Raw genomic sequence first — 57,040 nt, forward strand, 5'->3', positions numbered from 1 at the left:
CGCAGGCCACAACCGCAGACGCGCCGGTTGCCGAAACGCCTGCGCCGGCAGCGGAAGAGGATCCGCGTAAAGCTGCCGTCGCCGCGGCCATTGCCCGCGCCAAAGCGAAAAAAGCAGCCGTGCAGGCCACAACCGCAGACGAGCCGGTTGCCGAAACGCCTGTGCCGGCAGCGGAAGAGGATCCGCGTAAAGCTGCCGTCGCCGCGGCCGTTGCCCGCGCCAAAGCGAAAAAAGCAGCTGCGCAGGCAGAAAGCTCACCGCCGCAGGCGGTACCGGCTGAACCTGAACCTGAAGACCCACGCAAAGCGGCCATCGCTGCGGCGGTCGCCCGTGCTAAAGCGCGTAAAGCGCAGCAGCAGCCTTCGACCACTGAGGAATAAATGGCCTTTCGTATCGCAAGCTCTCCCTACACCCATAACCGGCGCAGCACCGGTAACATAATGCTGCTGGTGGTACTGGCCGCCCTGCCCGGCATGGCGGCGCAGTGGTATTTCTTCGGCAGTGGTTTTCTGATCCAGGTTGTGCTGGCTATTGCGACAGCGCTGCTGACCGAAGCGGCGATACTGCGGTTGCGTCACAGCGCCGTTAAGCCGGTGCTGGCAGATAACTCAGCTCTGCTGACCGCGCTGCTGCTCGGGATCAGCCTGCCGCCGCTTGCGCCCTGGTGGCTAATTGTTCTGGGCACCCTGTTTGCGATTCTGATTGCCAAACAGCTTTATGGCGGACTGGGTCAGAATCCGTTCAACCCGGCAATGGTCGGCTATGTGGTGCTGCTGATCTCTTTCCCGGTGCAGATGACCAGCTGGCTGCCGCCCGATGCGCTGCAGGCGGTAAAACCGGACCTGATGGATTCACTCAGTATGGTGTTCCGCGGCCATACGCTGGCAGGCGAAACCATACAGCAGCTGCAGCTTGGGGTGGATGGCATCAGTCAGGCCACGCCGCTCGATACGTTTAAAACCGGACTGCGTGCCGGCCACAGCGCCGAAGCGCTTCACGCACAGCCCATCTACGCCGGGGTGCTGGCAGGGCTGGGCTGGCAGTGGGTCAACCTGGGCTATCTGCTGGGCGGCATGCTGCTGCTGGCAAAAAATGCGATTCGCTGGCATATCCCGGCCAGCATGCTGGCCTCGCTGGCGGTGTGCGCCACGCTCGGCTGGATCTTCTCGCCTGAGACGCTTAATACACCGCTCACCCACCTCTTTTCGGGTGCGACAATGCTGGGCGCATTCTTTATCGCCACCGATCCGGTTACCGCCTCCACCACTAACCGGGGGCGTCTGATCTATGGCGCGCTGATCGGTCTGCTGGTCTGGCTGATCCGCAGCTTTGGCGGCTATCCGGATGGCGTAGCGTTCGCCGTGCTGCTGGCAAATATCTGCGTGCCGCTGATTGACTACTACACTCAGCCGCGCGTTTATGGTCACCGGAAGGATTAAGGCATGATCGACGCTATTCGCAAAAACGCGGTGACGCTGGGGATGTTTGCCGTGGTGACGACCGGCGTAACCGCCGTGGTGAACTATGTGACCAAACCCACCGTTGAGCATCAGACTGCGCTGCAGCAGAAAAACCTGCTGGATCAGGTGGTACCGACCGCGCTGTACGATAATGCTATTCAGCAGGAGTGTTATCTGGTGCGCAACGCGGCGCTGGGTAACGAGCAGCCGCATCACCTGTATATCGCCCGTAAAGGCGACAAGCCGGTGGCCGCGGCGCTGGAAAGCACCGCCCCCGATGGCTACTCCGGGGCGATTCAGCTACTGGTAGGCGCCGACTTCAGCGGTACCGTGCTGGGCGTGCGGGTGATTGAACATCACGAAACACCCGGACTGGGTGATAAAATTGAGCTGCGCATCTCTGACTGGATCAACAGCTTTAATGGAAAACAGGTCAAAGGGGCCGATGACCCGCACTTTGCCGTGAAGAAAGATGGCGGCGATTTCGATCAGTTTACCGGTGCGACCATTACGCCGCGCGCGGTGGTTAACGCCACTAAACGCACGGCGCTCTATATTGAAACGCTGCCAGCGACGTTGCGTTCGCTGCCGGAATGTGGAGAAACACCATGAGTGAAGCGAAAAATCTGCTGATTGGCGGTTTATGGAAAAATAACTCTGCGCTGGTACAGCTGCTGGGACTCTGTCCGCTGCTGGCGGTGACCTCCACCGCAACCAATGCGCTGGGGCTGGGGCTGGCCACGACGCTGGTGCTGACCATTACCAACAGTGCCATCTCCGCCTCACGCCGCTGGGTACCGGCAGATATCCGCATCCCGATTTATGTGATGATTATCGCCTCGGTTGTCAGCTGCGTTCAGATGCTGATCAACGCTTATGCCTACGGTCTTTATCAGTCGCTGGGGATCTTTATTCCGCTGATTGTCACCAACTGTATTGTCGTGGGCCGCGCTGAAGCGGTAGCGTCAAAAAGCAGTATCCCGCTCTCCGCGCTGGATGGATTTGCTATCGGTATGGGCGCGACCTGCGCCATGGTCACGCTGGGATCCCTTCGCGAGCTGATTGGCAGCGGTACGCTGTTCAACGGTGCCGATCAGCTGCTCGGCCCGTGGGCAACCTCGCTGCGCATTGAAGTGGTGCACTTTGATTCACCTATGCTGCTGGCCATGCTGCCGCCCGGCGCCTTTATCGGTCTCGGCATGCTGCTGGCAGGAAAGTATCTTATCGATCAGAAAATGAAACAGCGCGCCGCGCTGCGCGCTGAAGCGGAAGCTAAAACAGTGGCTGCGCCAGGTGAAATCGGGAAAGCGGTGTGAATAAAGAGAAGCGCCTGCAGATCCTGACCCGTCTGCGTGATAACAATCCGCATCCGACCACTGAGCTGCAGTTCAGCTCACCGTTTGAACTGCTGATTGCGGTCCTGCTCTCGGCTCAGGCGACCGATGTCAGCGTAAACAAAGCCACGGCCCGTCTTTATCCGGTAGCGAATACCCCGGCGGCCATGCTGGCGCTCGGCGTTGACGGCGTCAAAGCGTACATTAAAACCATCGGGCTGTTTAACAGCAAGGCGGAAAACGTGATTAAAACCTGCCGCATATTGCTGGAGCAGCATGGCGGCGCGGTGCCGGAAAATCGTGCCGCGCTTGAGGCGCTGCCGGGCGTGGGCCGTAAAACCGCCAACGTGGTGCTGAACACCGCCTTTGGCTGGCCTACTATCGCCGTCGACACGCATATCTTTCGCGTCAGTAACCGTACACGCTTTGCGCCGGGTAAAAATGTGGAAGAGGTTGAAGAGAAACTGCTGAAAGTGGTGCCTGCCGCGTTTAAAGTCGACTGCCATCACTGGCTGATTCTGCACGGGCGTTATACCTGTATAGCGCGCAAGCCGCGCTGCGGGGCCTGCCTGATTGAAGACCTGTGCGAATACCGTGACAAGACGGAGATCTGAACGCGCGATGCCGTTTTACTGCACCGCGCGCCATTTTACGCTTCCGGGCTGCTCAGCGTAGCCCGTACATGCGGCAGGCACTGCGGATAGTGCTGCTGGATATATTCAATCATCTTCTCCCGCACGTAACAGCGCAGGTCAAAAGCGGTAGGTGAATTATGGGCCGTCATCAGTAGCCTGATGGTCATGGTTTTTTCAGTGGTCTCAGTGACCTGCAGCACCTGCGTCTCCCGATCCCAGAGCCGGGTTTCATTGAGTATTTTTTCAAAATGGTCGCGCAGCGGCTCCAGCGGCATAGAGTAATCCAGATAAAGAAATACGGAACCTAAAATCTGTGCGTTGTTACGCGTCCAGTTCTGGAACGGATTTTCCGTAAAATAGGTTATCGGCAGTACAAGGCGGCGCAAATCCCAGAGACGTACAACGACATAGGTCAGGTTTATTTCCTCAATCCAGCCCCACTCTTTTTCTACTACCACCGCATCATCAATTTTTATTGGCTGGGTAAAAGCAATCTGAATACCGGCAAACAGATTAACCAGCGACTTCTGTAATGCAAACCCGATAATTATACCGGCCACCCCGGCCCCGGCAAGGATCGTCGTGCCAAACTTGCGCACACCCGGAAAGCTCAGCAAAATCAAAGATAAACAGAGTGTCACCAGCACGACGATGACCACTTTTTTCACATACATGATCTGCGTGCGAATTTTTCGTGCGCGCAGGTTATTTGAGATATTTATGTCATAACGAATAAACAGCATGTCCTGCGCGACATTAATCATCCTGATCATCAGCGAGCAGAAGGATAATATAATAAAGATATGCAGTGTGGCATTAATAAAGCCAAGCGACTCGGGCTGAATATTAACATAATCTACGCCCGCGCTAATGAATAACAGCGGTAAAATAAGAAACATTGAGCCGCGCAGATGCTTTTCGAGAGATTTGAACAGTTTTTTATCACGCCCCTGCCAGTAACGGATCAGGCTGAGAAGAACAAATCGCGCCAGGAAGCCCAGTGCGAGCGACAGTGTGACGAGTAATACAGCAGGCACCCATTGCGGGACACCAGATAACTCACCCAGTATCAACGGCATCATTTTCCCTCATTGTTGACTGACGGCACGGCATCGCCAGTACGCTGAAAACACTGCCAGTTTCATCGTCAACGATAACCGGCACACAACATTTTGCTGACATGAGTATATGAAATTTATGAGAAACAGCGTCTGCCCGTTGCTGATTATTCGCCCGAAAAGGTGAGCTGATGTTTCCGTCAGCCGCAAACGGCGTCTGATGCCGGCTGAGCCGTGCCATGCTCTGCCAGTTTATCCGCCGGTAAAAAGACCCTGCCGCACCTGAAAAATGCAGTTTCTTTTTTCACCTGATTAATTAATTGGAAAATTTGTGCACCAGATCAACAAAGTAGCGTTTCGGAAACGCCACCCTGCGCTTTTAGCTCAACAATCAACCTATTGTGCCCAAAATTCACTATTAAGCAGCAATATATGCCGTATAAATATTCATCATTAGTCTGTTATTCTGTTTTACTGCCACCTGGCGGTTTATTTCAGTAAACGGGTTTCTTAAACCCATATATCGCATGTTTATTCTGTTACAATTGACTTACACCCTATTAAACACTAAGTCATCTCGCTTAGTCGCGAAGATCGCCCTGCCGGCATCGGGTATTCCAGCGTGTAAAAAATACTTGCCCTGTGGCTCCGATTCAGCCAAATTAGGCGCCGTTTTTCCTTTCTAATAACAATGTTGCGCGGGATGACCCAGACCGACGCAGACTTAATTCCTGTTACAAAACAGGCGATGTATAAACTGAGGTACACGTGTCAACTGCAAACAAACACACTGACGAGGCGGTAAGCCTCAACGCCTTCCGGCAACCTAAAGCATTTTATCTGATCTTCTCCATTGAGCTGTGGGAGCGCTTCGGCTACTACGGTTTACAGGCCATCATGGCGGTTTACCTGGTTAAACAGCTGGGGATGTCTGAAGCGGACTCTATTACGCTGTTTACCTCATTTAGCGCGCTGGTCTATGGCCTGGTGGCTATCGGCGGCTGGCTGGGTGACAAAGTACTCGGCACCAAGCGCGTGATTGTACTGGGCGTGATGGTGCTGGCGCTCGGCTATGCGCTGATCGCGTTTTCCGGGCATGACACCACGCTGGTTTACGTCGGTATGGCGACGATTGCCGTGGGCAGCGGCCTGTTCAAAGCGAACCCCTCTTCGCTGCTCTCGACCTGCTATGCGAAAGACGATCCGCGCATCGACGGCGCATTCACCATGTTCTATATGTCGATCAACATCGGTTCACTGTTCTCCATGATGCTGACGCCATGGCTGGCAGCGAAATATGGCTGGGGTGCCGCCTTCTCGCTCTCTGTCGTGGGGCTGGTGATCACGCTGCTTAACTTCCTGTTCTTTAAACGCCTGGTGAAAGAGTACGGTTCGAAGCCGGACTTTGCTCCGCTGCAGGTGGGTAAACTGCTGCTGACAATCGTGGGCGTCGCGGTGCTGATCGCACTCGCCACCTGGCTGCTGCATCACCAAAGCATTGCGCGCATGACGCTCGGCGTTGTTGCTCTGGGCATTGTTCTGATCTTTGCCAAAGAAGCGTTCACGCTGCAGGGTGCGGCGCGCCGCAAAATGATTGTGGCGTTTCTGCTGATGGTGGAAGCGATTGTATTCTTTGTGCTCTATATGCAGATGCCTACCTCGCTCAACTTCTTTGCGATCCGCAACGTAGAGCATGCCATTTTCGGCATCGCGTTTGAGCCGGAGCAGTTCCAGGCGCTGAATCCATTCTGGATCATGGTCGCCAGTCCGCTGCTGGCTGCTGTCTATAACAAGCTGGGCGATAAGCTGCCAATGCCACATAAATTTGCCATTGGCATGGTGCTCTGCTCCGGCGCGTTTCTGGTACTGCCGCTCGGTGCCGGCTTTGCAAATCAGGCAGGAATTGTCTCCGTCAACTGGCTGATCCTGAGCTATGCCCTGCAGAGTATTGGTGAGCTGATGATCTCCGGCCTGGGTCTGGCAATGGTGGCGCAGCTGGTACCCCAGCGTCTGATGGGCTTTATCATGGGCTCATGGTTCCTGACCACCGCGGGCGCAGCAATGATCGCCGGTAAAGTGGCCAACCTGATGGCGGTGCCGGAGAACGTGACCGATCCGCACACCTCACTGGCGGTTTACAGCCAGGTCTTTCAGCAGATTGGTATCGCCACCGGCGTTATTGCCCTGCTGATGCTGGTCACTGCCCCGCTGCTTAATCGCATGACGCAGGATGCGTCTGACGGTGCACTGAAGCGCGCCGGCGCCAGCGAGTAACCGCATACGGCTCTGCGTTATGCCATCTCTGATGGCGTCGCGGAGCCGCTTTTCTCCTGATAAGTTCCTTCCCATCTCCCTTTTTCCCTTGTAGTTTACTCAGAGTCCGCTATCCGGCGTGCCGCATTTGTCACGTCACTCATATCATTTGTTGAGGAGATGCAACAATGAAACTCTATTGCAAGCCCGGTGCCTGTTCCCTGTCCCCCCATATTGTCGCCCGCGAATGCGGCCTCGACTTTACGCAGGTGAATGTTGATTTGCAGAGCAAGCTAACGGAACAGGGCGAAGATTACTGGCAGATCAACCCTAAAGGTCAGGTCCCGGCGCTGCAGTTTGATGACGGAACGATACTGACAGAAGGCGTAGCGATTGTGCAGTATCTGGCGGATCTCAAACCCGATTATCACCTGCTGGCCCCGACCGGCAGTCTGACGCGCTACCATACACTGGAGTGGCTGAGTTTTGTCAGCAGCGAGCTGCACAAGGGATTTACGCCGCTGTTTCGCCCCGATACGCCAGACGCGTACAAGCCTCAGGTGCGTGCTCAGCTGGAGAAAAAGTTTCAGCTGGTGAATACGGCGCTGGAGGATAAACAGTGGCTGCTGGGCACACGCTATACCGTGGCCGATATCTATCTGTATGTGGTTACGCGCTGGGCAAAAGCAGTGAAGCTGCAGCTCGACGGAATGCCGGCGCTGGACGCGTGGTTTGCCCGCGTGAGTGAGCGTCCGGCGGTTCAGGCGGCGCTGCAGGCAGAAGGTCTGGCGTAAGCCTCGCGGCAGGCCGGCGCGGTGACCGGCCTGCCGTACGATTACAGTTTTTCTGCCGCGAAATGCTGCTGCGGCTGCGCAATAGCGTCCTGTGCCGCGACCAGCTGCAGCTCATACTCTCCCATCTGGTGGGTTTTCAGCATCACTTCATATACCGCTGCAGTGACATGCTCCAGCGCCTGCTGCAGCGATTTACCGTGCAGCAGATCCACCAGCAGCAGACCGCTGGTCAGATCGCCCACGCCTACCGGCTGACGTACGCCAAAGTCCACCAGCGGGCGGCTGATATGCCAGCACTCATCAGCGGTAACCAGCAGCATCTCAAAGCGGTCGCTGCGCCGGCCGGCACGCGCCAGATGTTTGACCAGCACCACTTTCGGCCCCTGCGCAATCAGCAGACGCGCCGCATCCACTGCCTGATCAATATCAGCAACCGTCTGCCCGCTCAGCATTTCCAGCTCCAGCAGATTGGGGGCAATCAGATCGCTGGCCGGCAGCGCCTGTTTACAGTGAAACTCTGCCACACCCGGCGCCACGATACAGCCTTTCTCCGGATGCCCCATCACCGGATCGCAGAAAAACCAGGCGTCCGGGTTAGCGGCTTTAACTTCACGCACGATCGCCAGAATCTGCTCACCCTGCTCTGCCGACCCCAGATAACCGCTGAGTACGGCATCGCAGGTTTTCAGGCGATCGATAGCGGCAATGCCGTTGACAATCTCAGTAAGATGGCTGGCCGGCATGACCGTACCGGTCCAGTGACCATACTGAGTGTGATTGGAAAACTGAACGGTATTCAGCGGCCAAACGTTTGCGCCCATGCGGCGCATCGGGAACTCTGCCGCGCTATTACCGGCGTGGCCAAACACCACGTGAGACTGAATTGCGAGAATATTTTTCATTATAACCCTGTACTGCCTTGCCATGAAAAAGGGCCGGAAACCGGCCCTGACACCTTACTGCCAGTTTATCAGGCAGTAGTGTTTTTTGCCGCGACGCAGCAGCGTAAAGCGGCCAAACAGCTTGTCGCTGTCGCTGAAACGATACTCGGCATCCGACTGTTTCTCTCCGTTCACAGAGACCGCATTAGAGCCGATCATGGTACGGGCCTGACCGCGTGACGGCACCAGCTCAGCGGCAACCAGCGCCTGCTGCAGTTCGTCTTCCGCGCTGAGCGCGATAACCGGCATGCCGTCCTGCGCCAGCTGCTCAAAGTCTGCTTCGGTCATGTCGCTCAGGCTGCCTGAAAACAGGCTTTCTGTGATGCGTCTGGCCGCAGCCAGTCCTGCATCGCCGTGTACCAGGCGCGTGACCTGCTCGGCCAGCACGTACTGAGCGCGCGGCGCTTTGCCGCTGTTTTTGTCTTCTTCTTCGAGCGCGTTGATCTCATCCAGGCTCATGAAGGTAAAGAACTTCAGGAAGCGGTAAACATCCGCGTCAGCGGTGTTGATCCAGAACTGATAGAACTTATAAGGACTGGTTTTTTTCGCGTCCAGCCAGACGGCGCCACCTTCGGTTTTACCGAACTTGGTGCCGTCTGATTTAGTAATAAGCGGTACGGTCAGACCAAAGGCCTGCTGCTGATGCAGACGACGTGTCAGGTCGATACCCGAGGTGATATTTCCCCACTGATCAGAGCCGCCAATCTGCAGCACCACGCCATAACGCTTATAAAGCTCGGCAAAATCGTAGCCCTGCAGCAGATTGTAAGAGAATTCAGTGTAAGAGATCCCCTGATCCTCACGATTCAGACGCTGTTTAACCGCTTCGCGGTTGATCATCTGATTAACAGAGAAATGCTTACCGATATCGCGCAGGAACGTCAGCACATTCATGCCGCCGAACCAGTCGTAGTTATTCGCGGCGATAGCGCTATTATCTCCGCAGTCAAAGCTGAGGAATGGGGCAACCTGGTTGCGGATTTTTTCCACCCACTCACCTACGGTTTCACTGGTATTGAGCTTGCGTTCCGCTGCTTTAAAGCTGGGATCGCCAATCAGGCCGGTGGCTCCACCCACCAGCGCAACCGGCTTGTGTCCGGCATCCTGAAAACGCTTCAGGCAGAGCAGCGGCACCAGATGGCCCAAATGCAAGCTATCAGCGGTAGGGTCAAAGCCGCAATAGAGGGCAATTGGCCCTTGCGCCAGTCGCTCTGCTAACGCTTCTTCATCCGTTACCTGGGCCACAAGGCCCCGTTCCTGCAATTGTTGTATCAGGTTACTGCTGGTCATCACTGACTCCAAATTGATCGGGCTGCACCTGGGCTGGTACACAGCTTTCCGCTACGATGCGGAGACGAAAAAAAAGAGGGCTATAGCATAAAGCGCTGACGCTTACGGCGCCAGCGCTGAAACCGGGAAAAGCAGGTTTTACGGCGCTAACCGGTCAATCGTCCAGCCATTCTCACTGCGCTGATAGAGAAAACGATCGTGCAGCCGGTGTTCGCCGCCCTGCCAGAACTCCACGGCAGTAAACCGCACGCGGTATCCGCCCCAGAAAGTGGGCAGCGGGACGTCACCCTGCTGGAATTTCTGTTTGAGTTCCAGAAACTTGCTCTCCAGCACGCTACGCGCAGAGATGCGGCTCGACTGTTTTGAAACCCAGGCACCAATCTGGCTGTCGCGCGGCCGGCTATGGAAATATTTCATGACCTCCAGCGGCGAGAGTTTCTCTGCTTCGCCCAGCACCATCACCTGACGCTCCAGAAAGTGCCACGGCAGATGCAGTGAGATGCGCGGATTGTCTGCCAGCTGCAGCGCCTTCCGGCTACCGAGGTTAGTGTAAAAGATAAAGCCCTCAGCATCGTAGTGCTTGAGCAGTACAATGCGCTGATACGGCTGACCGCTGCTATCTACTGTCGCCACCGTCATGGCGGTGGGATCGGGCAGCTGCGCGGCACACGCCTGCTGCAGCCACTGTTCAAACAGGATCAGAGGATCCTCCGGCAAATCTTTGCGCCGCAGGCCGCCGCGGGTATATTCCCGGCGCAGATGGGCAATCTGTTGCAGGCTGTCGCTGTCGCTCATAGCGTCTCTCTTAACTCTCTTAAGACCGGTGGGTGTTTGCCGCATCCTGCAGTTCGCAGTCGTTGATAATCACTCTGTCATTGCGCTCAACAAAGGCGCTGGTGCCTTTCGACCAGAAAACATAGTGGCCGTCGCTGTAGCGCGCGCCGGATGCGGATACTGTCTGTTTCAGCGTCAGCGGTGTGCCGTCAAGAATAAAGCTGACCTGTTCTTTGCTGTTATCCAGCGTGACCGTCAGCGGCAGCGTACCGCACTGATAGTGCAGCGTTTCGGGCTGTGGCGCTGACTGCTGCAGCATACCGCAGCCGCTCAGTGCCAGGCAGCCCGCTGCCAGCATATATCTTTTCATTGCTTCTCCTTATCGTGTCGGCCGGCTATTCGCCGGATAGATCGCGCCCAGCACGCTCATTTCACGCGCCCCGGTAACGGCAGGCAAATTGCCTGGCAGACCAGAAAGGGTTCTGAACGCCAGCCAGGCAAAGGCCAGCGCTTCCATATCATCCCCGCTGACGCCCGCAGCATCGGTAGGGGTAACTTCCGTGCCGGGAAGATGCGCCGCGAGCCGCGCCATGAGCAGCGGATTGCGGCCACCTCCGCCGCACACCAGCAGACGGTCGCAGCCGTTACTGAGCTGGATCTGCTGTGCAATTGTCAGCGCCGTCAGTTCGCTTAGCGTAGCCTGCACATCCTCCGGTGCCAGCGCCGGAAAAGCCTGCAGCTGACGCTCTATCCAGTCAGGATTAAAGTACTCCCGCCCGGTGCTTTTCGGTGGCGGCAGCGCAAACCAGGGATCGTTCAGCATCTGCTCCAGCAGCGCGGGCACGACCTGTCCGCTGGCGGCCCAGGCGCCGTTATGATCGTAGCTTACCCCCTGATGACGCCAGATCCAGGCATCAATCAGCATATTGCCAGGTCCGGTATCAAAGCCCCGCACCGGCTGCCCCGGGATCAGCAGCGACAGGTTAGCGATGCCGCCAATATTCAGCACCATGCGGCGTTCACTGCTGTCCATGAGCAGCGCCTGATGAAACGCAGGCACCAGCGGCGCACCCTGCCCGCCCAGCGCCATATCACGCCGGCGAAAATCGCCGACTACGGTCACGCCGGTGGCGGCGACAATCTGGTTATTATCGCCAATCTGCAGCGTATTGGGGGCCGCGCTGCCGGGTTCATGCCAGACGGTCTGACCGTGGCAGCCTATTGCCACAATGTCCTCTGCTTCCAGCGCCTGCTGACGCATCAGGGTCACCACCGCTTCGGCAAACAGCTTACCCAGTGCGGTATCGAGCTGCCCGAGCTGCGATAGCGTCAGTGGCTGTCCCTGACATATAGCCAGTACCTGCTGGCGCAGGGCGGGCGGAAACGGGTGACAGTAGCTCGCCTGCTGCGCCACCATGTGACTATCGATAGCCGCCAGCACCACATCCACGCCATCCAGACTGGTGCCTGACATAACCCCTATATAGCGTCCTGACTTTATCACGATAGCTCCTCATTATCCGGCGGATGCCGGCGCCGGCATTCTGCTGATGCCGCCCCTCTAATACGATGATAACTTTCTGCTTTTCACTCTGCCATGCGCAGTACGGCAGAGCAGAAATATTTTTACCGGCTGATTGAATTTTTGTTGATGAGGCATACTCTATGCTGCAACGCTGGCACTGATTGTGCGGCATCGCATCCATGCGCCGCTTTCTGTCTTATACTCTGTGCAGAGCAGGATGAGAACATGGCGTTTTTTATAAAGGAGCTTTCTGATGATTAAGCGTTTCATAGCCGTGGCCCTTGCCGGTGTAACGCTGGCAGGCTGTGTCAGCAATGACACCCTTTCGGGCGATGTTTACAGCGCCAGTGAAGCCAAACAGGTTCAAAATGTGTCGTACGGTACGCTGGTATCAGTGCGCCCGGTTAAAATTCAGGGTGGCGATGACAGCAATGTGATTGGCGCCATTGGCGGTGCGGTGCTGGGCGGTTTCCTGGGTAACACTATCGGCGGCGGTGCGGGTCGCAGCCTGGCAACTGCGGGCGGTGCGGTACTGGGCGGCGTTGCGGGCCAGGGTGTACAGGGTGCCGTCAACAAATCCAACGGCGTTGAGCTGGAAATCCGCAAAGATGATGGAAATACCATCATGGTCGTGCAGAAGCAGGATGCCAGCCGTTATTCACCGGGACAGCGTGTCGTACTGGCCTCCAACGGCAGCCAGGTCACGGTTTCTCCGCGCTAACTCTGCTGCACAAAAAAACCGACGCCAGGCGTCGGTTTTTTTATTTTTCGCGATGCTGTAATTCCAGAATATTCTTCTCAAGTCGTGCAATCAGCGTGACCATTTGATTGATCTCTTCTGCGCTGATCCCGGCCAGAATATCGTCGCGGGTGGCATCAATAACATGCTCGACCTGCCCGATAATCGGTGCGGCTTCTTTGGTCAGCCGGATGCGCTTCGCCCGCCGATCGTTTGCGCAGGTGGAGCGGGTGATCAGTCCCTTCTCTTCCAGCTGATCCAGCGTGCGCACCAGCGAGGGCTGCTCAATACCGATCGCTTTAGCCAGCTGGATCTGCGACTGTTCTGGCGGAAGTTGATGAATATTATGCAAAGTCACCCAGTGGGTTTGGGTCAGCTCCAGCGGCTTCAGGCGCTGATCGATTAACGCGCGCCAGATGCGCACCAGGCGCGACAGGTCGGTTCCAAGCGGCGTATCCATTTCATCTCCTTATAATTAGCTTGCTAGCTATCAAGCCAGATTTTACACTATTTTGCGAGTTTAGAGGATAAAATACAAATAGCAGGCCAGGCCTCGGGCGGCTTCACCGGGGAATGATGCGGCTTAACGGCCTGCCCGGTCTCTGCTCGCTCGCGAAGCGTACGCTGGCCCAGCCGCAGCAGGCGCTGCCGGAGTCGTTACCGGCAATATTTTGCCCACTGGTTCTGAAAGTCGTTTTGCAGCTGCTCAAGCGCTTTACGATCTTCAAACCGGCTTTTGTCCTGTTCGGTTTCCGGCCTGATCACCAGTGCTTTTTCATCATAAGAGTAGATAAACCGACGGGTCAGTGTGGTTCCGGTAAAGCTGCGCCCCTGAATGGAGCCGCAAACCACCGGCATAGTCTGCGTATAGATTGCCGTATTAAGGAAGTTGGTTTCACTGGCGCTGCGCAACACGTTCTGGCAATGGTGCTTTTCCAGCTGCTGCACACTGCGCGCTGTCAGCCACTCCCGCCCGCGGGCAATATGCTCGCAGCTGGCGCGCAGCGGGCTGGTATCTATATTGCGCTGAAGCTGACGGCTGGCGTCGAGACGTAACTGTGTTTCCCTGGGTCGATCGCACCCTGCAAGTAACAGTGCCAGCAGCACTATCCCTAAGCTTTTCATTCCTGCCCCTGAGTGGTTCCCTCTGACTGTATCACTATGATAGAGCGGAATAATCGTCCTGAGTAGCATTAAACGTTGTCAGAATTTTATTGCAGCGGGCAGCCCTTTCTGTGCTGCCCGCCGTTGATCAGATTACGCCACAGGCAAGGCGCGCGCCTCCGCCTCCCAGCGGTTCAGGATGATCTGCATGATTATCACCGCCCACGTGGACCATCAGCGCTTTACCTTTGATATCACCAAGTGATTTAAGGCGCGGGGCGACAACCGGATAGCTGGCTTTGCCGTCATCTGTGACATACAGCGCCGGCAGATCGCCGAGGTGCCCGCTGGCATAAGGACCGAGGTGTTTGCCGCTATTCTGCGGATCCAGATGGCCGCCCGCTGCGCCGGCTGCCACGGTTTTCCCCTGTGACTCACCCGGCTCACAGCTGCCTTTGGCATGCACATGGAAGCCGTGAATACCCGGTTTCATTCCGGACAACGCCGGCGTAAATTGCAAACCGTAATCCGTTTCCGTAATCGTCACGTTGCCCACGGCCTCGCCGACCCCCTGTGCAGAAACCTGATGCAGCGTGACCTCCTGAGAAGCGGCAAGTGCACCCGCCGAACAGGCCAGCGTCACAAGAGCAATAAGCGTTCTTTTCATAACGTCTCCTTACAATTGACAGACTGAGTAAGTCTGGACGCTTTTTGCCCGCGCTGCTGCAGTTTGACGAAGCTTTACGCTTCAGGGCACATCATAACCGAGCGCAGCTTTACGAATGCGGAACCACTGCTGGCGATTCAGCGTCAGCGCAGCTGCTTCTGCCGCCTGACCGATGCGGCCGGTTTTACCGGAACCAATGATTGGCAGTGGCCGGCTCGGCAGCATCATGATCCAGGCGTAAACCACCTGCTCAATCGTGGCCGCACCTGTCTCCTGCTGAACCTGACTCAGCTCATCGCGCAGCGGCTGATAATGCGGATCGCTGAACAGACGGCCACCGCCAAGGCAGGACCAGGCCATAGGACGCATGCGCGCCTGCTGGCACTGATCGAGCGTCCCGTCCAGCAGCGCCGTCTGCTCCAGCGGCGAGATCTCCAGCTGGTTAGTCACCAGCGTGAACGGCAGGCGCGACTGCAGCAGCGAAAATTGTGCTGGCGTAAAATTTGAGACGCCAAAATGGCGTACTTTACCGCTCTGATGTAGCTGCATAAACGCTTCCGCCACGTCATCGGCGTCCATCAGCGGATCGGGACGATGAATAAGCAGCAGATCGAGGTAGTCGGTTGCAAAATGCGAGAGTGAGTTTTCCGCGCTGCGAAGAATGTGACTGGCATCGGTGATGTAGTGGCCGATCTGATGCTCAGGTTTGGCCCGCGTTGCGATGCCACACTTGGTGACAATCTGCAGCTGCTCACGTAACTGTGGCGCCAGGCGCAGCGCGGCTCCAAACGCCGCTTCGCACTGATAATCGCCATAAATGTCCGCGTGATCGACCGTGGTCAGCCCCAGAGAGAGATGATACTCAATAAATGAGACCAGCTGCTGTGGTGTCATCCCCCACTCCATTAACCGCCAGTAGCCGACCACCAGAGGAGAGAACGCCGGCCCCTGAGGGGCGATAGCCTGTGGTTGTAACATAACAAAACTCCCTGCATTGAATGTTAAACAGGGAGTATAACGAATTGATGGCAGAATCAGCGCTTAAAACAGCGAAGGCTGCTGTGGATCCTGCCCCGCGTCCGGCTTTTGCTGACGCTGCAGGCGCAGATAGCGCTGCCGGCACAGCCGCAGCACCTCACGTTTTTGTGCATCGCTGAAGCGCATCCAGTTAAAGCGCTCTTCACGGCTTCGCAGACAGCCGCGACAGTAACCGCGGGCATCGGTCTGACAGATGCCGCGACAGGGGCTGGGTACCGGGAAAAATTCGAGTTGTTCAGCCACATCTGCCTCTGATTCACCGCTGGATAACATAGTGATAACAGTTTCCGCGTGAACTGCAAGTCGTGCCGCCAAAAGAAAACGGTTTAGCCCCGCTCTTCGTGCCGATCATTAAGTGTTATTTAACTTTAACAAAAGTTATCATCTGATGTGCGATTAAGGTTATCCTCAGATTTCTTCTCTACTGTGCGTCCATTCCGGCTTAATAACGAACCCCAATGAAATCTTCTATTAAGTTACATTGTCACGAAAACCAGTTTAATTTGCTGGCAGCTCTGCTGTTTGCCGTTGGTCTGAATGCGCTGTTTCTGCGCCAGGCGTGGAAAATCATCACCTATAACCGTCTGCATGACTACCTTTTTGCCGCCAGTATGCCAGTGGTGCTGACTGCTGCCTTTTATCTCCTGTTTTGCCTGTTTGCCTGGCCCTGGGTGCGTAAGCCGCTATTGAGCGTGCTGATACTGATCAGTGCAGCGGCCAGCTATTTTATGTTCAGCTTCGGGACCGTGATTGATACCAATATGGTGGCAAACGTTTTTGAATCCAGCGTGCAGGAGGCAAATGCGCTGATAAGCCCGCGCTGGCTTGTCTGGATGCTGCTGTCAGGAGTGCTGCCGGTGCTGCTTATCGCTGTTGTGCGCGTCAGGCGCAGTCAGCGCTGGTGGTGGAGCGTATTGCAGCGGCTGGCGGGTGCGCTGGGTGCGCTGCTGGTGATCCTGCTGATGGCTGCCCTGTTCTACAAAGATTACGCGTCACTCATCCGTAATAACAAAGGAATGGTAAAAATGATCACGCCAGCCAATGTGATCAGCGGTGCCGGTCATTATATCGATAAGCGCTACCTGCAGGGCAGCCAGGCGCTGATTAAAATCGGACAGGATGCGCACAAAGGCCCGCTGATCGCGCAGGCGGCTAAAAAAACGCTGGTTGTACTGGTTGTAGGGGAAACGGCACGTGCGGAGAACTTTTCGCTGGGCGGCTATGCGCGCCAGACTAACCCGGAACTGCAGAAACAGCAGGTGATTTACTATCCGCATGCGACGTCGTGCGGCACCGAGACGGCGGTTTCTGTGCCCTGCATGTTCTCTGTTATGCCGCGCGAACATTACGACGCCGACCTGGCACATCACCAGGAGGGCGTGCTGGATGTGCTGGCTCACGCCGGAGTCAGCGTATTGTGGCGCGAGAATGATGGCGGCTGCAAAGGCGCATGCAACCGCGTGCCGCACACTGACATGACGCAGTGGTCGTTACCACAATATTGCCATAGCGGATTCTGCCTCGATGACGTGCTGCTGCACCGCTTCGATAATTACGTTGACAGTTTACATAACGACAGCGTAATTGTGCTGCATCAGATGGGAAGTCACGGCCCGGCCTACTATCTGCGCTATCCGGCTGCGTTCCGCCGGTTCACCCCCACCTGTGACAGCAACCAGATTCAGGATTGCGATCCGCAGGCGCTGGTTAACACCTACGATAATACCCTGCTCTATACCGATAATATGCTGAGCCAGACTATCGACAAGCTAAAAGCGCTGAGCAACCGCTTTAATGTGGCGCTGGTTTATCTCTCCGATCATGGTGAATCGCTGGGCGAACACGGTATGTACCTGCACGGCGCGCCGTGGATGCTTGCCCCGTCACAGCAGACGCATATCCCGCTGCTGATGTGGTTCTCACCCGGCTACGCCAGCGCGTTTCATCTGGATGAGACCTGTCTGCGGCGGCAGGCCGCGACGCTGCCGGTCTCGCAGGATAACCTGTTTCATACGCTGCTGGGCCTGTTCGATATCCGGACACAGGTTTATCAGCCCCAGCTGGATATGATCAAATCGTGCCAGCAAAAAAGCTGACGCTTGCATTAGACCGACTGGTCTACTAGGCTTCCAGCCATGAATAAAAGTGTGCAACGTAATGAAACCCGTGAACACCTGCTCGCTACCGGCGAGCAGGTTTGTTTGCAGCGCGGCTTTACCGGAATGGGCCTCAATGAAGTGCTCACGCTGGCGGCGGTGCCTAAAGGGTCTTTCTATTACTATTTCCGCTCCAAAGAAGCATTTGGCGTCGCGCTGCTGGAACGCTATTTCGTTAATTATCTGGAGCAGATTAATCAACAGCTCACGCTACCGTCCCTGCCCGCACGTCAGCGACTGCTGGCACATTTTCGCTCCGGTCAGCAGCTGTTTGCCAGGCAGGGACGCATTATGGGCTGCCTGGGCGTCAAGCTGTCGGCTGAGGTATGCGATCTCTCAGAACCGATGCGTGATGCGCTGCAGCGCGGTGCCAGCGCCATTATGGCCGCTTACGCACACTGCCTGACAGAAGCGGCGGCTGAACAGCCGCTGTTATTTAATCAGACCCCGGCGCAGCTTGCACAGCGTTGCTACCTGCTCTGGCTGGGAGCCAGCCTGCAGAGCAAAATTTCCCGCGAACCAGACTCCATTAATCTGGCACTCAGCACTATCGAACAGTGGCTTAACGGCCCGCAATTTTAAAAACTGATATTTATAGACGACCAGTCTAATAGAGGAAGTAACATGGCGAGTAAACAGCTATTCTCCCCGCTGAAAGTGGGTGCAATTACCGTTCCTAATCGCGTATTTATGGCACCGCTGACGCGACTGCGCAGCATTGAACCGGGTGACATTCCTACGCCTATGATGGCTGAGTATTATCAGCAGCGCGCCGGAGCAGGCCTGATTATTACTGAGGCGACGCAGGTCTCTTTTCAGGCCAAAGGCTACGCGGGCGCACCGGGCCTGCATACGCAGCAGCAGATTGATGCATGGAAAATGATCAACGAAGGCATTCACGCTGCTCAGGGTCACGTTGCGGTCCAGCTGTGGCATACCGGCCGCATCTCGCATTACAGCGTGCAGCCAGAGGGCAATGCCCCGGTTGCGCCTTCTGCCCTGCCTGCCGGAACCCGCACCTCGCTGCGTGCCGCTGATGGCAGCGTTTATCGCGAAGAGACCTCAGTGCCGCGCGAACTGACCGTTGATGAAATCAAACAGATTGTGCAGGATTTCGGACAGGCCGCAGCCAATGCCCGCGAAGCTGACTTTGACCTGCTTGAACTGCACTCGGCGCACGGCTATCTGATGCACCAGTTCCTGTCGCCTGACTCGAACAAGCGCGACGATGAGTATGGCGGCTCGATTGAGAAGCGCGGCCGTTTTGCGCTGGAGGTGGTGGATGCAGCCATCGCAAACTGGTCTGCCGATCGCGTCGGGATCCGCGTTTCACCTGTCGGGGCGTTTCAGAACCTGGAAAATGGCCCGGATGAAGAAGAAGCGGCGCTCTGGTATATCAGCGAACTGGGCAAACGCGGCCTGGCTTATCTGCACCTTTCTGAGCCAGACTGGGCGGGTGGCAAGCCTTACACTGATGCGTTCCGTGAAAAAGTTCGCGCGGCTTTCCCTGGTGTGATCATCGGTGCCGGCGCCTATAGCGTGGAAAAAGCGGATGATCTGATTGCGCGCGGTCTGATTGATGCCGTGGCGTTTGGCCGCGACTTTATTGCCAATCCGGATCTGGTTGCACGCCTGCAGCAGGATGCTCCGCTTAATCCGCAGCGTCCGGAAAGTTTCTACGGCGGCGGTGCGGAAGGGTATATCGACTATCCGACACTGTAACTGACACCTGCCGCACAGCGATGCGGCAGCCCCGTTACCCGCTATACTTGCACTGTTTCTGCGTCAAAATCTGACTATTTCGAAAAGAGGATATTATGCGTTTACTTCACACCATGTTACGCGTTGGCGATCTGCAACGCTCAATTGACTTTTACACCCGCGTACTGGGTATGCGCGTGCTGCGTCAGAGTGAAAATGCAGAATATAAATATACGCTGGCCTTTGTTGGCTACACCGAAGAGAGCGAAGGTGCAGTCATTGAGCTGACCTATAACTGGGGCACAGAGAAATATGACCTCGGTAACGCTTATGGTCACATCGCACTGGGCGTAGACGATGTCGCAGCCACCTGCGAGCGCATCCGCAGTGCAGGCGGAAACGTAACCCGTGAAGCGGGTCCGGTGAAAGGTGGCAGTACCATCATTGCGTTTGTTGAAGATCCCGATGGCTATAAAATTGAGCTGATTGAAAACAAACATGCCGGTCATGGTCTCGGTAACTGATGCCTGACGCCAGCCCGCAAATTTGCGGGCTGGTTTTTCTCATCTGCTGCACCCTCCCGCCTTTTTTGCCATAATGCGCGCTGCCCTTTTCACTGCTATGAGATCCTGATGTCTGAATCGAACGCCCAGAACGCCCTTAACCAACGCTTTCGCGGCTTTTATCCGGTAGTTATTGATGTCGAAACCGCCGGTTTTAATGCGCAGACGGATGCGCTGCTGGAGATTGCCGCCACGACCCTGAAAATGGATGAGGATGGCTGGCTGCAGCGTGACGAGACCCTGCATTTCCACATTGAACCCTTTGCAGGTGCCCTTCTTCATCCTGAAGCGCTGGCGTTTACCGGTATCGATCCTTCGAACCCGCTGCGCGGTGCAGTAAGCGAATATGAGGCGCTGCACGCCATCTTTAAACAGGTGCGTAAAGGCCTTAAAGAGAGTGGCTGCAACCGGGCGATTATTGTGGCGCACAATGCCAATTTTGATCACAGCTTCGTCACGGCGGCAGCTGAGCGTGCCAGCCTGAAACGTAACCCTTTCCATCCGTTTGCCACCTTTGATACGGCGGCGCTGAGCGGGCTGGTGCTGGGACAGACGGTACTGGCAAAAGCATGCAAGGCGGCAGGTATTGATTTTGACAGCACGCAGGCGCATTCGGCGCTGTATGATACAGAGCAGACGGCAATGCTGTTTTGCGAGCTGGTTAATCGCTGGAAGCGTCTGGGCGGCTGGCCGCTGGCGCTAAACGATGCTGAAGCTGAAGGTGACGAGCCCGGCGAAAGCGCGGCAGAGTAAGATAATGAAAAAGGCCGGCATAGCGCCGGCCTTTTGCTTTATTCCGCTTCTTTGTGTTTCTCAGCGGTTTCTTTGATCAGCGGCTGAAGTTCACCACGCTGGAACATCTCAACGATGATGTCGCAGCCACCGACCAGCTCCCCATCCACCCACAGCTGCGGGAAGGTTGGCCAGTTAGCGTATTTTGGCATTTCAGCACGGATATCGGGATTCTGCAGAATATCGACATACGCGAAGCGTTCACCACAGGCAGAGAGCGCCTGCACAGCCTGAGCCGAGAAGCCGCAGCTTGGCAGTTTTGGCGATCCTTTCATATACAGCAGGATCGGATTTTCTGCGATCTGGCGCTGAATTTTTTCAACAGTACTCATTTTTGCCTTCCTTAATTCTTCACTTCGTGTTTGTTTATTGTAGCGACTTCGTCCCGTGACTGAAAACGGGAATTTGTCTCGTTGCAGCCTGAATCGCCATGTTTGTTAAGTTTGTTGCCCCAGGCGTATGACGAAGTGTGTATTAATACACGATTAGCAATAAACCTGCTGTGTTAAACACCTGAAACTGCTCATTTTTGCTACACAGCCACTACTATGAGCTATTTAATAAAAAAGACCTTACCTTTTGTAAAAAAAGTGGATTAGAATCAATCCGGCGCTGATCGCTGATCAGAATTTTCTAATATTGCCGCGGTCTGCTTCTGCAGTCTGCCGAACCTGTAACCGGACTATGCGTTTACTGATTACGCTTTTCATACTGGCTTTTGCTCAGCTGTTTTTTAACGTGGCCGCTGCTTCACCGCACAAGCCGGTTAACGCCAGCCTGCAGAAAGCGGAGAAAAAGAGCGCGCGCGATGATGAGCGCCGCAAACGACGCCCGGTTAAAACGTCGGCTAAAAAAACACGCGTCACGCCTGTACAAAAAGTTAAAACCAAAAAAAACCTCCCCGCAGAGCCTTCTGCCACTACACGCACCGCCCGCAAAAAAGGGGCTGCACCCTCTGCCGGTAAAAAATATGGTCATCAGCGTACCAGCCGGAAAACAGTGGCAGCAGAAGAGACCACCGATACGCTGACCGGTGTCAGGCTCAGTAAATCTCACCGCCTGCGCTATCAGAAAGCACGTGAAACCGCCATGACTAAGCTCATGGGCCAGCTGGGCAAACCTTATCAGTGGGGTGGCACCTCTCCGCTTACCGGATTCGACTGCAGTGGTCTGGTCTGGTACGCCTATAAAGATCTGGTTCGTTTTAAACTGCCGCGTACGGCTAATGAAATGTATCATCTGCGCGACGCTGCCCCCATCAAGCGTGAAATGCTGGAGAAAGGCGATCTGGTGTTTTTCCGCATCAATAATCGCGGGACCGCCGATCATGTTGGCGTTTATCTGGGTAACGGCAAATTCATTCAGTCGCCGCGCACCGGCAAGGATATTCAGATCAGCGCGCTGGGTGAAGATTACTGGCAGAAACATTATGTTGGCGCACGCCGTATGATGACCCCTAAAACCATTCGCTAACGGTTGCGCAACACGCAGAACCGCACGGCGTAACGCATTCGCGCTTCACGCCGGCACAGCCGCAAGGTCACGGCAGTTATCAGCAGCCGCACTGCGCCTGAAGTCTCCGTTGCCGCTTTCTGCCTGCACCACACGCTTTCGTATCTATCGCCGGAATAGAATTATTTTCGCCTGGCCGCAGGTAAACATCTCGTTTTATGACCCTCACCTTGCTAGAATCGCCGCCTTTCGTTGCGCAACACCTTTTGCGCACGCTGCTGTCATTATCTGCCACGGTTAATTACTCGCCTTAAATCAGCCATTTTTATGCTGAAATCGGGCAGAAAACCCTGCGCAGACGCAAACGTTTAACACTATACTTATCATAAAGTTGCGATAGGTTTAAGAGGTCCATTTTCATGGCAACAATTAAAGATGTGGCAAAACGCGCTGGCGTATCAACGACCACGGTTTCGCACGTCATCAATAAAACGCGCTTTGTCGCTGAAGAGACGCGTAATGCCGTGTGGGAAGCAATTAAAGCGCTGCACTATTCTCCCAGCGCTGTCGCCCGCAGCCTGAAGGTCAATCACACTAAGACGCTGGGTCTGCTGGCAACCTCCAGTGAAGCCCCCTACTTTGCTGAAATTATTGAAGCAATTGAGAATCACTGCTTCGCTCAGGGCTATACGCTGATACTGGGCAATGCGCATAACGACTTACAAAAGCAGCGCGCCTATCTGTCGATGATGGCGCAAAAACGGGTCGATGGCCTGCTGGTGATGTGCTCTGAGTATCCGGACGATCTGCTTCAGATGCTGGAAGAGAATCGTAATATCCCGATGGTGGTGATGGACTGGGGCGCTTCACGCGGTGATTTTACTGATACCGTACAGGATAACGCATTCCAGGGCGGCTATCTGGCCGGTCGTTACCTGATCGAGCGTGGTCATCGCGATATTGGCGCGATTCCGGGTCAGCTGGAGCGTAATACCGGCGGCGGACGGCACGCCGGCTTTTTACAGGCGATGCATGAAGCGGGTATCACGGTGCGTGCCGAGTGGATCGTACAGGGCGATTTTGAGCCTGAATCGGGTTATCAGGCGATGCAGCAGATCCTGAGCCAGAAGCAGCGCCCTACCGCTGTGTTCTGCGGCGGCGATATCATGGCAATGGGCGCGATCTGCGCCGCCGATGAGATGGGCCTGCGCGTTCCGCAGGATATTTCGGTGATCGGCTATGACAATGTGCGCAATGCCCGCTACTTTACGCCGGCGCTGACGACGGTGCATCAGCCTAAAGCGCAGCTGGGCGAGAAAGCGCTGGAGATGCTGCTGGATCGCATCACCAGCAAACGCGAAGAGCCGCAAACGATTGAAGTTCAGCCCAGTCTGATTGAGCGTCGCTCTGTCGGGGACGGTCCGTTTCGCGACTATCGCCGCTAAGCGCGGCGTTCGCTGAGCCACTCATGGTTTAGCGTCTCAGCATCACCCAGGTAAGCCAGCAGCCACGTCAGTGCCGGTGATGCCCGCTGCCCGGCCCAGCTGACGCAGCAGGGGCTGTCCGGAAAAGGCTGCGGCAGGATCAGTTCTGCCAGCGCGCCGCTATCCAGTAGCGGTCGCGCCAGATGTCCCGGGATCATCCCCACGCACAGGCCAGCTTGCAGGCAGTCGATCCCGGTTTCCCACTCCGGCACCACCAGCCGGCGCTGATTATCCAGCGTCCATGTCATACGACGCGGGAGTGCGCGCGACGTATCCTCCAGCACCAGCGACGGCCATGCGCGCAGCGCCTCTTCATCAGGATGCGCGCTCTGCGCCAGCGGATGATCCGGACTGACCACGCAGCGCCAGTTAAGGGCACCCATATCCTGAAAAGCAAAGCGCCCGCCGACCGGGATCGCCTGCGTGGCGCCAATGGCCACGTCAACCCGGCCGTCGGCGAGCGCATCCCATACGCCGTTGAACACCTCATAGCTGATGATCAGCTCCATATCGGGAAAATGGCGATAGAAATCTTTAACCAGCTGGCGCGTGCGCTGCGGCTTAACAATGCAGTCTACGGCAATACTGAGCTGGCCGCGCCAGCCGTTGGCCAGCTGCTGACACTGACGTCGCGTCGCCAGCATTTTTTTGATAACAGAGCGCCCTTCACGCACAAAATGCTCGCCTGCCGGCGTCAGGATCACCTCCCGATGCTGGCGTTCAAACAGCTCCACGGCAAGCCAGCTCTCCAGCTGCCTGATGGTATAGCTGATGGCAGAAGGCACGCGGTGCAGTTCCTGTGCCGCCGCGCTGAAACTTCCGGTGCGAGCCACGGCATCTGCCACCTCAAGCGCATATTCAGACCACATATTTTTTGCCTTCAAAAAATTTAACAGCACTCTGCAAATATTAGCGTTTCACAAAGCTGACTGCACCCTTTTACACTCCTTCGCGTTTCCCTGCCAAATGAGAAAAATAGTGATGTCTTCAAAAGGATTTCTGCCTTATCTGGCGCTGCTGAGCATGCTCGGCTTTCTTGCCACGGATATGTATCTGCCTGCATTCAGCGACATGCAGCGTGACTTTGCCACCGCACCGGGTGTTATCAGCGCCAGTCTGAGCCTGTTTCTGGCGGGCTTTGCCTGTGCGCAGGTAGGCTGGGGATTACTCTCTGACCGTATTGGCCGCAAACCGGTTCTCCTGGCTGGCCTGTCGATATTTGCCCTGAGCTGTCTGGCCATGTTGTGGGCAGACAACGTCTGGCTGATGCTGGCACTGCGTTTTATTCAGGCCGTGGGCGTGTGCGCCGCCGCCGTAAGCTGGCAGGCGCTGGTTATCGATCGCTACCCTAAAGCGCAGGCCAATAAAGTGTTTGCCACTATCATGCCGCTGGTTGCGCTCTCTCCCGCTCTGGCTCCGCTGCTGGGCGCCTGGCTGATGAGCCATTTTCACTGGCGTACTATCTTCCTGGTGCTGACGCTGATTACGCTGGTGCTGCTGGCTGGGACGCTTAAGCTCCGCTCGCCGCGAATCTCTCCTGCAGCGCGCGGCGATCAGCCTGGCTGGCTGGCGCTGCTGGCAACCCGCGCCTATAGCGGCAATGTCCTGATTTACTCCGCCTGCTCTGCCAGTTTTTTTGCCTGGCTGACAGGTTCACCCTTTATTCTGGCGGCGGCAGGCTTAACCCCGGCAGATATCGGACTTAGCTATGTGCCGCAGACGATTGCCTTTCTGATTGGCGGTTTTGGCTGTCGTGCGCTGCTTAATCGTTTTCAGGGTGCGCAGCTGCTGCCGTGGCTGCTGCTGATTTACAGCCTGAGCATTGTGAGCCTGTTTGCGGTTGCGCTGCAGCCCGCCCCGTCGCTGTTTGCCCTGCTGCTGCCTTTCTGCGGTATGGCTCTGGCAAACGGCGCTATCTACCCGATTGTGGTTGCCAGCGCGCTGGCGCCGTTCCCGCATGCCAGCGGTAAAGCAGCGGGTTTACAGAATCTGCTGCAGCTTGGCTTATGCTTCCTTGCCAGTCTGATTGTCTCAGCGGGTTTGCAGCAGGCGCTTTATCACACTACGCTGGTAATGGTAAGTACGGTGGTTCTTGCCTGGGTGGGCTTCATCTGGCAGCGTGCGACAGTAAAATCCGCTGACATCCCCCATCCCTGCGAAGAGAACGCCTGAGCCGGCCTCGCGCTATTTTACCTGACAGTGACCCGCCCGCGCAGTCGCGCTGCGGGTCACTGGCTTGTCTGTCTGTTAAAACAATAAAAGCGCGTCCGGTATTTCCGGGACGGTGCCTGCGTGTGGCCAGACGACTGCGCCTCGCGCAAATCCGGACTATTCATACCTCTGTTAATGTGGTTTAGCTGCGCACGGCACGACCCTGCGTTCTTTCACAGACCTGATGCAGACCCTCCTGTTTCACAGGTCACGTTTACAAGGTGATGGAGAAGCTATGAGTTCATCATGTGCAGAAGCGGTAAGTCCCGAAGAGAATCCGTGGTTCCGTATCGTCCGGGAGTTACTTGAACAGGCAGATATTCGCGTTAATGGTTCACGACCGTGGGATATTCAGGTACATCACGCTGACTTTTTTAAGCGCGTACTGCAGGAAGGCTCCCTGGGTCTGGGCGAAAGTTACATGGATGGATGGTGGACGTGTGAACGACCGGATATGTTTTTTCATCGCGCGCTCAGGCATCATCTTGATCAGCAGCTGCCGCACCACTTCAAAGATACCCTGCGCATCGCCGCAGCCCGGATCACCAATCTGCAATCAAAAAAGCGCGCCTGGCAGGTTGGCAAAGCGCACTATGATCTGGGTAACGACCTCTTCCGCCTGATGCTCGACCCGTTTATGCAATACTCCTGCGGCTACTGGCATCATGCGGAAACGCTGGATGCGGCGCAGGAAGCAAAACTGGATCTGATCTGCCGCAAACTGCAGCTTGAACCCGGCATGTCTCTGCTGGATATCGGTTGTGGCTGGGGCGGGCTGGCGGAGTTTGCTGCCCGCCGCTACGGTGTCAGCGTATATGGCGTCACTATCTCTCAGGAGCAGCAGAAAATGGCACAGCAGCGCTGCGCCGGCCTGGACGTCACAATATTGCTGCAGGATTATCGCGATCTTGCACTACAGTTTGATCGCATTGTTTCCGTGGGCATGTTTGAACATGTCGGCCCGAAAAATTATGCGACTTACTTCAGAGTGGTGAATCGCAATCTGAAACCCGGTGGCCTTTTTCTGCTGCATACCATCGGGGCGGTCAGGACCGATATGCGCGTAGATCCGTGGATCGATAAATATATTTTCCCGAACGGCTGCCTGCCATCCGTGCGACAGATAGCGGACGCCAGTGAGCCTTATTTTATTATGGAAGACTGGCACAACTTCGGGACCGATTATGACACCACGCTGATGGCGTGGCATACGCGTTTCCAGGCCGCGTGGCCGCAGCTCTCTGCCCGCTACGATGAGCGCTTCAGGCGGATGTTCAGCTATTACCTTAACGCGTGTGCTGGCGCCTTTCGCGCCCGGGACATTCAGTTGTGGCAGGTTGTGTTCAGTCACGGCTATGAAGGCGGGCTGCGCGTGGCGCGCTAGATGAAAAAGGCGCATGGCGCGCCTTTTACAAAGGTTATTCTGCCGCACCGCCCGGTGAGGTTGCCGCAGCAATCAGGTCTGCTTCGCGCTGCGCCATAACGCGTTCAACGGTATCCACAATTGCCTGCGTCTGGGGATCGATTTCGATATTGACCTTATGCCCCAGCTTTTTGCTTCCCAGCGTGGTGCGCTCCAGCGTTTCCGGGATCAGGTGAACGCAAAATTTGGTTTTTGTCACATCGCCGACCGTCAGGCTGATGCCATCAATACCGATATAACCTTTACGCAGAATATATTTTATCTGCCCGGCATCCTGCGGTCTGAACCAGACTTCACGGTTATTTTCCGACTGAATAATTTTGCAGATTTCCGCAGTGGTCATAATATGACCCGACATCAGGTGCCCGCCAATTTCATCACTGAACTTAGCCGCACGCTCGATATTGACTTTGTCACCCACCTGCAGCGCGCCCAGATTAGTAATGCGCAGCGTCTCTTTAATCAGATCAAAACTGACCCGATCGCCTTCGATGGCCGTTACAGTCAGGCAGCAGCCGTTGTGCGCCACAGACGCGCCCAGCTCCAGCCCTGGCAGCAGAGCTGCATCAAGACGAACAGTATGAGTGCGAAACAGCTCTTTCTCTTCAATGGCGACAATTTCCGCCACACCCTGCACGATACCCGTAAACATAACTATCCTCTCCACGCGTTTGTCTTAGCTTATCACAGCCTGCCAGCACAACTTAATTTGCGCATGCGCAATGGTTGCATAAAAGACAAATAAATTTGTTATCATCGTTTGTTCCGCATGCAGGCTCTGGCTACACTGAGCGCGCATTCGCCGGGAATAGTCTCCCGCTCTCTCTTAATTAAACAGGTGATACGTGCAGAAGTATTTAACAGAAGCGCGTCAGCTGCTGACCCTCGCAATCCCGGTGATCCTCGCTCAGGTAGCCCAGACTGCGATGGGATTTGTAGATACCGTTATGGCCGGTGCGGTAAGCGCCACGGATATGGCCGCCGTTGCTGTTGGCACCTCTATCTGGCTTCCCGCCATTCTTTTTGGTCACGGTCTGCTACTGGCACTGACGCCTGCCGTTGCGCAACTCAACGGGTCCGGACGACGTGAACGCATTGCTGAGCAGGTGCGTCAGGGCTACTGGCTGGCGCTGGCCGTGGCGCTTGTGATTATGATTGTGCTATGGAACGCGGGCTATCTTATCCGCGCCATGCATGATATTGACGCCAGTCTGGCGATAAAAGCGGAAGGTTACCTGCATGCGCTGCTATGGGGCGCGCCGGGCTATCTTTTTTTCCAGGTGGCTCGTAACCAGTGCGACGGCCTGTCTAAAACCAAACCCGCCATGCTGCTGGGCTTTCTCGGGCTGCTGACCAATATCCCGCTGAACTACATCTTTATCTATGGCCATTTTGGTATGCCGCGTCTCGGCGGCGTGGGATGCGGTGTGGCCACCGCCTCAGTCTACTGGGTGATGTTCCTGGTTATGCGCTTCTGGCTCCAGCGGATGCCGGCGATGCGCGATATTCGCATGGCCTCCCGCTGGTCAGCGCCCTCGCGTGCCATTCTCATGCGGCTGTTTTCGCTGGGGTTACCGGTAGCGCTGGCGCTGTTTTTTGAGGTCACGCTGTTTGCCGTGGTGGCGCTGCTGGTGTCACCGCTGGGCATTGTGAATGTTGCAGGGCATCAGATTGCGCTCAATTTCAGCTCACTGATGTTTGTGCTGCCGCTGTCGCTGGGTGTGGCCACCACGATTCGCGTGGGTTACCGGCTGGGCGAAGGCTCTGCGGAAGGCGCACGCACCGCCGCCTGGACCGGTCAGGGCGTGGGCCTTGCCATGGCGGCGTGCACTGCTCTGTTTACCGTCACGTTTCGTCACGATATCGCCGCGCTTTATACGGCAAATCCTGCGGTCATAACGCTGGCAGCCCAGCTGATGATGCTGGCAGCGATCTATCAGTTCTCCGATTCTATTCAGGTTATCGGCAGCGGGATCCTGCGCGGCTATAAAGATACCCGATCAATCTTTTTCATTACGCTGATTGCTTACTGGGTTTTGGGACTGCCGGCAGGCTATGTTCTGGCGCTGACTGACTGGATTGTACCGGCGCTGGGCCCGGCCGGATTCTGGTGCGGTTTTATTGTGGGTCTGACCTCTGCCGCAGCGATGATGATCTGGCGTATTCGTCGTATGCAGCGCCTCCCCGCAGACGTTATTCTGGCGCGCGCGGCGCGCTAAGTGGCTGAGCGGGCGTTTATCTGGCCCGCAATGCTGAAAAAAGCGACGCTTCGCACAGATGCTGGTCAGTCGTCCGGATTTTCTGTTTTTTTCCCTTGCCAGGTTTCCGGTGTACCGTTAATATTCGTCCCCGCTGTCGCCCTGACAGCGTGTTGCGCTCTTAGCTCAGTTGGTTAGAGCACCACCTTGACATGGTGGGGGTCGATGGTTCGAGTCCATTAGAGCGCACCAAGTGCGTCCGTAGCTCAGTTGGTTAGAGCACCACCTTGACATGGTGGGGGTCGGTGGTTCGAGTCCACTCGGACGCACCAGTTTGCTGTATTGCGCGCTCTTAGCTCAGTTGGTTAGAGCACCACCTTGACATGGTGGGGGTCGATGGTTCGAGTCCATTAGAGCGCACCACTTCGCTGTTTTCTCTTTTTGCGCAACGTCGTTTTCCTTGATCCAGGTCGATATCCCTCGCTGCTTTTATATTGGTTTTCGCATACTTAGCGATTATACTATGGCACGTTGTTTCACCTGAAAGGTTTCAGCGCTGACGTGCCTATGCCATCAATGTCTCTGATTTGCGCAACGCCGCTCTGCCGGCCTGCCTCTGCAACGCATAACTTCCCTGCACGCTCAGTTCCTGTCACCTATTCTTACTTCTGTATTATCCGTAGCCACAATCGTCACATTTTCGCTTCGGTGCTCCGCGCATCGGATACCGACCTTTATCATCCATCACAACATACAGATATCTGACATGAAAAAGACCAAGATTGTTTGTACTATCGGGCCGAAAACCGAATCAGAAGAGATGCTGACCCAGCTGCTGGAAGCCGGCATGAACGTTATGCGTCTCAACTTCTCGCACGGTGATTACGCCGAACATGGTCAGCGCATCGCAAATATGCGTGCCGTCATGGAAAAAACAGGGCATCAGGCCGCGATTCTGCTGGACACCAAAGGACCGGAAATCCGCACCATGAAGCTGGAGGGTGGCAACGACGTTTCACTCAAAGCGGGCCAGACCTTTACCTTTACAACCGATCAGTCTGTGATTGGTAACCATGAGCGTGTCGCTGTTACCTATGGCGGTTTTACTGAAGATCTGAAAATTGGTAACACGGTTCTGGTCGATGATGGCCTGATCGGTATGACCGTTACCGAAGTCACGGAAAACAGCGTGGTGTGTGAAGTGCTGAATAACGGCGACCTCGGTGAAAACAAAGGCGTTAACCTGCCGGGCGTTTCCATTCAGCTGCCTGCGCTGGCTGAGAAAGATAAGCGCGATCTGATTTTTGGCTGTGAGCAGGGTGTGGACTTCGTCGCCGCATCGTTTATTCGTAAACGCTCTGACGTACTGGAGATCCGCGAGCATCTGAAAGCGCACGGCGGCGAGAACATTCAGATCATCTCTAAAATCGAGAACCAGGAAGGCCTGAACAACTTCGATGAAATTCTCGAAGCCTCTGATGGCATTATGGTTGCGCGCGGCGATCTGGGCGTAGAGATCCCGGTTGAAGAGGTTATCTTCGCGCAGAAGATGATGATCAAAAAGTGCAACAAAGCCCGTAAAGTGGTCATCACTGCTACGCAGATGCTCGACTCCATGATCAAAAATCCGCGCCCTACCCGTGCTGAAGCGGGCGACGTGGCTAACGCCATTCTTGACGGTACTGACGCCGTGATGCTGTCAGGTGAAAGCGCCAAAGGTCGCTACCCGCTGGAGTCGGTCACTATCATGGCGACCATCTGCGAGCGTACCGACCGCGTGATGAAGTCACGCATCGATGAGCTGAAAGACTCACGCAAGCTGCGCATTACGGAGGCTGTCTGCCGGGGTGCCGTTGAGACCGCAGAGAAACTGGAGGCACCGCTGATTGTTGTAGCCACAGAAGGCGGAAAATCAGCGAAATCAGTACGTAAGTACTTCCCTGATGCAACCATTCTTGCGCTGACAACCAACCAGACTACGGCACGTCAGCTGATCCTGAGCAAAGGTATTGAGACGCGTCTGGTCGCCCGCATTGAATCAACCGATGATTTCTATCGCATTGGCAAAGAGCTGGCGCTGGAAAGCGGCTATGCGCAGAAAGGTGATGTGGTCGTGATGGTTTCCGGTGCGCTGGTACCAAGCGGAACTACTAACACCGCTTCCGTGCATGTGATTTGATTTAACGTCACACTTTATTTAAACAAGCGCCTTAACCGGCGCTTTTTTTATTCCATCGCTAATCTAAAACCAGAAAAATTCAAATCGAAAATAACTATTCAATATGTTGTGTAATTAAGGTTAATCCGATTAAATCTCTCTGTTTTCGCTAAATATTTTCATCATATTCTGCCAGATGCTGCTTCTTTGAGCGAACGATCAAATTTAAGCATGTTCCCATCAAAAATTTATTCTCAACTTAAAAAGCTTTGTGCAATACTTGTAACGCTACATGGAGATTAACTTAATCTAGAGGGTATAAAATGAAACGTACTAAACTGGTACTGGGCGCGGTAATCCTGGGTTCAACTCTGCTGGCTGGTTGCTCAAGCAACGCTAAAATCGACCAGCTGTCTTCAGACGTTCAGACTCTGAACGCTAAAGTTGACCAGCTGAGCAACGACGTGAACGCAGTGCGTTCTGACGTTCAGGCTGCTAAAGATGACGCAGCTCGCGCTAACCAGCGTCTGGACAACCAGGCTCACTCTTACCGTAAGTAAGAGTTCTGGTTTGAAAAATGGTGCCCTGGTGGCACCATTTTTTTTGTCCGGATCCCAGCACCCGGTGGCGCTGTCTGGCCGGTTGACGTCAGCCCTGTGGATCCGCGACAACCTGATCTGCCGTCTCTCCGGAGACCGGTTCCCCACTGCTAACCAGCACCGGCATACCCGAACGCCGCGTCATCGCCTCCTCAATCAGCGCACTGTCACTTTTTGCACTGCGGCTAAAAGCCTTCAGGGCGGTGCTGCGCACCAGCGGCTGCGTCTGCGGATCATCTTTTTCGCTGCGTGATAGCGGCTGATGAACCTCAATATAGCGTTTACCGTCTGGTTCGATAGCGTATTTCACCGGCTGATTAACAATCTGAACGCGCGTGCCTGCCGGTACGCTGTTAAACAGCGCTTCAATGTCCGCGGGACGCAGGCGAATACAGCCGGAGCTGACACGCATGCCAATGCCAAAGTCGGCGTTGGTACCGTGGATCAGGTAGTGCCCCTTGCCGTGCGCCAGACGCAGCGCGAACAGCCCCATCGGATTATCGGGACCGGCCGGGACAGTTACCGGCAGCGTAACGCCCTCTTTCGCATAACGCTTGCGAATATTTGGCGTCGGTGTCCAGGTAGGATTAGGGATTTTCTGGCTGATACGCGTCACCATATCGGGCGTCGCAGCACCCAGCTGGCCGATGCCTATCGGGTACACCACCACGCGGTTTTCGCCAGGCGGATAGTAGTAGAGGCGCAGCTCGGCCAGGTTAACCACAATCCCTTTGCGCGGCGCATCCGGCAACAGCATCTGCAGCGGCACGGTGATCTGCGTGCCTGCCGCCGGCAGCCAGGGGTCAACACCAGGGTTTGCTTCCAGCAGGGCGAGCAGCCCCGTGCTGTAGCGCGCTGCTACGCTCTCCAGCGGCTGTTTATTATCAGAGATAGTGGTCAGAACGTTTTCGCCGATCAGGCGGCTGTCGTCGGCAGGGAGAGGATATTCAGTAGCCATTGAAGGTGCAGAGAGTCCGAAGCAGGACAGCAGCAGTGCACCAGCTAAACGTAACGCAGGTTTCATGCAGGTTTCTCTTTCTGGATGGAAAAGACCCCGGCTGAACCGGGGTCTGAAGAGTGTACCTTAGCAGAGCTGCTGAGCGTTATGACGGATAGCGCGGATCATCGCTTCCAGCCCCTGAGAGCGCGTCGGCGTCAGGTGCTGAGTCAGCGCCAGTTCCGCAAACCAGTGGCGTACATCCAGGTCGAGGATCTCCTGCGCTTTCAGCCCCTGATACAGACTAAACACGACTGCGATCAATCCCTTAACAATAGCTGCATCGCTGTCTCCCTCAAACGCCATCGACCCGTCCGCCTGTGGCGTCATACGGATCCAGACCTGACTCTGACAGCCTGAAATGACATACTCTGGCTGATGCAGGCTTTCAGAGGATTCTGGTAATTTTGCACCCAGCTCGATGATGTAAAGGTACTTCTCTTCCCAGTTAGCGCAACGATTAAAGTTACGCACCAGCTTCTCTTTTTCCGGCAGGTTCGCCATCTGTTACTCCTGAAATCTGCTTAGCCCAGCAGGCGATGAATACGCGTCAGGCCAGCGGCCAGCCGATCCGCCTCATCTTCGGTGTTATACAGCGCGAAGGAGGCACGACACATCGCCGGTACAGCGTAGTGACGCATCAGCGGCATCGCACAGTGGTGACCGGTGCGAATAGCAATACCATACTGATCGAGGAAGCTGCCTACGTCAAAGGCGTGGTGTTTACCCAGGTTGAAGGCGATCACACCGCTGCGCTGCGCAGGACCATAAAGCACAATGTCCGGCACTGAAGCGAGTTTATCCAGCGCATAACGCATCAGCGCGCTTTCGCGTGCATGAATAGCCTCAAGCCCCAGTTCACTCACCCAGTTCAGCGCGGCTCCCAGACCGATAATCCCACCGGTATTGGGCGTACCCGCTTCAAAACGCCACGGCGCACTGTTCCAGGTGGTTCCCACCGGCAGCATAACCTGGTCGATCATTGAACCTCCGCCTTCCCACGGCGGCATCTGCTTCTGCAGCGCTTTACGCGCATAGAGCACGCCGATACCGGTCGGACCATAGATCTTATGTCCGGAGAAGACGTAGAAATCGCAGTCGATATCCTGCACGTCAACGGCGTGATGCATAACCGCCTGCGCACCATCTATTAACGTAATCAGGCCAGCCGCTTTAGCCTGCGCCACCAGCGCCTTAACCGGGTTAACGGTGCCCAGCACGTTAGAGACGTGCGTAACGGCCAGCAGTCGGGTGCGGCTATCAATGAGCGAGGCAAGCTGTTCTGTGGCCAGCTCACCGCTATCGTTGAGCGGCAGAACGCGGATCTCAGCACCGGTACGCTGTGCCACCATCTGCCACGGCACGATGTTAGCGTGATGCTCCATCTCGGTAATGATGAGATTATCACCGGGCTGCAGCTGACTGCCGCCCCAGCTATTGGCAACCAGATTGATCCCTTCGGTTGTGCCTTTAACAAAGATGATCTCTTCATGCGAAGCCGCATTCAGAAAAGCCGCAGCCTGCGCGCGTACGGCTTCCATATCGCTGGTTGCCTGCGCGCTCAGCGAATGGATACCGCGATGCACGGCAGCGTAGCCGTGCTGGTAAAAATGACTTTCCGCGTTGATTACCGCGAGCGGACGCTGCGCGCTGGCCGCGCTGTCAAGGTAGGCCAGCGGGTGTCCGTTGACCTCACGACTCAGGATCGGAAACTCCGCTCTGACTCGTTCGGAATCGAAACTCATGAATGTACTCCAGGGAAACGCTGTGAAATGCGTGCCAGCACCGCCTGACGCAGAATGTCATCATCCAGCGTTTCGGTCAGCTCGGCGGCAAAAGCGTGAATGATCATCTGCTGCGCCGCCTCTTCAGCGATACCGCGCGAGCGCAGATAGAACATCTGCTCATCATCAATGCGACCGATGGTGGCGCCGTGGCTGCACTTAACGTCATCGGCGTAAATCTCCAGCTGTGGCTTGGTATCGACTTCAGCCAGCCGGCCCAGCAGCAGGTTGTTGTTGGTCATCTGACCATCGGTTTTCAGCGCATGCTGTGCCACTTTGATATGACCATTGAAGACAGCACGGCCTTTTTCCCGCGAAATGGTTTTATGCAGCTGACGACTCAGGCAATGGCCTTTGTTGTGCTCCAGATAACTGCGGGTATCTGCGATTTCGCTGCCCACCGGCAGAACCAGGCTGTTCATTGCCAGCTCGCTGTTTTCGCCATTCAGCTGCGTGCTGGTGTTATGACGTGACAGACCGGCACCCAGCAGGAAACTGGTGCTGCTGACGCGTGCATCCTGGCCCATCACGATGTCATTGTGCGCAAAGTGATAGCTGCTGCTGGTTTCAAAGGCGAGCTTGGTATGTTTCAGCTGCGCGTTATCCGCCACGGCAAACGTAATACGTGCGCCGGTAAAGTGTGCAGCATCATTAAGTGTGACATAGTGCTCAACGATTTCCGCTACTGCACTCTGCTCCAGCTCAACGTGATGACGATGGTGTACGGTGTTCAGCGCATCCGCCTGACCGCTAGTGATGTGCAGCAGATAGAGCGGACGGGTAGCCGTTTTGCCACGCGCCAGACGAACCGTCGTTACCTCTTCTGCCAGGCTCTCTGTCAGATGCAGGAAAATTTCCGGCTGTACCGGTGCCGGCAGATCGCGACGCTCAGCTGCCTGAACATGCTGGATCTCAAACAGATCGGTTTCCGTGCTGCTCAGCGCCGGCTGAAAGCGGCCGTCAACAAACACCAGTCGTACTGCATCCAGCGGCAGCGCCAGCGCATCTGCCTGCTCACGGCTGACGTTCTGCGCAGCAGGCAGCACAAAGTGCTGTCCCAGCAGGCTCTCCAGCGACGTGTATTTCCAGTTTTCATGCTTGCGGGTGGGCAAGCCTTCACGCATCAGCTGCTGCCAGTGCTGCTGCGCCTGCAGCGAGCGCTGCTCGCCGCGTGACTCAAACAGATGGTGCCACTGCTGCAGGGCATTATCACTCTTCGTCGGTAAGCCAGCCATAGCCTTGCTCCTCCAGCTGTTTCACCAGTGAAAAGTCGCCAGACTTAACGATTTTACCCTGATAAAGAACGTGCACGTGATCCGGCTTGATGTAATCCAGGATACGCTGATAGTGCGTTACGATGATGAAAGAGCGCTTGCCGTCGCGCAGGCTGTTGACGCCTTCTGAAACGATTTTCAGAGCATCGATATCCAGGCCCGAATCGGTCTCATCCAGAATGCAGAGTTCTGGCTCCAGCGCCGCCATCTGCAGAATATCGTTGCGCTTCTTCTCACCGCCAGAGAAGCCAACGTTGACTGAACGCGTCAGCAGATCTTCCGGCATTTTCAGCAGTTTAATTTTATCTTCGATAAAATCCTGGAAATCAAAGCGATCCAGCTCTTCCTGCTCGCGATATTTACGTACCGCATTAACAGAGGTCTGCAGGAAAAACTGGTTGCTCACACCCGGGATCTCTACCGGATACTGGAACGCCATAAAGATGCCTTCACCTGCGCGCTCTTCGGGTTCCAGCGCCAGCAGATCTTTCTCTTTAAAGGTGACTGAGCCCCCGGTGATCTCGTAATCTTCGCGACCCGCCAGCGTTGCTGAAAGCGTACTTTTGCCTGAGCCATTCGGGCCCATAATCGCATGGACTTCACCTGGTTTAACTTCAAGGTTCAGACCGCGCAAAATCTCTTTATCTTCAACGCTAACCTGTAAATCTTTAATACTTAACATACTTATTCCTTCACATTGCTTCCGGCAACGCGTGTGGCATCAGCCGACACTGTGCTCAAGGCTGATCGCTAACAGTTTTTGTGCTTCCACGGCAAATTCCAGTGGCAGCTCGGAGAAAACATCTTTACAGAAGCCATTAACGATCATGGAGATCGCATCTTCTTCGCTGATGCCGCGCTGCAGGCAGTAAAACATCTGATCTTCGCCAATACGTGACGTGGTGGCTTCATGCTCCAGCTGCGCGGTATTGTTACGCGTTTCCACATACGGGAAAGTATGCGCACCACAGTCAGGGCCAATCAGCATCGAGTCACATTGCGTAAAGTTACGCGCATTGGTTGCCGTCGGCATAATCTTCACCAGCCCGCGATAGGTATTCTGGCTTTTACCTGCCGATATCCCTTTGGAGATAATGGTGGACTTGGTGTTTTTACCGATATGGATCATCTTGGTGCCGGTATCCGCCTGCTGGCGACCGCTGGTCAGGGCAACCGAGTAGAACTCACCCACGGAGTAATCACCGCGCAGGATGCAGCTTGGATATTTCCAGGTAATCGCAGATCCGGTCTCAGACTGTGTCCAGGACATTTTACTGTGATCGCCTTCGCACAGCGCACGCTTGGTAACGAAGTTAAGGATACCGCCCTCACCTTCACCGCCAGGGAACCAGTTCTGTACCGTGGAATATTTCACTTCAGCATTTTTATGGATGATGACTTCAACGACCGCTGCGTGCAGCTGATAAGTGTCACGCACCGGCGCCGAGCAGCCCTCGATATAGCTGACATAGCTGTCTTCATCTGCAATCAGAATGGTGCGCTCAAACTGACCTGTTTTCGCCGCATTAATGCGGAAATAGGTCGACAGCTCCATCGGGCAGCGTACCCCTTTCGGGATATAAACAAAGGTGCCATCAGAGGCTACCGCTGAGTTAAGCGCAGCAAAGAAGTTATCGTTATGCGGCACGACGGTGCCCAGATACTTCTGTACCAGTTCCGGATGGTCATGGATTGCTTCGCCAAACGAACAGAAGATAATGCCCTGTTTAGCCAGCTTGTCACGGTAAGTGGTGGAGACCGACACGGAATCGAAAATCGCATCAACAGCGACCTCTTTCCCTTCACGTACCGGAACACCCAGCTGATTAAACGCGTCTTCCACTTCCTGCGTCAGATAGTCACTGGACGCCACGCTGCCGGATGTCTGGGTTGCACCTGGCTCGGACGCACAGCTATCGTCACAGTTGCCGCATGATGGCGCAGAAAAGTAACTGTAATCCTGATAGTCGAGCTTGTCATAGTGCGCTTTTAACCAGTGCGGCTCTTCCATTTCCAGCCAGGCACGGAAAGCCTTAAGCCGGAACTCAAGCATCCACTCGGGTTCGTTACGTTTAGCCGATATCGCACGCACTACATCTTCATTGATGCCGTGTGCCAGTTCGTCGGTTTGTAACCGGGTAAAGAAGCCCTCTTTATAGTTGAGCTTGCCTTCCCAGGTTTGTACATCATCAGATGCTTCGCTATGTCGTGACATATTTCACTTACTCGACGCCAAAGCTTTCACCGCACCCGCAGGCGTGCTGAGCTTTAGGGTTATTGAATTTAAAGATCTGGTTCAGGCCTTCACGGACATAGTCCAGCTCTGTGCCGTCGACAAACGGCATTGCCTGAAGCGGCACAAAGAGTTTTGCGCCAAACTGCTCAAACTGCAGATCGTCATCGGCTGGCTCTTTTACCAGATCCATGACATAACCAAAACCGGCACAGCCAGATTGTTTCACGCTCAGTTTCAGGCCCTTTACTGCCGGGTCCTGTTCAACCAGAGTCAGGATCTGTTTCGCTGCCGACTCGGTCAGCGTAAGTCCTTTCCAGACAAAATCGTCAGGAGAAAAGGACGCGGCGTTTACTGATGACATCGTTGTACCTCGCAAGTCTGGACCTTCTCAGGCTATCCCCCTATGGTAGTGATATCGCCTATCACTTCAACCTCTTGTTTTGCAGGGATAATCATCTCGTGCTGTTTTTTCTGCTTAATAATTAAGCATAGTCCCTTTACTGAAGCCTGTAACAGACAGTTTTTATTCGGGACAAATATCACAACTTATTGATATCGTAACATTTTATAAAAAGAGACCCCAAAGCTGTCAACCTGTGTACAGGTTACGCCTTTACTGAATGTAAAGAGATTGTTATTGCCGATTTTAGTAACAGGTTACAGACATCAATATTTTTTTTAGCGGGAATTGCATTCCTGACGCAGTTTAATATGATAATGATTATCATTAACTGTTTAGGCGGCGCTATGACACGTACCGTTTCAGCCTGGTTACAACACAAAATCAGCGACTATAAATTCGCCGTACGCGATATCACCGTAGATTTCTATCTGGCAGAAGCCAGACTTAACCGGCCGGAGTGCTCACTCGGGCAGCTGCGCCGGTTCAATGATACCTGCCTTGATATGGCAGAAATCTGCGACATCAACGGCGACGATCGCAGCTATCTGCACGCCTTAGGCAAGCTGCACCATCGCCTGATTCAGGAGATGGGCAACGATGACCGCGACCGGCTGTTTCGTCTGCAGGCGTATCAGTTCGCCCGCCAGTCACTGACGCACCTGTGTCATAAACTGGCACAGAGTGGCGACTGGGACCAGGCAACGCGCCTGCAGCGTGATTTTGTCCGTCACGCTGGCTGGATATTCTAATCCAGCTTTGTGACGGCTCCTACATTTTGTTTACATCAATTCCAGCAGCGCCTGTAAAGGATGCCGCATGCCGTTGCCTTCTGCGCGTTTAACCTGACTGCGACAGGAAAAGCCGGTGGCCAGACAGCGCTGGCGCGGCAGCCGCTGTAGCTGCGGATGCCAGGAGAGCGCATAAATACCGAGTGAGTTTTCCAGATGCTGCGCCTCGTGGCCATACGTTCCCGCCATGCCACAGCAGCCGGTATTAATGTTTTCCAGCCGGGCACCGAAGCGGGCAAATATCTTCTGCCACTGATCCGGCGTAGCGGGCAGCGCGGTCACTTCAGTACAGTGCGCAAACAGATACCAGGGCTCACCGCTGACGGGCTGGTTTACCCCGCCAGCCAGCGCCTGCTGCAGCCACTCGTGCACCAGCAGCACGCTAAAATCACCGCGCTTACTTTTCAGTACCTGCTGATACTCATCGCGATAGCAGAGTACGGTCGCCGGGTCGACACCAACCATCGGGATCCCGAGTTTTGCTATCCGGTTAAGCAGTTCAGCGGTTTTCGCCGCTGTACGGGCGAAACGCTGCAGAAACCCTTTTACATGCTGCGCTTTTCCGTTGGGTGAGAAAGGCAGCAGCACCGGACGGTAACCCAGTTTTTCAATCAGTGAAATAAAGTCGGTCACCAGCTGAGCTTCGTAGTAGCTGGTAAACGGATCCTGCACCACCAGCACGCACTGCTGTCGCGCTGCGCTGTCCATCGCCTCCAGCTGCTCCAGCGTCAGGCTCATGGCCGGATGCCCGCTCAGGCGCTGTTTAAGGTTAGGTGCGGAGAGCTGAGGCAGATCCACCATACCGATATGGGTTTTGCTGAATTCGCGCATCCACGGCTGCTGCAGAAAGAAATTAAACACTTTTGGCGCTTTTGCCATCAGCGGCGCATAGCGCTCTACGCTGGCCACCAGGTGATCGCTGACCGGTCGCAGATAACGCGTATGGTAAAGCTGCAAAAAGCGCGCACGGAAATCGGGCACATCAATCTTAACCGGACACTGTGTCGAACAGGCTTTGCAGGCCAGGCAGCCTGACATCGCCTCTTTGACCTCATGGGAGAAGTCATACTCTCCGCGGTTAGCGTGCCAGCTGTTACGCGTACGCTGGATCAGCATACGCAGGCTGGCTCCCTGCCGCGGCAGCGCCTGCTCAAGCTGGTCAGGATCAACACCCTGCTCCGACAGCAGGCGCAGCCATTCACGCGTCAGAGCCGCACGCCCTTTCGGCGAGTGAATACGATTGCGGGTAATTTTCATTGACGGACACATCGGGCTGCGCGCATCAAAATTAAAGCAGAGACCGTTGCCGTTACACTCCATCGCGCCGCGCCAGCTGGTGCGTACCGTCAGCGGGATCTGACGATCCAGGTCGCCGCGCATCGCCCCGTTCACCTGCATCATCGGCGCGTCGCTCTCCAGCGGCGTGCAGATTTTACCCGGATTAAGCCGGTTATCAGGATCGAAGGCGCGTTTAATCCGACGCAGCTCAGTAAACAGCGTTTCACCAAAAAAGGCCGGACTGTACTGCGCGCGGAAACCTTTGCCATGCTCCCCCCACAGTAACCCGCCATAACGGGCCGTCAGCGCAACCACCTCATCCGAAATCTGCTTCATCAGCAGCGCCTGCTGCGGATCGCACATATCCAGCGCCGGACGCACATGCAGTACGCCCGCGTCAACATGGCCAAACATACCGTAGCTCAGGCCGTGGCTATCCAGCAGCGCGCGAAACTCGGCAATGTAGTCAGCCAGCTGCTCCGGCGGCACCGCCGTATCCTCAACAAAGGGAATGGGCTTGGCGCGACCCTGCGCATTGCCCAGCAGGCCAACCGCTTTCTTGCGCATAGCGTAAATACGTTCGATATCCGCCAGTTCATCACAGAGCTGATAGCCTATTACGCCGCCCTGCTGCTGCGCCATCAGCGTATCCAGCCGGCCACAGAGCCGGGCAATTTGCTGTTCGATAAGTGCGCCGTTATCGCCCGCAAATTCGACGATATTCAGCCCCAGCATCGCTTTATCAGGGATATCGGTGATCAGTTCCTTAACGGAGTGCCAGACAATATCTTCACGCGCCAGATTCAGCACGTTTGAATCCACGGTTTCGACTGACAGCGCCTGCGCTTCCACCATAAACGGGGCGTTGCGCAGCGCTGAGTCGAATGACTCATATTTAACGTTGACCAGACGACGGACTTTGGGGATCGGCGTGATATCAAGACGCGCTTCTGTGATGAACGCCAGCGTGCCCTCGGCACCGCACAAGAGCCGGGTCAGATCGACCTGCTGCATATCATCACTGAAGACGTGGCGTAAATCGTAGCCGGTCAGGAAACGGTTAAGCTTCGGAAACTTTTCAAGGATCAGCGCGCGCTGCTCGCGACAGCTTTGCAGCACCGTCTGATAGATACGGCCTTCGGGCGTCGGCGTTGCGGCCAGCTGCTCCGCCAGCGCCACCGGTATGGCGCGCGTATCAAGGATATCGCCGCCCAGCAGCACCGCACGTAATCCTTCGACATGATCGGAGGTTTTACCGTATACCAGCGATCCCTGGCCTGAGGCATCGGTATTGATCATACCGCCCAGGGTGGCGCGGTTACTGGTGGAGAGCTCCGGTGAAAAGAAGAAACCGTAAGGTTTGAGCCAGGCGTTAAGCTGATCTTTCACCACCCCCGCTTCAACCCGCACCCACCCCTGCTCAGTATTAATCTCCAGGATACGGTTCATGTAGCGCGACATGTCGACCACAATGCCCTGATTCAGCGACTGTCCATTGGTGCCGGTGCCGCCGCCACGCGGAGTAAACGTCAGGCTGGCAAAAGCGGACTCGCCGGCCAGTCGCGCAATCAGGGCGATATCAGCGGTCGAGCGCGGAAACAGTGCCGCATCCGGCAGAAGCTGATAGATGCTGTTATCCGTGGAGAGGGAGAGACGGTCGGCATAGCTGGTAGCGGTATCGCCGGTAAAACCCTGCTCTTTGAGCGCCTGTAAAAAGGCGAGAACTTGCTGAACCAGGCCGGGAGCCTGCGGAATTTGTGGGATCATGGTGTCGTGACCGGGATGTTGTAAACGTTTGCGTAGTAAGTTTTTTAACCTCTGGTTGTATCACATTTTTTTCCTGCCTGCTGGCATTTCCCTGCCCTCGCTCAGCGACCCTGCTTTTCCTGTTTAATTTTCAGGAAATAGCGCATGATGATTTCGGGCCCGGGGCCCTTCCTGAAGGATTAACTGAGGTTGAATCGCTGTTATGAAAAGCCTGCAACGCGGCGTGGATCTGCCGCAACTGCTGTTCTCGCTGATGTTTATTTTACTGATGATTATCGCCTGTCTCTGGGTGGTACAACCCTTTATTCTGGGCTTTGCCTGGGCAAGCATGGTGGTGATTGCCACCTGGCCACTCATGATCCGCCTGCAGCATCTGCTGTGGGGACGCCGCTCCCTGGCCGTTATCGCCATGACTATTTTGCTGCTGCTGCTGTTTATTATTCCGATTGCGCTGCTGGTCAGCAGCCTGATTGATAACAGCGCGCCGGTTATCGCCTGGGCTACCCAGCGCCATCTGCTGATGCCGGAGCTCGCCTGGCTGCGTGAAATACCGTTCGCCGGCAACAAACTCTATATCAGTTACCATAAGCTGGTGGATGGCGGGGGGTCAGCGATCATGCGCCAGGTGCAGCCCTACATTGGCCGCACGACCGGCTTTTTTGTCGCGCAGGCGGGGCATTTTGGCCGCTTTATGCTGCATCTGGCGTTGATGCTGTTGTTCAGCGTGCTGCTCTACTGGCGCGGTGAGCAAGTGGGACAGGGTATTCGCCACTTCGCCTATCGTATGGGGGGAGGCCGTGGCGATGCTGCGGTACTGCTGGCCGGACAGGCAATCCGGGCCGTTGCGCTGGGTGTCGTGGTCACGGCACTGGTTCAGGGGGTATTAGGCGGTATCGGACTGGCGATATCGGGCATACCTTATGCCACGCTGCTGACGGTGCTGATGATCCTGACCTGCCTGGTACAGCTGGGGCCACTGATTGTCCTGATACCGGCAATTATCTGGCTCTACTGGAGTGGTGATACCACGTGGGGCACCGTGCTGCTGGTCTGGAGCTGTATTGTTGGCACACTCGACAACGTATTGCGTCCGGTCCTGATCCGCATGGGGGCCGATCTCCCCATGATTCTGATCCTGTCGGGTGTCATTGGCGGTCTGATCGCCTTTGGCATGATAGGTCTGTTTATTGGCCCGGTTGTCCTGGCGGTTTCTTATCGCCTGGTTTCAGTGTGGATGCATGAAGCCCCGGCACCGGATAATGATATGGAAACGGCGATCGAGGCGCTGGCAGAGCATGAAGAGCTGCCCTGACAGGTTAATGGTCGCACCGGCTTAAACATTCATGCCTGAGCATTTATAAGATGGGCTTTTTTTCATAAACGGTTTTTAAGAAAAAACGCGATTTTCAGCGCTTAAGTCCGCCCTGCTGGCTGGAATGATTATTTTTCGTACTGAATCGCCCCTTGTAGTGGGTAAAAAAGGCGACAAAAGATTACCAGCTTTAAACTAATAAGAGGATTCTTAAAGACTATGGCAGGCGCAATAAATAATATGTTTCTCATGTTGAAAATCAACCTACTGATTTTTAAATAACCTTTTTCCCCTGAGTAACGTAAAAGAATTGCTGTGTGTAGTCTTTGCCCATCCCCTGTGATGGGCTTTTTTTTTGGTCCGCATTCAGATACCGCTGTTGCCGCACATGTTATATAAGCCGGCCGGATGTTTAGCACCTGAAACCCCGTGTTATTGTGCTAAAACGGCCGCTCATCCTGCAGCTTAAGCACGCATTAATCATGACGCGTACAGCATGGCCATACGCGTCATGTTCAGAGGTTAAACGCGCTGTGCGGATGCAATCTCAGCGAGGCTCAGCCAGGTTTCCACCACCGTATCCGGATTCAGCGACAGGCTGTCGATGCCCTGCTCCATCAGCCAGGCCGCAAAATCCTGATGATCGGAGGGTCCCTGTCCGCAGATACCGACATATTTGCCCTGTTTTTTTGCTGCCTGAATCGCCATTGAGAGCAGCGCTTTCACCGCTTCATTGCGCTCATCGAACAGGGCAGAGACTACGCCAGAGTCGCGATCCAGCCCCAGAGCCAGCTGGGTCATATCGTTGGAACCAATTGAGAAGCCATCGAAGTGCTGCAGGAACTGCTCTGCCAGCAGCGCATTTGACGGGATTTCACACATCATAATCACTTTCAGGCCCGCTTCACCGCGCTTGAGCCCGTGCTTTGCCAGCTCAGCCACGACCGCCTCAGCCTGATCAACGGTACGCACAAAAGGCACCATGATTTCGACGTTGCTCAGTCCCATCTCATTGCGCACCCGCTTCACGGCTTCGCACTCCAGCGCAAAGCAGTCGCGGAAGCTGTCGGCAACATAGCGCCCTGCGCCACGGAAGCCAAGCATCGGATTCTCCTCTTCCGGCTCGTAGCGCTCTCCGCCGACCAGGTTGGCATACTCATTCGACTTAAAGTCAGAGAGACGCACAATAACGCGCTTCGGCGCAAAGGCGGCGCCCAGAGTGGCAATTCCCTCGGTCAGACGTGCGATATAGAACTCAACCGGGTCGTCAAAGCCCTTCATCATCTGGCGGATCTGCTGCTGTAATTCTGGCGTCTGCTGATCAAACTCCAGCAGCGCTTTAGGATGCACGCCAATCATACGGTTGATAATAAACTCCAGCCGTGCCAGACCGACGCCCTCGTTGGGCAGACAGGCGAAGTCAAAGGCGCGATCGGGATTACCGACATTCATCATGATCTTAAGCGGCAGGTCAGGCATGGTGTCGACCTGAGAACTGGCGACCTCAAAATCAAGCAGATCATTGTAGACGTAACCGGTATCGCCTTCGGCGCAGGAAACCGTGACTTTATGGCCGTCACGCAGGTGATCGGTGGCATCACCACATCCCACAACCGCCGGGATCCCCAGCTCACGCGCAATGATCGCCGCATGACAGGTGCGTCCGCCGCGGTTGGTCACGATGGCAGAGGCCTTTTTCATGATGGGTTCCCAGTCCGGGTCCGTCATATCGGTAACCAGCACGTCGCCCTTCTCAATGCGGTGCATTTCGCTGATATCGTGGATCACCTTGACTTCACCCGCGCCGATACGGTGGCCGATTGCGCGTCCTTCAACCAGCACCTGACCTGTGCCCTGCAAACTGTAGCGCTCCATCACCTGACCGTTTGAGCGGACGGTTTCGGGGCGCGCCTGTACGATATAGAGTTTTCCGGTATGCCCGTCCTTCGCCCACTCAATGTCCATCGGACGCTTATAGTGCTGCTCAATCAGCACCGCCTGGCGTGCCAGCGCCTGCACTTCGTCGTCGGTCAGGCTGAAGCGATCGCGTGTTGCCTGCTCCACATCCTCAATACGCACCTGCTCGCCATGCGTTTGGGAGTCGGCATAGACCATGCGGATTTTTTTAGACCCCATCGTGCGTCTGACAATCGCCGGGCGGTTTGCCGCCAGCGTGGGTTTATGCACATAAAACTCATCAGGATTGACTGCGCCCTGTACCACCATCTCGCCCAGCCCCCAGGCTGAGGTAATAAAGACAACCTGATCAAAACCTGACTCAGTATCAATGGTAAACATTACGCCGGAGGCTGCGAGATCGGAGCGAACCATGCGCTGCACCCCGGCCGAGAGCGCTACGCCGCGATGATCGTAGCCCTGATGCACCCGGTATGAGATAGCCCGATCGTTAAACAGCGATGCATACACGTGCTTAACTGCCACCAGTACGGCATCAAACCCCTGTACATTAAGAAAGGTTTCCTGCTGGCCGGCGAATGAGGCGTCTGGCATATCCTCGGCGGTAGCAGATGAGCGAACGGCAAAAGAGGCGTCGGCATCATCAGCAGAAAGCTGCTCATAAGCAGCACGAATAGCCGTTTCCAGCGCCGGCTGGAATGGCGTGTCCACCACCCACTGACGGATCTGCTTGCCCGCTTGGGCCAGCGCCGCCACGTCATCAATATCCGTTATATCCAGTAGTGCATAAATGCGCTGGTTCAGTCCGCTTTGGTCGAGAAACTGATTGAACGCGTCAGATGTCGTGGCAAAGCCATTGGGCACAGATACGCCCAGCGACGACAAATTGGTAATCATTTCTCCCAGAGAGGCATTCTTGCCCCCCACCCGATCAACATCATGCATGCCAAGCTGGTTATACCAGAGCACTAGCGATTGTTGGTCTTGATTGGACATTGAGATGATCCTTTTAAATGATTAGGGCACATGGAACATTTTGCTATTCGCCACAGCAGCCTGGCACAATCGGTTTATAAAGACTAAGTGTTGAATCGTTAAAGCAAAAAAAGAGAGATAAAATCAGACTATTACCTGCCAGGGTTGACGTTGCGCAAACGGCGATATTATTGCTAACAGCCTGCTGCAATAATGAATTTTCCATTTTTATAGCATTATCAGCAGATTGCTGTTGCGCAAACGACATTATGCGGAGCCTGCGCGTCATTTATGAAACTGTGGCAGATGCTGACGTTTATTTATCGCTTTTTCTTTATAATGCTATTAACGTCAGATATGACACTATTTCAGCCTGAGCACAGCGACATATGGATATTTCATTTCGGTTTAATTTGAAATGAAATCGATTAATTCACTATTCATTCAGAGAGCACTTTTCAATGAGCACTGAACGCAGCGTGTTTTATATTTCAGACGGCACCGCCATCACAGCAGAAGTACTGGGCCATGCGGTGCTCTCTCAGTTCCCGGTTGATACGCACAGCGTTACCCTGCCGTTTGTAGAAAATGTGCAGCGGGCCCAGGCGGTCAAAGCGCAGATCAACGCGCTCTGGCAGCGCAGCGGCGTGCGGCCGCTGGTGTTTTTTTCCATCGTGACGCCCGAAGTTCGCGATATTATTCTGGAGAGTGAGGGGTTTTGTCAGGATATTGTGCAGGCGCTGGTGGCTCCCCTGCAGAGTGAGCTGGGCGTCTCTTCCATGCCGGTGGCACACCGTACACACGGGCTGACCGCGAGCAACCTGGGTAAATATGATGCGCGTATCGCCGCAATTGACTACACCCTGGCGCATGACGATGGGATTTCACTGCGCGGACTTGAAGATGCCCAGGTGATCCTGCTCGGCGTTTCACGCTGTGGTAAAACCCCGACCAGCCTCTACCTTGCCATGCAGTTTGGTATTCGCGCAGCCAATTACCCTTTTATTGCTGACGATATGGATAACCTCAAACTTCCTCCTGCGCTGCGGGCACATCAGCATAAGCTGTTCGGGCTGACCATTGACCCGGAACGCCTGGCGGCAATTCGTCAGGAGCGCGCGGAAAATACCCGCTACGCCTCGCTGCGCCAGTGCCGGCTGGAAGTCGGTGAAGTCGAGGCGCTGTTCCGCACGCATCAGATCCGCTATCTCAACAGTACCAACTATTCGGTGGAGGAGATTGCCACTAAAATCCTCGACATTATGGGTCTGCAGCGGAGTATGTACTGAAGCGCACCCTGAGCGGGCCGCGTTTTTACTATCTCTGTGATTTTGCTGGTTGAATTCAGGACATATTGGTTTATTGTGAACCTCATCACTTCCCGGTATATCACCGCTGCGAAGAACCTGTTTGAGAGCCACTATGAACAAAACTGATGAACTGCGCACGGCGCGAATTGGCAACCTGATCACGCCTGCCGCGCTGGCCAGCCAGCACCCGCTGTCTTCTGATATCGCGGCCAGCGTTACGGCAGCCCGCCAGCGTATTGCGCGTATTCTGACCGGCGAAGATCCACGCCTGCTGGTGATTATCGGCCCCTGCTCGCTGCATGACCCGCGCGCTGCGCTGGATTATGCCGCACGCCTGCAGCAGCTGCGCGAGCGGTATCAGGATCGGCTGGAAATTGTGATGCGCGCCTACTTTGAGAAACCGCGTACCGTAGTGGGCTGGAAAGGACTGATTTCCGATCCCGACCTTGACGGCAGCTTTGACGTAAACCGCGGTATCGCTATCGCGCGTAAGCTGTTGCTGGATATTAATGCGCTGGGTCTGCCAACGGCGACTGAATTTCTGGATATGGTTATCGGCCAGTTTATTGCCGATCTTATCAGCTGGGGTGCCATTGGTGCCCGCACCACGGAAAGCCAGATCCACCGCGAAATGGCCTCTGCGCTCTCCTGCCCGGTGGGGTTCAAAAATGGCACCGACGGTAACGTGCAGATTGCCGTTGACGCCATTCGTGCTGCCCGCGCCAGCCATATGTTCCTGTCGCCTGATAAAGCGGGTCAGATGACCATTTATCAGACCAGCGGCAATCCGCACGGCCATGTGATCCTGCGCGGCGGGCGTCAGCCAAACTATCACGCGGAAGACGTTGCGGCCGCCGCGGCCAGCCTGCATGAATACAGCCTGCCTGAACAGATGGTGATCGATTTCAGTCACGGCAACTGCCTTAAGCAGCATCGTCGGCAGCGTGATGTGGCGCGTGATATCGCCGCGCAAATCCGCGCCGGTTCCCGCGCGGTAGCGGGCGTCATGATTGAAAGTTTTCTGCAGGAGGGTAACCAGAAAGTGGTGGCCGGGCAGCCGCTGGTTTACGGCCAGTCAATCACCGATCCCTGCCTTGGCTGGGAAGATAGCGCGGCGGTACTGGCGGAACTGGCTGCCGCAGTCGACAGCCGTTTCTGATATCAGCTGGAGCAGCTGACCTCCAGCGTTTTACTCCACTCCGGCGGCCGCTGGCGCAATGCTGCGCTGCTGGCCGCTTCATCAAAGGGGTGCTGCAGCGCCAGATGCAGCTCTTGGAGCGCGGCCGTTTCGCCCCGCTCCACCTCTTCGATAACCTGCTGGGCCAGATAGTTGCGCAACACGATTGCCGGGTTGGCCGCCTGCATAACCGCCTGCCGCTCGCTGTCGCTGGCTTCATCCTGCAGCAGCCGCTTCTGATAGCCGCTATACCAGCTGTCAAACGCGTCGCGATCGATAAACTCATCGCGCAGCGGCGAGCGCGTTTCCTGCTGTCCGGTATAGCTGAGCTGGCGAAACGTAAAGGTGTAATCGCTGTGCTCATTGCTCATCAGCGCCAGCAGCTCGCTCAGAATCGCATTATCCTCTGCCTGCGGCGTCAGCAGGCCAAGTTTCGCCCGCATGCGCTCTCCCCAGACCCGCATCAGTTCAGGTTCATAGTGGCTCAGCGCCTGCTTCAGCTGCTCCGCAGAGAGTAATCCTGACAGCGCGTGTGCCAGCCGGTTGAGGTTCCACAGCCCAATCGTCGGCTGATTATTAAATGCATAGCGGCCCTGATAGTCGCTGTGATTACAGATAAAAGCAGGATCGTAATCATCAAGAAAGCCATAGGGACCGTAATCCAGCGTCAGACCCAGAATTGACATGTTATCTGTGTTCATCACCCCGTGCGCAAAGCCTGCGCTCTGCCACTGCGCGATCAGGCGGGCGGTGCGTTCTGTCACATCCGTGAACCACAGCAGATAGCGATCCGGTTCCGCCTGCAGATGCGGCCAGTGATGACGGATCGCATAGTCTGCCAGCTGGCGTACCTTATCCGTCTCTCCCGCGTAGTAGAAATGTTCAAAGTGACCAAAACGCAGATGACTTTCCGCGATACGCATCAGCATCGCGCCGCGCTCCTGCGTTTCACGCAGCACCGGCTCGTCACCTATGGCCAGCGCCAGGGCGCGCGTCCCGGGGATACCCAGATGGTGTAACGCTTCTGAAGCGAGAAACTCCCGCACGCTTGAGCGGATCACTGCCCGTCCATCCCCCATCCGGGAATAGGGCGTTAAGCCTGCGCCTTTCAGATGCCAGTCCAGCTTACGTCCATCCGCAAGCAGCTGCTCACCCAGCAGCAGGCCGCGTCCGTCACCCAGCTGCCCGGCCCAGACGCCAAACTGGTGGCCGCTGTAGACCTGAGCGAGCGGATCCATGCCAGGCAGCAACGCCTGACCGCTCCAGACGCCGTGGCCGTCACCGGCAAACAGCTCAGCATCCAGCGCCATTTCCGCCGCCAGTGGCGCGTTATGATAAAGGAGACGTCCTCCCGCCAGCGGCGTGGGCTGCAGCGATGTGTAACACCCGGTCAGCTCCTGCTGCCAGCTATTGATAAATTGCATATATACTCCAGAGGTGCTTAATAATGCAGCACCAGGATAGCGTGTCGAGAATAAAGGATAGTCTGGCACGGCGCGTCTATGAAAAACAGCGCCTGAATTACTGCTGCGAGGGAGTGGTTTGCGTCAGAAAAGGAATGATGAGATCGTCTAACCGTTCCGCTTTAACCACCGGGAACACATTACCCTGAATGTGCACACCGGTCAGATGGCTGACTTTGCTCAACAGGCGCGCATCATCGATACCCGAAATAATTATCTGCTGTGTATAGCTGCTGAAATTATCGATAACCGCCTGCATAAAAGGGATAAAAGAGGCACGCTTCGCCAGATTCTGGATAAATAGTTTATCCAGTTTCAGGACACTAAAAAGTGCATCATAGACCGCCGTTGCCGGCGCTTTACCGGCACCGAATTGTGAAAGCGATAAACGGAATTGATGATTAAGCCGGGATAAAATCGGATGTGCCTTACCGGCAGATAATTGCGGAAACGTTTCGCTGATGTCCATTACGATAAATGGCAGCTGTTTAAATTTCCTTAACAGAATTTCACTTTCCAACAGCATTTCGGCCAGCGATTCGTCAATTCTCATTAGCGCATTAACCTGATTACGCTCAAAGAAAGTACGGTGTTTTTCCAGTATTAAAAGCTGAGCCTGCAGCAGCCTTAGCTGCTGATTTGCATCGAGCTGCGGCAGCAGTAAATCCTGAGGCAACGTAATTGGCGCACTGTCATGAACAAACTGTGTGACCAGCTCAACCGCGGTGAGCTGGCCTTCCAGCGTATAAGCCGGATAAAACCAGGTTTCCGACTGATAGTCGGCCGAAATATGGACTTTCATTTTTTACAGCCAGAGGCAGTGGCAATGGACGCATCGTATATCAATGAAAAGAGTCAGGCAATAGGGCCAAACGGCAGAAGAGAAGGTGTTTTAGCGCCTAATGCAAGCTATTAATCATTAAATTATACTTAAGCCAAATATGCCGGGTTAATATCCACAATGATAAAATCTTTAGCTCTATTTTTAGTATTAATTTGCCCGGGGGTAAAGTACCAATTTTAATGAGAGTTTTATTTCATCAAAAAAAGAAATAATGGCGCGAATTATGCTCTCTTTTCACCACGCTATTTCATCCATTCAGAATGCAACTTGTCATATTCTGCGCGCCTGCCAGAACACCCGCTGCCAGTAAACATTATTGAGTGAAGATCGAATCACGCCTTTACTGGTTGAGGCGTGTATAAAGGTATTGTTGCTGGCATAGATCCCGACATGCAGCCCGTTTTCGCCACTGCCGGTTTTGAAAAAAAGCAGATCGCCGGGTACTAAATCACGCGGATCGATACGCTTGCCGATTTTGGTCTGGGCGCGTGTGGAGCGTGGCAGCGCGATGTCAAAGCGATCGCGGAACGTCAGAAAGACAAATCCTGAGCAGTCAACACCTCGCGGACTCAGTCCCCCATAGCGGTAAGGCGTGCCCTGCCAGCGGCTAAGCTGATAGTTGAGACGGGTCTGCACGGCAGCAGGATCAGAGAGACGGGAATCGGGCGGAGGCGCATGATGACTGCACCCTGTGACCATCAGCACAAATAGCAGAATAAGTAACCGCATAGCCTGTTCCCTGTCAGCCCGATCCGGCAGACACTGTAGCCGTAAACGCGCGCAGTGCGCAAGTCAGGAGAGCAGCAGCAGGCGCCCCTGCGGCGTATCGACTTCCGTCACCTCTGTCTGATACAGGGGCGCAAGCCGGGCGGCCGTCAGCACCTCATGCGCCCTGCCCTGATATTTCAGCGCTCCCTGATGCAGTAACCAGACGCGATCTGCGTAGCGCAGCGAATGGTTCAGGTCATGGCTGCTGGTCACCACGCCAATGCCGGCGGCGCAGAGCTGCTGCAAAAGCCGGGTGACTCCCTGCTGCTGTACCACATCCAGCGCACTCATTGGCTCATCGAGCAGCAGCAGACAGCCCTCAGGATTAATGTCGGGATGAATTTGCAGTATCACCGCCAGCAGTCGCACCCGCTGCCACTCTCCCCCGGAGAGCTGAGTCAGGTTACTCCCCAGCTTGTGATGCAGACTCAGCTGAGACAGCAAATGCGCCAGCACGTTATTCAGCGCAGTACCCGCTTTACGCGGCAGGTGCATCTGCAGGTAGTGCCAGACCGGCATCGCGCCAGGCGCAGGTTGCTGCTGAGGCAGCCAGCCACGCTGCTGAGCCAGCGCGCGTCCTGACAGCGCAGCCACAGCACTGCCGTTAAGCAGCAGCTCTCCGCGGGAAGTGGCAAGACCGCTTAGCGCTTCCAGCAGCGTACTCTTTCCTGCGCCGTTAGCCCCTGCCAGATGTACCCACTCACCGCGCGCGAGAGTGAGATCCAGCGGTGCCAGACGGCCGGGGCAGCTCAGCCCCTGACACGCCAGCAGCATGTCAGGCGGTCAGCGCCTGCTCAATACGCTTAAGTACCTGCGGCGCATCCGGAGCCATATCGGGTGAAAAACGGGCGATAACGTTGCCCTGCTTATCGATCAGAAACTTCTCGAAGTTCCACAAGATATCGCCGGGCTCTGCCGGCGCCCGGCCTTTCGCTATCATACGCTCAAGAAAACCGCTGCCCTCCGGACGCTCAGCTTCCGGCTGCGCGTTCACCAGCGCCTGGTAAAGCGGATGGCGCTGCACGCCGTTGACGTCCGTCTTGTCAAACAGGGGGAACGTGACGCCATAAGTAGTGCTGCAAAAGGTCTGAATCTCTTCATTCGTGCCCGGCTCCTGTTCCAGAAACTGGTTGCAGGGAAAGCCCAGCACGCTAAAACCCCGCTCCTGAAACGCTTTATGAAGGGATTCAAGCTGCTCATACTGCGGTGTCAGTCCGCAGCGGGAGGCGACGTTCACCACCAGCAGTACGCGGTCACGCCAGGCGTCCAGCGTGGTCGCCGTACCGTCAAGGGTTTTCAGGGGGATCTGATACAACGTCATGGTGTTCTCCTGTGTCCGTCAGATAACGCCAGCCGCAGCTAGCGTGAAGATTTTGCTAAAAGCAGAATAAACAGCGGTGCGCCCAGCGTCGCGGTAACCACACCTATCGGCAGTTCAGCAGACGTCAGCAGCAGCCGCGCGAGAATATCCGCGGCCAGCAGCACCACCGCACCTGCCAGCGTGGCTGCTGGCAGTAAATAACGATGGTCGCTGATGCCGCTCAGCCGCAGAAGATGCGGGACAACCAGGCCGACAAAGCCGATAGCTCCCGCCAGCGCCACGCTGACCCCTGTCAGCCAGCCCATAGCCAGCACCAGCAGGTTACGCCACAGCGGCAGCGATAAGCCGAGCTGACGCGCAGAGGTCTCGCCCAGTGCCAGCAGATTCAGCGTGCGTGCACTGCACAATAGCGCGGCAGTGACCGGCATCAGACTCAGTATCAGCCAGCCATAGCGCCAGTCAACGCCGCCAAAGCCTCCCATCATCCAGTACATCAGCTGACGCAGATCGAGCGTGGTACTGAAGTAAACGGCCCACGTCATCACCGCGCTGCAGATAATACCCAGCGCCACACCGGTAAGCAGCAAGCGACTGCTGGCCAGCTGACGACGGGCAAAATGCAGCAGGATCAGCGTGACCACCAGTGCTCCAGCCATCGCCGCCAGCGCCAGGCTCCACAGGGAGCCGCTGCCAAGCAATACACCCAGTACCAGCCCTACGCCAGCGCCGTTAGAGACGCCAAGCAGCCCTGGCTCAGCCAGCGGGTTAGTAAACAGCGCCTGCATAACGGTACCGCAGAGCGCCAGCGCAGCGCCTGTCGCAATGACTGCCAGCGTACGCGGCAGACGCAGCTGCCAGATAAACAGTTCGCCCTGTGGGGTAAACCACTGCGCAGGCAGAAGCCAGCGCTCGCCGGCGCACAGACTGATCAGGCTGAGCAGCAGCAGCAGCGTGGCAAGCAGCACTAATGTATGCCGGCTACGGCGACCGGTCTGACGGGCAAGCTGATCCAGCAGAGTCATAAGCGAGGCAGTTAAGCAGGAGAATGAGACGATTGTAGAGAGATTATGGCAAAAAGAAAGCCACAGCCTTCAGGCTGGCGCAGCAATAAAAAAGGCCGCTAAGCGGCCTTTTTATCATACTGAAATCAGTCAGCATCCTTTGGTGACGCGTTTTCAACGCGACTTTTCAGCTTTTGCCCCGGACGGAAGGTCACCACACGGCGCGCGGTGATAGGAATATCCTCTCCCGTTTTCGGGTTGCGGCCCGGACGCTGGTTTTTATCGCGCAGATCAAAGTTACCAAATCCGGACAGCTTAACCTGTTCTCCATTTTCCAGCGCGCGGCGAACTTCTTCAAAAAAAAGCTCTACCAACTCTTTGGCGTCGCGTTTGCTCAACCCGAGTTTTTCAAACAGATATTCTGACATTTCAGCTTTTGTAAGCGCCATAGGTTCAATCCCTCAAGGTTGCCTGGAATCGCTCTTTTAATGCTGCTACACATCTGGCAACGGTCGCAGCAATCTCCTCTTCTTCGAGTGTCCGGCTGGTATCCTGCAAAATCAGGCTAATCGCAAGGCTCTTTTCGCCTTCGTTCACGCCTTTACCACGGTACACGTCAAACAAGTTTACGCCAACTACCTGATTTACGCCAACTTTCTTACACTCTGCGATGATATCTGCTGCAGGGACGTTTTCTGCCACCACAACAGCAATATCACGGCGGTTAGCCGGGAAGCGTGAAATCTCACGCGCGTCAGGCAGGACGCGGTCTGCAACCTTATTCCAAAGCAGTTCAAACACTAAGGTACGACCGTTAAGATCCAGCTTGCGTTCCAGCTCCGGGTGAACCACCCCGATAAATCCGATTTGTTCATTGTCCAGCCAGATAGCCGCTGTTTGTCCGGGATGCAGCGCCGGATGGGCAGCCGCACGGAATGAAATCGCTTCAGATTTCCCGGTTAATTCCAGCAGCGACTCTAAATCGCCTTTCAAATCATAGAAGTCAACCGGCTGACGCGCCAGATCCCAGTGTTCTTCGTCGCGGTGTCCGCTGATAACGCCCGCCAGCATAAGATCCTGGCGAATGCCGAGATCGGCCTGCGTATCAGGCACAAAGCGCAGACCGCTCTCAAACAGGCGCACGCGACCCTGCTGGCGATTCTGGTTGTAAACCACTGCGCTGAGCAGACCTGTCCAGAGAGACAGACGCATCGCTGACATATCGCTGGAGATAGGGCTGGGCAGGATGAGCGCCTCTTCGCCCGGATGCAGCAGCTGCTGCACTTTGGGATCAACAAAGCTGTAGGTGATCGCTTCCTGATAACCTTTGTCGACCAGCAGCGTTTTCACCCGCTTCAGCGACAGGCTGGCTTCGCGATGCTGCGTCATAATCAGACTGGCTTTTACCGGCACATCAGGGATGTTGTTGTAGCCGTAGACGCGGGCAACCTCTTCAACCAGGTCTTCCTCGATTGCCATATCAAAACGCCAGCTCGGTGCCACCGCTTTCCACTCGCCCTCGCCCTGGGTTACCTCGCAGCCGAGACGGGTCAGGATATCTGTCACCTGCTCATCAGCGATAACGTGGCCAATCAGACGATCCAGCTTCTTACGGCGCAGCGTAATGGTGGCACGCGGCGGCAGTTTGCTGGCATCGGTCTGATCGATAACCGGACCGGCTTCACCGCCGCAGATATCCAGCAGCAGGCGGGTCGCCCGTTCCATCGCTTTATGCTGCAGCGCCGGATCGACACCACGCTCATAGCGATGCGAAGCGTCAGTATGCAGTCCGTGACGGCGTGCGCGGCCGGTAATGGCCAGCGGATCAAAGTAAGCGCACTCAAACAGCACGTTACGCGTCGCTTCATTTACGCCTGAGTGCTCACCGCCAAAAATACCGCCCATCGCCAGCGCCTGCTGATGATCGGCAATAACCAGCGTATCGCTCTGCAGTTTTGCCTCGGTGCCATCGAGCAGCGTCAGCGTCTCATTATCCTGCGCCATGCGCACCACAATGCCGCCGCTGATACGGTCGAGATCGAAAGCGTGCATCGGCTGACCCAGCTCAAGCAACAC

Annotated in this window: 55 protein-coding genes, 3 tRNA genes, 1 other RNA gene and 1 pseudogene (1 of these 60 cut by a window edge); 28 read left to right on the top strand and 32 right to left on the bottom strand. The window is 55.5% G+C overall.

Features of this window, described 5'->3' with window-relative positions; genetic code table 11:
* The 5 genes and pseudogenes from B3041_RS09220 to nth form a co-directional block, all read left to right on the top strand.
* Positions 1–380: pseudogene (locus tag B3041_RS09220) on the top strand (electron transport complex subunit RsxC); the annotation flags it as partial.
* Positions 381–1,439: an electron transport complex subunit RsxD gene (gene rsxD / locus B3041_RS09225; RefSeq protein ID WP_065649443.1), complete on the top strand. Its 1,059-nt coding sequence runs from the start codon at positions 381–383 to the stop codon at positions 1,437–1,439.
* Positions 1,440–1,442: 3 nt separating this feature from the next.
* Positions 1,443–2,072, top strand: coding sequence for an electron transport complex subunit RsxG (rsxG, locus tag B3041_RS09230; protein WP_065649444.1), 630 nt, complete (start codon positions 1,443–1,445; stop codon positions 2,070–2,072).
* Positions 2,069–2,776 (top strand): electron transport complex subunit E, encoded by a 708-nt coding sequence (locus tag B3041_RS09235; RefSeq protein ID WP_292971632.1) that lies wholly within the window; start codon positions 2,069–2,071, stop codon positions 2,774–2,776. Before rsxG ends, B3041_RS09235 begins: the two co-directional genes overlap by 4 nt.
* Complete coding sequence (nth, locus tag B3041_RS09240) at positions 2,773–3,408, top strand: endonuclease III (RefSeq protein ID WP_292971635.1); 636 nt, start codon at positions 2,773–2,775, stop codon at positions 3,406–3,408. Before B3041_RS09235 ends, nth begins: the two co-directional genes overlap by 4 nt.
* Positions 3,409–3,443: 35 nt before the next feature.
* Here the strand turns inward: nth and B3041_RS09245 are convergent, their stop codons facing one another.
* A complete protein-coding gene (locus tag B3041_RS09245) occupies positions 3,444–4,508 on the bottom strand; it encodes a mechanosensitive ion channel family protein (protein WP_206099911.1) in 1,065 nt (354 codons plus the stop codon).
* A gap of 747 nt (positions 4,509–5,255) precedes the next feature.
* On the opposite strand from B3041_RS09245, the gene dtpA reads away from it, so the two are divergent.
* Together dtpA and gstA are read left to right on the top strand one after the other, a co-directional pair.
* Complete coding sequence (gene dtpA, locus B3041_RS09250; RefSeq protein ID WP_065649448.1) at positions 5,256–6,761, top strand: dipeptide/tripeptide permease DtpA; 1,506 nt, start codon at positions 5,256–5,258, stop codon at positions 6,759–6,761.
* Positions 6,762–6,928: 167 nt separating this feature from the next.
* The gene (gene gstA, locus B3041_RS09255; protein WP_065649449.1) at positions 6,929–7,534 is read left to right on the top strand and encodes a glutathione transferase GstA; all 606 of its coding nucleotides are present in this window, start codon (positions 6,929–6,931) and stop codon (positions 7,532–7,534) included.
* 41 nt (positions 7,535–7,575) lie between these two features.
* On the opposite strand, the gene pdxY is transcribed toward gstA, so the two are convergent.
* The 5 genes from pdxY to anmK form a co-directional block, all read right to left on the bottom strand.
* Positions 7,576–8,436: a pyridoxal kinase PdxY gene (gene pdxY / locus B3041_RS09260; RefSeq protein ID WP_065649450.1), complete on the bottom strand. Its 861-nt coding sequence runs from the start codon at positions 8,434–8,436 to the stop codon at positions 7,576–7,578.
* Between the two features lie 54 nt (positions 8,437–8,490).
* A complete protein-coding gene (gene tyrS / locus B3041_RS09265; RefSeq protein ID WP_292971641.1) occupies positions 8,491–9,765 on the bottom strand; it encodes a tyrosine--tRNA ligase in 1,275 nt (424 codons plus the stop codon).
* A gap of 138 nt (positions 9,766–9,903) precedes the next feature.
* A complete protein-coding gene (pdxH, locus tag B3041_RS09270) occupies positions 9,904–10,560 on the bottom strand; it encodes a pyridoxamine 5'-phosphate oxidase (protein WP_065649452.1) in 657 nt (218 codons plus the stop codon).
* 19 nt (positions 10,561–10,579) lie between these two features.
* Positions 10,580–10,909 (bottom strand): MliC family protein, encoded by a 330-nt coding sequence (locus B3041_RS09275; protein ID WP_065649453.1) that lies wholly within the window; start codon positions 10,907–10,909, stop codon positions 10,580–10,582.
* Between the two features lie 9 nt (positions 10,910–10,918).
* Positions 10,919–12,040: an anhydro-N-acetylmuramic acid kinase gene (gene anmK, locus B3041_RS09280; protein ID WP_065650478.1), complete on the bottom strand. Its 1,122-nt coding sequence runs from the start codon at positions 12,038–12,040 to the stop codon at positions 10,919–10,921.
* 277 nt (positions 12,041–12,317) lie between these two features.
* On the opposite strand from anmK, the gene slyB reads away from it, so the two are divergent.
* Complete coding sequence (gene slyB / locus B3041_RS09285) at positions 12,318–12,785, top strand: outer membrane lipoprotein SlyB (RefSeq protein WP_039384159.1); 468 nt, start codon at positions 12,318–12,320, stop codon at positions 12,783–12,785.
* 40 nt (positions 12,786–12,825) lie between these two features.
* Here slyB and slyA read toward each other — a convergent pair whose 3' ends face one another.
* From slyA to B3041_RS09310, 5 genes are all read right to left on the bottom strand, one after another.
* A complete protein-coding gene (gene slyA, locus B3041_RS09290) occupies positions 12,826–13,263 on the bottom strand; it encodes a transcriptional regulator SlyA (protein WP_039384157.1) in 438 nt (145 codons plus the stop codon).
* A 197-nt stretch (positions 13,264–13,460) separates the two neighbouring features.
* On the bottom strand, positions 13,461–13,928 hold the full coding sequence (locus B3041_RS09295; RefSeq protein WP_065649454.1) for a hypothetical protein: 468 nt from the start codon (positions 13,926–13,928) through the stop codon (positions 13,461–13,463).
* 127 nt (positions 13,929–14,055) lie between these two features.
* Positions 14,056–14,574 carry a superoxide dismutase family protein gene (gene sodC / locus B3041_RS09300; RefSeq protein ID WP_065649455.1) on the bottom strand — a complete coding sequence of 173 codons (519 nt, stop codon included), beginning with the start codon at positions 14,572–14,574 and terminating at the stop codon, positions 14,056–14,058.
* Positions 14,575–14,655: 81 nt separating this feature from the next.
* Positions 14,656–15,552 (bottom strand): aldo/keto reductase, encoded by an 897-nt coding sequence (locus B3041_RS09305; RefSeq protein ID WP_292971654.1) that lies wholly within the window; start codon positions 15,550–15,552, stop codon positions 14,656–14,658.
* Positions 15,553–15,615: 63 nt separating this feature from the next.
* A complete protein-coding gene (locus tag B3041_RS09310) occupies positions 15,616–15,885 on the bottom strand; it encodes a DUF1289 domain-containing protein (protein ID WP_075050744.1) in 270 nt (89 codons plus the stop codon).
* Positions 15,886–16,070: 185 nt separating this feature from the next.
* On the opposite strand from B3041_RS09310, the gene eptA reads away from it, so the two are divergent.
* The 5 genes from eptA to rnt all read left to right on the top strand — a co-directional run bounded on the left by eptA (position 16,071) and on the right by rnt (position 20,785).
* On the top strand, positions 16,071–17,708 hold the full coding sequence (gene eptA / locus B3041_RS09315) for a phosphoethanolamine transferase EptA (protein WP_292971657.1): 1,638 nt from the start codon (positions 16,071–16,073) through the stop codon (positions 17,706–17,708).
* 39 nt (positions 17,709–17,747) lie between these two features.
* Complete coding sequence (locus B3041_RS09320) at positions 17,748–18,350, top strand: TetR/AcrR family transcriptional regulator (RefSeq protein WP_065649458.1); 603 nt, start codon at positions 17,748–17,750, stop codon at positions 18,348–18,350.
* Positions 18,351–18,392: 42 nt separating this feature from the next.
* On the top strand, positions 18,393–19,490 hold the full coding sequence (locus tag B3041_RS09325) for an alkene reductase (protein ID WP_292971661.1): 1,098 nt from the start codon (positions 18,393–18,395) through the stop codon (positions 19,488–19,490).
* A 95-nt stretch (positions 19,491–19,585) separates the two neighbouring features.
* On the top strand, positions 19,586–19,993 hold the full coding sequence (gene gloA / locus B3041_RS09330; RefSeq protein WP_065649460.1) for a lactoylglutathione lyase: 408 nt from the start codon (positions 19,586–19,588) through the stop codon (positions 19,991–19,993).
* Positions 19,994–20,101: 108 nt separating this feature from the next.
* Positions 20,102–20,785: a ribonuclease T gene (gene rnt / locus B3041_RS09335; RefSeq protein WP_065649461.1), complete on the top strand. Its 684-nt coding sequence runs from the start codon at positions 20,102–20,104 to the stop codon at positions 20,783–20,785.
* Positions 20,786–20,823: 38 nt separating this feature from the next.
* Here rnt and B3041_RS09340 read toward each other — a convergent pair whose 3' ends face one another.
* Entirely contained in the window at positions 20,824–21,156 is a 333-nt protein-coding gene (locus B3041_RS09340) for a Grx4 family monothiol glutaredoxin (RefSeq protein WP_065649462.1), read from the bottom strand.
* 352 nt (positions 21,157–21,508) lie between these two features.
* Here B3041_RS09340 and B3041_RS09345 point away from each other — a divergent pair, with 352 nt between their 5' ends.
* Both B3041_RS09345 and purR read left to right on the top strand, forming a co-directional pair.
* Positions 21,509–22,297 (top strand): C40 family peptidase, encoded by a 789-nt coding sequence (locus B3041_RS09345; RefSeq protein ID WP_292971666.1) that lies wholly within the window; start codon positions 21,509–21,511, stop codon positions 22,295–22,297.
* A 398-nt stretch (positions 22,298–22,695) separates the two neighbouring features.
* On the top strand, positions 22,696–23,721 hold the full coding sequence (gene purR, locus B3041_RS09350; RefSeq protein WP_292971669.1) for an HTH-type transcriptional repressor PurR: 1,026 nt from the start codon (positions 22,696–22,698) through the stop codon (positions 23,719–23,721).
* Here purR and punR read toward each other — a convergent pair.
* The gene (gene punR / locus B3041_RS09355) at positions 23,718–24,629 is read right to left on the bottom strand and encodes a DNA-binding transcriptional activator PunR (RefSeq protein WP_292971672.1); all 912 of its coding nucleotides are present in this window, start codon (positions 24,627–24,629) and stop codon (positions 23,718–23,720) included. The genes purR and punR overlap by 4 nt on opposite strands.
* Before the next feature lie 109 nt (positions 24,630–24,738).
* Between punR and punC the strand changes: the two genes are divergently transcribed.
* On the top strand, positions 24,739–25,932 hold the full coding sequence (gene punC / locus B3041_RS09360) for a purine nucleoside transporter PunC (RefSeq protein WP_065649466.1): 1,194 nt from the start codon (positions 24,739–24,741) through the stop codon (positions 25,930–25,932).
* A 274-nt stretch (positions 25,933–26,206) separates the two neighbouring features.
* Positions 26,207–27,355 carry a cyclopropane fatty acyl phospholipid synthase gene (cfa, locus tag B3041_RS09365; protein WP_065649467.1) on the top strand — a complete coding sequence of 383 codons (1,149 nt, stop codon included), beginning with the start codon at positions 26,207–26,209 and terminating at the stop codon, positions 27,353–27,355.
* A 34-nt stretch (positions 27,356–27,389) separates the two neighbouring features.
* Here the strand turns inward: cfa and B3041_RS09370 are convergent, their stop codons facing one another.
* Positions 27,390–28,046, bottom strand: a complete 657-nt coding sequence (locus B3041_RS09370; RefSeq protein ID WP_065649468.1) for a riboflavin synthase — start codon at positions 28,044–28,046, stop codon at positions 27,390–27,392.
* 193 nt (positions 28,047–28,239) lie between these two features.
* Between B3041_RS09370 and B3041_RS09375 the strand changes: the two genes are divergently transcribed.
* The 6 genes from B3041_RS09375 to B3041_RS09400 all read left to right on the top strand — a co-directional run bounded on the left by B3041_RS09375 (position 28,240) and on the right by B3041_RS09400 (position 32,310).
* The gene (locus B3041_RS09375; RefSeq protein ID WP_065649469.1) at positions 28,240–29,613 is read left to right on the top strand and encodes an MATE family efflux transporter; all 1,374 of its coding nucleotides are present in this window, start codon (positions 28,240–28,242) and stop codon (positions 29,611–29,613) included.
* 154 nt (positions 29,614–29,767) lie between these two features.
* Positions 29,768–29,844, top strand: a tRNA-Val gene (locus tag B3041_RS09380).
* A 3-nt stretch (positions 29,845–29,847) separates the two neighbouring features.
* Positions 29,848–29,924, top strand: a tRNA-Val gene (locus tag B3041_RS09385).
* 14 nt (positions 29,925–29,938) lie between these two features.
* Positions 29,939–30,015, top strand: a tRNA-Val gene (locus B3041_RS09390).
* Between the two features lie 343 nt (positions 30,016–30,358).
* Complete coding sequence (gene pykF / locus B3041_RS09395) at positions 30,359–31,771, top strand: pyruvate kinase PykF (protein ID WP_065649470.1); 1,413 nt, start codon at positions 30,359–30,361, stop codon at positions 31,769–31,771.
* 302 nt (positions 31,772–32,073) lie between these two features.
* Positions 32,074–32,310 carry a major outer membrane lipoprotein gene (locus tag B3041_RS09400; RefSeq protein WP_039384115.1) on the top strand — a complete coding sequence of 79 codons (237 nt, stop codon included), beginning with the start codon at positions 32,074–32,076 and terminating at the stop codon, positions 32,308–32,310.
* An 88-nt stretch (positions 32,311–32,398) separates the two neighbouring features.
* Here B3041_RS09400 and B3041_RS09405 read toward each other — a convergent pair whose 3' ends face one another.
* From B3041_RS09405 to sufA, 7 genes are read right to left on the bottom strand one after another with little or no spacing between them, the layout of a single operon-like run.
* Entirely contained in the window at positions 32,399–33,373 is a 975-nt protein-coding gene (locus B3041_RS09405) for a L,D-transpeptidase family protein (RefSeq protein ID WP_065649471.1), read from the bottom strand.
* A 60-nt stretch (positions 33,374–33,433) separates the two neighbouring features.
* Positions 33,434–33,850, bottom strand: a complete 417-nt coding sequence (sufE, locus tag B3041_RS09410; RefSeq protein ID WP_065649472.1) for a cysteine desulfuration protein SufE — start codon at positions 33,848–33,850, stop codon at positions 33,434–33,436.
* Positions 33,851–33,870: 20 nt separating this feature from the next.
* Positions 33,871–35,091 carry a cysteine desulfurase SufS gene (gene sufS / locus B3041_RS09415; RefSeq protein WP_292971684.1) on the bottom strand — a complete coding sequence of 407 codons (1,221 nt, stop codon included), beginning with the start codon at positions 35,089–35,091 and terminating at the stop codon, positions 33,871–33,873.
* Positions 35,088–36,365, bottom strand: coding sequence for a Fe-S cluster assembly protein SufD (sufD, locus tag B3041_RS09420; RefSeq protein WP_292971687.1), 1,278 nt, complete (start codon positions 36,363–36,365; stop codon positions 35,088–35,090). The genes sufS and sufD overlap by 4 nt, the downstream gene beginning before the upstream one ends.
* Complete coding sequence (gene sufC / locus B3041_RS09425) at positions 36,340–37,086, bottom strand: Fe-S cluster assembly ATPase SufC (protein ID WP_039384106.1); 747 nt, start codon at positions 37,084–37,086, stop codon at positions 36,340–36,342. The genes sufD and sufC overlap by 26 nt, the downstream gene beginning before the upstream one ends.
* A gap of 39 nt (positions 37,087–37,125) precedes the next feature.
* On the bottom strand, positions 37,126–38,619 hold the full coding sequence (gene sufB, locus B3041_RS09430; RefSeq protein ID WP_065649475.1) for a Fe-S cluster assembly protein SufB: 1,494 nt from the start codon (positions 38,617–38,619) through the stop codon (positions 37,126–37,128).
* Between the two features lie 7 nt (positions 38,620–38,626).
* Entirely contained in the window at positions 38,627–39,001 is a 375-nt protein-coding gene (gene sufA / locus B3041_RS09435) for a Fe-S cluster assembly scaffold SufA (RefSeq protein WP_065649476.1), read from the bottom strand.
* A gap of 386 nt (positions 39,002–39,387) precedes the next feature.
* Between sufA and B3041_RS09440 the strand changes: the two genes are divergently transcribed.
* A complete protein-coding gene (locus B3041_RS09440) occupies positions 39,388–39,792 on the top strand; it encodes a hypothetical protein (protein WP_065650480.1) in 405 nt (134 codons plus the stop codon).
* A gap of 30 nt (positions 39,793–39,822) precedes the next feature.
* On the opposite strand, the gene ydiJ is transcribed toward B3041_RS09440, so the two are convergent.
* The gene (ydiJ, locus tag B3041_RS09445; RefSeq protein ID WP_292971693.1) at positions 39,823–42,876 is read right to left on the bottom strand and encodes a D-2-hydroxyglutarate dehydrogenase YdiJ; all 3,054 of its coding nucleotides are present in this window, start codon (positions 42,874–42,876) and stop codon (positions 39,823–39,825) included.
* Positions 42,877–43,078: 202 nt separating this feature from the next.
* Between ydiJ and ydiK the strand changes: the two genes are divergently transcribed.
* Positions 43,079–44,188 (top strand): AI-2E family transporter YdiK, encoded by a 1,110-nt coding sequence (gene ydiK, locus B3041_RS09450; RefSeq protein WP_292971696.1) that lies wholly within the window; start codon positions 43,079–43,081, stop codon positions 44,186–44,188.
* A gap of 249 nt (positions 44,189–44,437) precedes the next feature.
* Positions 44,438–44,546, top strand: an RNA gene (rprA, locus tag B3041_RS09455) — antisense sRNA RprA.
* A gap of 164 nt (positions 44,547–44,710) precedes the next feature.
* Here the strand turns inward: rprA and ppsA are convergent.
* Positions 44,711–47,101 carry a phosphoenolpyruvate synthase gene (ppsA, locus tag B3041_RS09460; protein WP_065649479.1) on the bottom strand — a complete coding sequence of 797 codons (2,391 nt, stop codon included), beginning with the start codon at positions 47,099–47,101 and terminating at the stop codon, positions 44,711–44,713.
* Positions 47,102–47,144: 43 nt separating this feature from the next.
* Positions 47,145–47,348 (bottom strand): hypothetical protein, encoded by a 204-nt coding sequence (locus B3041_RS09465; RefSeq protein ID WP_139074198.1) that lies wholly within the window; start codon positions 47,346–47,348, stop codon positions 47,145–47,147.
* A 193-nt stretch (positions 47,349–47,541) separates the two neighbouring features.
* Between B3041_RS09465 and ppsR the strand changes: the two genes are divergently transcribed.
* Together ppsR and B3041_RS09475 are read left to right on the top strand one after the other, a co-directional pair.
* On the top strand, positions 47,542–48,369 hold the full coding sequence (gene ppsR, locus B3041_RS09470; RefSeq protein WP_292971701.1) for a posphoenolpyruvate synthetase regulatory kinase/phosphorylase PpsR: 828 nt from the start codon (positions 47,542–47,544) through the stop codon (positions 48,367–48,369).
* A gap of 133 nt (positions 48,370–48,502) precedes the next feature.
* On the top strand, positions 48,503–49,549 hold the full coding sequence (locus tag B3041_RS09475) for a 3-deoxy-7-phosphoheptulonate synthase (protein ID WP_065649481.1): 1,047 nt from the start codon (positions 48,503–48,505) through the stop codon (positions 49,547–49,549).
* Positions 49,550–49,551: 2 nt separating this feature from the next.
* Here the strand turns inward: B3041_RS09475 and B3041_RS09480 are convergent, their stop codons facing one another.
* From B3041_RS09480 to pheT, 8 genes are all read right to left on the bottom strand, one after another.
* Complete coding sequence (locus B3041_RS09480; protein WP_065649482.1) at positions 49,552–50,991, bottom strand: protein adenylyltransferase SelO; 1,440 nt, start codon at positions 50,989–50,991, stop codon at positions 49,552–49,554.
* 97 nt (positions 50,992–51,088) lie between these two features.
* Entirely contained in the window at positions 51,089–51,832 is a 744-nt protein-coding gene (locus tag B3041_RS09485; RefSeq protein WP_065649483.1) for an EAL domain-containing protein, read from the bottom strand.
* 312 nt (positions 51,833–52,144) lie between these two features.
* Entirely contained in the window at positions 52,145–52,603 is a 459-nt protein-coding gene (locus B3041_RS09490; RefSeq protein WP_065649484.1) for an NlpC/P60 family protein, read from the bottom strand.
* Between the two features lie 63 nt (positions 52,604–52,666).
* Positions 52,667–53,416: a vitamin B12 ABC transporter ATP-binding protein BtuD gene (gene btuD / locus B3041_RS09495; RefSeq protein ID WP_292971707.1), complete on the bottom strand. Its 750-nt coding sequence runs from the start codon at positions 53,414–53,416 to the stop codon at positions 52,667–52,669.
* Between the two features lies 1 nt (position 53,417).
* A complete protein-coding gene (locus B3041_RS09500) occupies positions 53,418–53,963 on the bottom strand; it encodes a glutathione peroxidase (RefSeq protein WP_292971710.1) in 546 nt (181 codons plus the stop codon).
* 38 nt (positions 53,964–54,001) lie between these two features.
* Positions 54,002–54,985 carry a vitamin B12 ABC transporter permease BtuC gene (gene btuC / locus B3041_RS09505; RefSeq protein WP_292971713.1) on the bottom strand — a complete coding sequence of 328 codons (984 nt, stop codon included), beginning with the start codon at positions 54,983–54,985 and terminating at the stop codon, positions 54,002–54,004.
* Between the two features lie 125 nt (positions 54,986–55,110).
* A complete protein-coding gene (gene ihfA, locus B3041_RS09510) occupies positions 55,111–55,413 on the bottom strand; it encodes an integration host factor subunit alpha (RefSeq protein ID WP_021506246.1) in 303 nt (100 codons plus the stop codon).
* 4 nt (positions 55,414–55,417) lie between these two features.
* A protein-coding gene (gene pheT, locus B3041_RS09515) for a phenylalanine--tRNA ligase subunit beta (RefSeq protein WP_292971758.1) crosses the window boundary here: on the bottom strand, positions 55,418–57,040 show its 3' portion. The gene runs 765 nt beyond the window's last position; the window shows 1,623 of its 2,388 coding nt (coding positions 766–2,388); the start codon falls outside the window, past its right edge — the gene reads right to left on this strand; it ends in the stop codon at positions 55,418–55,420.

Origin of the sequence: Pantoea sp. UBA4549, assembly GCF_002387285.1 — a bacterium.
GTDB lineage: Bacteria > Pseudomonadota > Gammaproteobacteria > Enterobacterales > Enterobacteriaceae > Pantoea > Pantoea borealis.

Coding starts and splice junctions, on each gene's coding strand:
- rsxD (WP_065649443.1), top strand. CDS start 381: ATGGCCTTTCGTATCGCAAGCTCTCCCTACACCCATAACCGGCGCAGC.
- rsxG (WP_065649444.1), top strand. CDS start 1,443: ATGATCGACGCTATTCGCAAAAACGCGGTGACGCTGGGGATGTTTGCC.
- B3041_RS09235 (WP_292971632.1), top strand. CDS start 2,069: ATGAGTGAAGCGAAAAATCTGCTGATTGGCGGTTTATGGAAAAATAAC.
- B3041_RS09245 (WP_206099911.1), bottom strand. CDS start 4,508: ATGCCGTTGATACTGGGTGAGTTATCTGGTGTCCCGCAATGGGTGCCT.
- gstA (WP_065649449.1), top strand. CDS start 6,929: ATGAAACTCTATTGCAAGCCCGGTGCCTGTTCCCTGTCCCCCCATATT.
- pdxY (WP_065649450.1), bottom strand. CDS start 8,436: ATGAAAAATATTCTCGCAATTCAGTCTCACGTGGTGTTTGGCCACGCC.
- tyrS (WP_292971641.1), bottom strand. CDS start 9,765: ATGACCAGCAGTAACCTGATACAACAATTGCAGGAACGGGGCCTTGTG.
- pdxH (WP_065649452.1), bottom strand. CDS start 10,560: ATGAGCGACAGCGACAGCCTGCAACAGATTGCCCATCTGCGCCGGGAA.
- B3041_RS09275 (WP_065649453.1), bottom strand. CDS start 10,909: ATGAAAAGATATATGCTGGCAGCGGGCTGCCTGGCACTGAGCGGCTGC.
- slyB (WP_039384159.1), top strand. CDS start 12,318: ATGATTAAGCGTTTCATAGCCGTGGCCCTTGCCGGTGTAACGCTGGCA.
- slyA (WP_039384157.1), bottom strand. CDS start 13,263: ATGGATACGCCGCTTGGAACCGACCTGTCGCGCCTGGTGCGCATCTGG.
- B3041_RS09295 (WP_065649454.1), bottom strand. CDS start 13,928: ATGAAAAGCTTAGGGATAGTGCTGCTGGCACTGTTACTTGCAGGGTGC.
- sodC (WP_065649455.1), bottom strand. CDS start 14,574: ATGAAAAGAACGCTTATTGCTCTTGTGACGCTGGCCTGTTCGGCGGGT.
- B3041_RS09305 (WP_292971654.1), bottom strand. CDS start 15,552: ATGTTACAACCACAGGCTATCGCCCCTCAGGGGCCGGCGTTCTCTCCT.
- B3041_RS09310 (WP_075050744.1), bottom strand. CDS start 15,885: ATGTTATCCAGCGGTGAATCAGAGGCAGATGTGGCTGAACAACTCGAA.
- eptA (WP_292971657.1), top strand. CDS start 16,071: ATGAAATCTTCTATTAAGTTACATTGTCACGAAAACCAGTTTAATTTG.
- B3041_RS09320 (WP_065649458.1), top strand. CDS start 17,748: ATGAATAAAAGTGTGCAACGTAATGAAACCCGTGAACACCTGCTCGCT.
- B3041_RS09325 (WP_292971661.1), top strand. CDS start 18,393: ATGGCGAGTAAACAGCTATTCTCCCCGCTGAAAGTGGGTGCAATTACC.
- gloA (WP_065649460.1), top strand. CDS start 19,586: ATGCGTTTACTTCACACCATGTTACGCGTTGGCGATCTGCAACGCTCA.
- rnt (WP_065649461.1), top strand. CDS start 20,102: ATGTCTGAATCGAACGCCCAGAACGCCCTTAACCAACGCTTTCGCGGC.
- B3041_RS09340 (WP_065649462.1), bottom strand. CDS start 21,156: ATGAGTACTGTTGAAAAAATTCAGCGCCAGATCGCAGAAAATCCGATC.
- B3041_RS09345 (WP_292971666.1), top strand. CDS start 21,509: ATGCGTTTACTGATTACGCTTTTCATACTGGCTTTTGCTCAGCTGTTT.
- purR (WP_292971669.1), top strand. CDS start 22,696: ATGGCAACAATTAAAGATGTGGCAAAACGCGCTGGCGTATCAACGACC.
- punR (WP_292971672.1), bottom strand. CDS start 24,629: ATGTGGTCTGAATATGCGCTTGAGGTGGCAGATGCCGTGGCTCGCACC.
- cfa (WP_065649467.1), top strand. CDS start 26,207: ATGAGTTCATCATGTGCAGAAGCGGTAAGTCCCGAAGAGAATCCGTGG.
- B3041_RS09370 (WP_065649468.1), bottom strand. CDS start 28,046: ATGTTTACGGGTATCGTGCAGGGTGTGGCGGAAATTGTCGCCATTGAA.
- pykF (WP_065649470.1), top strand. CDS start 30,359: ATGAAAAAGACCAAGATTGTTTGTACTATCGGGCCGAAAACCGAATCA.
- B3041_RS09400 (WP_039384115.1), top strand. CDS start 32,074: ATGAAACGTACTAAACTGGTACTGGGCGCGGTAATCCTGGGTTCAACT.
- B3041_RS09405 (WP_065649471.1), bottom strand. CDS start 33,373: ATGAAACCTGCGTTACGTTTAGCTGGTGCACTGCTGCTGTCCTGCTTC.
- sufE (WP_065649472.1), bottom strand. CDS start 33,850: ATGGCGAACCTGCCGGAAAAAGAGAAGCTGGTGCGTAACTTTAATCGT.
- sufS (WP_292971684.1), bottom strand. CDS start 35,091: ATGAGTTTCGATTCCGAACGAGTCAGAGCGGAGTTTCCGATCCTGAGT.
- sufD (WP_292971687.1), bottom strand. CDS start 36,365: ATGGCTGGCTTACCGACGAAGAGTGATAATGCCCTGCAGCAGTGGCAC.
- sufC (WP_039384106.1), bottom strand. CDS start 37,086: ATGTTAAGTATTAAAGATTTACAGGTTAGCGTTGAAGATAAAGAGATT.
- sufB (WP_065649475.1), bottom strand. CDS start 38,619: ATGTCACGACATAGCGAAGCATCTGATGATGTACAAACCTGGGAAGGC.
- sufA (WP_065649476.1), bottom strand. CDS start 39,001: ATGTCATCAGTAAACGCCGCGTCCTTTTCTCCTGACGATTTTGTCTGG.
- B3041_RS09440 (WP_065650480.1), top strand. CDS start 39,388: ATGACACGTACCGTTTCAGCCTGGTTACAACACAAAATCAGCGACTAT.
- ydiJ (WP_292971693.1), bottom strand. CDS start 42,876: ATGATCCCACAAATTCCGCAGGCTCCCGGCCTGGTTCAGCAAGTTCTC.
- ydiK (WP_292971696.1), top strand. CDS start 43,079: ATGAAAAGCCTGCAACGCGGCGTGGATCTGCCGCAACTGCTGTTCTCG.
- ppsA (WP_065649479.1), bottom strand. CDS start 47,101: ATGTCCAATCAAGACCAACAATCGCTAGTGCTCTGGTATAACCAGCTT.
- B3041_RS09465 (WP_139074198.1), bottom strand. CDS start 47,348: ATGTCGTTTGCGCAACAGCAATCTGCTGATAATGCTATAAAAATGGAA.
- ppsR (WP_292971701.1), top strand. CDS start 47,542: ATGAGCACTGAACGCAGCGTGTTTTATATTTCAGACGGCACCGCCATC.
- B3041_RS09475 (WP_065649481.1), top strand. CDS start 48,503: ATGAACAAAACTGATGAACTGCGCACGGCGCGAATTGGCAACCTGATC.
- B3041_RS09480 (WP_065649482.1), bottom strand. CDS start 50,991: ATGCAATTTATCAATAGCTGGCAGCAGGAGCTGACCGGGTGTTACACA.
- B3041_RS09485 (WP_065649483.1), bottom strand. CDS start 51,832: ATGAAAGTCCATATTTCGGCCGACTATCAGTCGGAAACCTGGTTTTAT.
- B3041_RS09490 (WP_065649484.1), bottom strand. CDS start 52,603: ATGCGGTTACTTATTCTGCTATTTGTGCTGATGGTCACAGGGTGCAGT.
- btuD (WP_292971707.1), bottom strand. CDS start 53,416: ATGCTGCTGGCGTGTCAGGGGCTGAGCTGCCCCGGCCGTCTGGCACCG.
- B3041_RS09500 (WP_292971710.1), bottom strand. CDS start 53,963: ATGACGTTGTATCAGATCCCCCTGAAAACCCTTGACGGTACGGCGACC.
- btuC (WP_292971713.1), bottom strand. CDS start 54,985: ATGACTCTGCTGGATCAGCTTGCCCGTCAGACCGGTCGCCGTAGCCGG.
- ihfA (WP_021506246.1), bottom strand. CDS start 55,413: ATGGCGCTTACAAAAGCTGAAATGTCAGAATATCTGTTTGAAAAACTC.